Origin of the sequence: Bradyrhizobium sp. WSM3983 (assembly GCF_000473045.1) — a bacterium.
Classification (GTDB): domain Bacteria; phylum Pseudomonadota; class Alphaproteobacteria; order Rhizobiales; family Xanthobacteraceae; genus Bradyrhizobium.
This window is the reverse complement of record NZ_AXAY01000007.1, coordinates 228980-286650: the sequence shown is the minus strand read 5'-3', so window position 1 is coordinate 286650 and position 57671 is coordinate 228980. Positions and strand designations below refer to the sequence as shown.

At 62.9% G+C, this 57671-nt stretch carries 47 protein-coding genes (2 of these 47 running past the window's edge); 29 read left to right on the top strand and 18 right to left on the bottom strand.

Annotated features, from left to right (window positions below; translation table 11 throughout):
- On the top strand, positions 1–466 hold the final stretch of the coding sequence (locus tag YUA_RS0114245) for a polysaccharide biosynthesis/export family protein (protein ID WP_027531310.1). Its footprint begins 794 nt before the window's first position; only the last 466 of its 1260 coding nucleotides appear in the window; the start codon falls outside the window, past its left edge; its stop codon occupies positions 464–466.
- A gap of 232 nt (positions 467–698) precedes the next feature.
- Positions 699–1355 (top strand): helix-turn-helix transcriptional regulator, encoded by a 657-nt coding sequence (locus tag YUA_RS43950; RefSeq protein ID WP_051383170.1) that lies wholly within the window; start codon positions 699–701, stop codon positions 1353–1355.
- 125 nt (positions 1356–1480) lie between these two features.
- On the opposite strand, the gene YUA_RS0114235 is transcribed toward YUA_RS43950, so the two are convergent.
- A complete protein-coding gene (locus YUA_RS0114235; protein ID WP_027531309.1) occupies positions 1481–2905 on the bottom strand; it encodes an HlyD family type I secretion periplasmic adaptor subunit in 1425 nt (474 codons plus the stop codon).
- Positions 2892–5033, bottom strand: a complete 2142-nt coding sequence (locus YUA_RS0114230) for a type I secretion system permease/ATPase (protein WP_027531308.1) — start codon at positions 5031–5033, stop codon at positions 2892–2894. Before YUA_RS0114230 ends, YUA_RS0114235 begins: the two co-directional genes overlap by 14 nt.
- 631 nt (positions 5034–5664) lie before the next feature.
- Between YUA_RS0114230 and YUA_RS43945 the strand changes: the two genes are divergently transcribed.
- The 7 genes from YUA_RS43945 (at position 5665) to YUA_RS43920 (ending at position 15316) form a co-directional block, all read left to right on the top strand.
- Complete coding sequence (locus tag YUA_RS43945) at positions 5665–7044, top strand: glycosyltransferase family 4 protein (RefSeq protein ID WP_245285164.1); 1380 nt, start codon at positions 5665–5667, stop codon at positions 7042–7044.
- A 38-nt stretch (positions 7045–7082) separates the two neighbouring features.
- Positions 7083–7940: a hypothetical protein gene (locus tag YUA_RS0114220; RefSeq protein WP_245285163.1), complete on the top strand. Its 858-nt coding sequence runs from the start codon at positions 7083–7085 to the stop codon at positions 7938–7940.
- A 101-nt stretch (positions 7941–8041) separates the two neighbouring features.
- Positions 8042–9448 carry an O-antigen ligase family protein gene (locus YUA_RS43940; RefSeq protein ID WP_051383168.1) on the top strand — a complete coding sequence of 469 codons (1407 nt, stop codon included), beginning with the start codon at positions 8042–8044 and terminating at the stop codon, positions 9446–9448.
- A 33-nt stretch (positions 9449–9481) separates the two neighbouring features.
- Positions 9482–11467, top strand: coding sequence for a Wzz/FepE/Etk N-terminal domain-containing protein (locus tag YUA_RS43935; protein ID WP_051383167.1), 1986 nt, complete (start codon positions 9482–9484; stop codon positions 11465–11467).
- The gene (locus YUA_RS0114205) at positions 11464–12993 is read left to right on the top strand and encodes a hypothetical protein (protein ID WP_027531306.1); all 1530 of its coding nucleotides are present in this window, start codon (positions 11464–11466) and stop codon (positions 12991–12993) included. Before YUA_RS43935 ends, YUA_RS0114205 begins: the two co-directional genes overlap by 4 nt.
- A gap of 52 nt (positions 12994–13045) precedes the next feature.
- On the top strand, positions 13046–13873 hold the full coding sequence (locus YUA_RS49965; protein WP_156947118.1) for a hypothetical protein: 828 nt from the start codon (positions 13046–13048) through the stop codon (positions 13871–13873).
- Between the two features lie 45 nt (positions 13874–13918).
- Positions 13919–15316 (top strand): polysaccharide biosynthesis C-terminal domain-containing protein, encoded by a 1398-nt coding sequence (locus YUA_RS43920; RefSeq protein ID WP_245285162.1) that lies wholly within the window; start codon positions 13919–13921, stop codon positions 15314–15316.
- A 48-nt stretch (positions 15317–15364) separates the two neighbouring features.
- On the opposite strand, the gene YUA_RS0114190 is transcribed toward YUA_RS43920, so the two are convergent.
- Both YUA_RS0114190 and YUA_RS49960 read right to left on the bottom strand, forming a co-directional pair.
- Entirely contained in the window at positions 15365–15877 is a 513-nt protein-coding gene (locus tag YUA_RS0114190) for a DsrE family protein (RefSeq protein WP_027531304.1), read from the bottom strand.
- A 250-nt stretch (positions 15878–16127) separates the two neighbouring features.
- Positions 16128–16436 carry a hypothetical protein gene (locus YUA_RS49960; protein WP_156947117.1) on the bottom strand — a complete coding sequence of 103 codons (309 nt, stop codon included), beginning with the start codon at positions 16434–16436 and terminating at the stop codon, positions 16128–16130.
- A 63-nt stretch (positions 16437–16499) separates the two neighbouring features.
- On the opposite strand from YUA_RS49960, the gene YUA_RS46855 reads away from it, so the two are divergent.
- The 3 genes from YUA_RS46855 to YUA_RS43910 are packed head-to-tail and all read left to right on the top strand — an operon-like array spanning position 16500 to position 19782.
- Positions 16500–18098 carry a hypothetical protein gene (locus YUA_RS46855; protein WP_156947116.1) on the top strand — a complete coding sequence of 533 codons (1599 nt, stop codon included), beginning with the start codon at positions 16500–16502 and terminating at the stop codon, positions 18096–18098.
- A 44-nt stretch (positions 18099–18142) separates the two neighbouring features.
- Complete coding sequence (locus tag YUA_RS0114175) at positions 18143–19165, top strand: TAXI family TRAP transporter solute-binding subunit (protein ID WP_027531302.1); 1023 nt, start codon at positions 18143–18145, stop codon at positions 19163–19165.
- Between the two features lie 14 nt (positions 19166–19179).
- The gene (locus YUA_RS43910; RefSeq protein ID WP_198029413.1) at positions 19180–19782 is read left to right on the top strand and encodes a type VI secretion system-associated protein TagO; all 603 of its coding nucleotides are present in this window, start codon (positions 19180–19182) and stop codon (positions 19780–19782) included.
- A gap of 64 nt (positions 19783–19846) precedes the next feature.
- Here YUA_RS43910 and YUA_RS0114165 read toward each other — a convergent pair whose 3' ends face one another.
- The 11 genes from YUA_RS0114165 to deoC form a co-directional block, all read right to left on the bottom strand.
- Positions 19847–21349, bottom strand: a complete 1503-nt coding sequence (locus tag YUA_RS0114165) for an HlyD family type I secretion periplasmic adaptor subunit (protein ID WP_245285161.1) — start codon at positions 21347–21349, stop codon at positions 19847–19849.
- On the bottom strand, positions 21349–23175 hold the full coding sequence (locus YUA_RS0114160) for a type I secretion system permease/ATPase (RefSeq protein ID WP_027531300.1): 1827 nt from the start codon (positions 23173–23175) through the stop codon (positions 21349–21351). Before YUA_RS0114160 ends, YUA_RS0114165 begins: the two co-directional genes overlap by 1 nt.
- 206 nt (positions 23176–23381) lie before the next feature.
- Positions 23382–24569, bottom strand: a complete 1188-nt coding sequence (locus tag YUA_RS51030; protein ID WP_063627783.1) for a hypothetical protein — start codon at positions 24567–24569, stop codon at positions 23382–23384.
- A gap of 905 nt (positions 24570–25474) precedes the next feature.
- Positions 25475–26566, bottom strand: a complete 1092-nt coding sequence (locus tag YUA_RS0114140; protein WP_027531298.1) for an ABC transporter ATP-binding protein — start codon at positions 26564–26566, stop codon at positions 25475–25477.
- 85 nt (positions 26567–26651) lie between these two features.
- Positions 26652–28091, bottom strand: a complete 1440-nt coding sequence (locus YUA_RS0114135) for an extracellular solute-binding protein (RefSeq protein WP_371259882.1) — start codon at positions 28089–28091, stop codon at positions 26652–26654.
- A 45-nt stretch (positions 28092–28136) separates the two neighbouring features.
- Positions 28137–29174 carry a carbohydrate ABC transporter permease gene (locus YUA_RS0114130; RefSeq protein WP_027531296.1) on the bottom strand — a complete coding sequence of 346 codons (1038 nt, stop codon included), beginning with the start codon at positions 29172–29174 and terminating at the stop codon, positions 28137–28139.
- On the bottom strand, positions 29171–30046 hold the full coding sequence (locus YUA_RS0114125; RefSeq protein ID WP_027531295.1) for a carbohydrate ABC transporter permease: 876 nt from the start codon (positions 30044–30046) through the stop codon (positions 29171–29173). Before YUA_RS0114125 ends, YUA_RS0114130 begins: the two co-directional genes overlap by 4 nt.
- A gap of 7 nt (positions 30047–30053) precedes the next feature.
- The gene (rbsK, locus tag YUA_RS0114120) at positions 30054–30977 is read right to left on the bottom strand and encodes a ribokinase (protein ID WP_027531294.1); all 924 of its coding nucleotides are present in this window, start codon (positions 30975–30977) and stop codon (positions 30054–30056) included.
- 5 nt (positions 30978–30982) lie between these two features.
- Positions 30983–31438, bottom strand: coding sequence for an RbsD/FucU family protein (locus YUA_RS0114115; RefSeq protein ID WP_027531293.1), 456 nt, complete (start codon positions 31436–31438; stop codon positions 30983–30985).
- An 81-nt stretch (positions 31439–31519) separates the two neighbouring features.
- Positions 31520–33907: an aldehyde dehydrogenase family protein gene (locus YUA_RS0114110; protein ID WP_027531292.1), complete on the bottom strand. Its 2388-nt coding sequence runs from the start codon at positions 33905–33907 to the stop codon at positions 31520–31522.
- A 2-nt stretch (positions 33908–33909) separates the two neighbouring features.
- Positions 33910–34938 carry a deoxyribose-phosphate aldolase gene (gene deoC / locus YUA_RS0114105; protein WP_035970971.1) on the bottom strand — a complete coding sequence of 343 codons (1029 nt, stop codon included), beginning with the start codon at positions 34936–34938 and terminating at the stop codon, positions 33910–33912.
- A 229-nt stretch (positions 34939–35167) separates the two neighbouring features.
- Between deoC and YUA_RS0114100 the strand changes: the two genes are divergently transcribed.
- Positions 35168–35962, top strand: a complete 795-nt coding sequence (locus YUA_RS0114100; protein ID WP_027531290.1) for a DeoR/GlpR family DNA-binding transcription regulator — start codon at positions 35168–35170, stop codon at positions 35960–35962.
- A gap of 137 nt (positions 35963–36099) precedes the next feature.
- On the opposite strand, the gene YUA_RS0114095 is transcribed toward YUA_RS0114100, so the two are convergent.
- The 3 genes from YUA_RS0114095 to YUA_RS43895 all read right to left on the bottom strand — a co-directional run bounded on the left by YUA_RS0114095 (position 36100) and on the right by YUA_RS43895 (position 39875).
- Positions 36100–37254 (bottom strand): substrate-binding domain-containing protein, encoded by a 1155-nt coding sequence (locus YUA_RS0114095; protein WP_051383179.1) that lies wholly within the window; start codon positions 37252–37254, stop codon positions 36100–36102.
- Between the two features lie 105 nt (positions 37255–37359).
- A complete protein-coding gene (locus tag YUA_RS0114090) occupies positions 37360–38352 on the bottom strand; it encodes an ABC transporter permease (RefSeq protein ID WP_027531288.1) in 993 nt (330 codons plus the stop codon).
- Complete coding sequence (locus YUA_RS43895) at positions 38349–39875, bottom strand: sugar ABC transporter ATP-binding protein (RefSeq protein ID WP_035970966.1); 1527 nt, start codon at positions 39873–39875, stop codon at positions 38349–38351. Before YUA_RS43895 ends, YUA_RS0114090 begins: the two co-directional genes overlap by 4 nt.
- A gap of 401 nt (positions 39876–40276) precedes the next feature.
- On the opposite strand from YUA_RS43895, the gene YUA_RS0114080 reads away from it, so the two are divergent.
- The 16 genes from YUA_RS0114080 to YUA_RS0114005 all read left to right on the top strand — a co-directional run.
- Entirely contained in the window at positions 40277–41527 is a 1251-nt protein-coding gene (locus YUA_RS0114080) for an ABC transporter substrate-binding protein (RefSeq protein ID WP_027531287.1), read from the top strand.
- A 130-nt stretch (positions 41528–41657) separates the two neighbouring features.
- On the top strand, positions 41658–42485 hold the full coding sequence (locus YUA_RS0114075; RefSeq protein ID WP_027531286.1) for an AraC family transcriptional regulator: 828 nt from the start codon (positions 41658–41660) through the stop codon (positions 42483–42485).
- Positions 42486–42686: 201 nt separating this feature from the next.
- Entirely contained in the window at positions 42687–43697 is a 1011-nt protein-coding gene (locus YUA_RS0114070; RefSeq protein ID WP_027531285.1) for a branched-chain amino acid ABC transporter permease, read from the top strand.
- A gap of 1 nt (position 43698) precedes the next feature.
- Positions 43699–44784: a branched-chain amino acid ABC transporter permease gene (locus YUA_RS0114065; protein ID WP_027531284.1), complete on the top strand. Its 1086-nt coding sequence runs from the start codon at positions 43699–43701 to the stop codon at positions 44782–44784.
- Positions 44777–45559: an ABC transporter ATP-binding protein gene (locus tag YUA_RS0114060; RefSeq protein WP_027531283.1), complete on the top strand. Its 783-nt coding sequence runs from the start codon at positions 44777–44779 to the stop codon at positions 45557–45559. The genes YUA_RS0114065 and YUA_RS0114060 overlap by 8 nt, the downstream gene beginning before the upstream one ends.
- Entirely contained in the window at positions 45552–47768 is a 2217-nt protein-coding gene (locus YUA_RS0114055) for an ABC transporter permease (RefSeq protein WP_027531282.1), read from the top strand. Before YUA_RS0114060 ends, YUA_RS0114055 begins: the two co-directional genes overlap by 8 nt.
- A gap of 3 nt (positions 47769–47771) precedes the next feature.
- Positions 47772–48605, top strand: a complete 834-nt coding sequence (locus tag YUA_RS0114050) for a phosphoenolpyruvate hydrolase family protein (protein WP_027531281.1) — start codon at positions 47772–47774, stop codon at positions 48603–48605.
- A gap of 26 nt (positions 48606–48631) precedes the next feature.
- A complete protein-coding gene (locus YUA_RS0114045) occupies positions 48632–51532 on the top strand; it encodes a flotillin family protein (RefSeq protein WP_027531280.1) in 2901 nt (966 codons plus the stop codon).
- A gap of 10 nt (positions 51533–51542) precedes the next feature.
- The gene (locus YUA_RS0114040; protein ID WP_027531279.1) at positions 51543–51980 is read left to right on the top strand and encodes an SRPBCC family protein; all 438 of its coding nucleotides are present in this window, start codon (positions 51543–51545) and stop codon (positions 51978–51980) included.
- Positions 51981–51983: 3 nt separating this feature from the next.
- On the top strand, positions 51984–52427 hold the full coding sequence (locus YUA_RS0114035; protein ID WP_027531278.1) for an SRPBCC family protein: 444 nt from the start codon (positions 51984–51986) through the stop codon (positions 52425–52427).
- Positions 52428–53246: a xanthine dehydrogenase family protein subunit M gene (locus tag YUA_RS0114030; RefSeq protein ID WP_027531277.1), complete on the top strand. Its 819-nt coding sequence runs from the start codon at positions 52428–52430 to the stop codon at positions 53244–53246.
- 6 nt (positions 53247–53252) lie between these two features.
- Positions 53253–53729, top strand: a complete 477-nt coding sequence (locus tag YUA_RS0114025) for a (2Fe-2S)-binding protein (protein ID WP_027531276.1) — start codon at positions 53253–53255, stop codon at positions 53727–53729.
- Positions 53730–53741: 12 nt separating this feature from the next.
- Positions 53742–55337, top strand: a complete 1596-nt coding sequence (locus tag YUA_RS0114020) for a xanthine dehydrogenase family protein molybdopterin-binding subunit (protein ID WP_027531275.1) — start codon at positions 53742–53744, stop codon at positions 55335–55337.
- Positions 55338–56360 carry a xanthine dehydrogenase family protein molybdopterin-binding subunit gene (locus YUA_RS0114015; protein ID WP_027531274.1) on the top strand — a complete coding sequence of 341 codons (1023 nt, stop codon included), beginning with the start codon at positions 55338–55340 and terminating at the stop codon, positions 56358–56360. It begins immediately after the preceding gene.
- A gap of 12 nt (positions 56361–56372) precedes the next feature.
- A complete protein-coding gene (locus YUA_RS0114010) occupies positions 56373–57254 on the top strand; it encodes a MoxR family ATPase (RefSeq protein WP_027531273.1) in 882 nt (293 codons plus the stop codon).
- Positions 57251–57671, top strand: the start of a protein-coding gene (locus YUA_RS0114005; protein WP_027531272.1) for a VWA domain-containing protein. 698 nt of this gene lie beyond the right edge of the window; the window shows 421 of its 1119 coding nt (coding positions 1–421); its start codon is at positions 57251–57253; its stop codon lies beyond the right edge, outside the window. The genes YUA_RS0114010 and YUA_RS0114005 overlap by 4 nt, the downstream gene beginning before the upstream one ends.

Here is a 57671-nt window from a genome sequence, read left to right as displayed (position 1 = left end):
AGGCGTCCAGGCGGATGAGGAAGAGCTCGATCGCGTCGTGAAGCTGTTCGGTTCGGGCTCCCTACCGAGCCCGCGTGTCACTGAAAGTCGACGTGCCCTTCTGCTGTCTTCGACGCGACGCCTGCAAACCACGGTCGAGCTTATGCGTCTTCAACGCCAGCGCGAGGACTCCGCCCGGCAGATCGATCGCGCTGCAAGCCAGCGCACAGTCACGCTGCTTCATGAGCTAAGGGATTCCAACGTCCACATAACCGACCTGCGTATCAGAATGAGGTCGTTGGGGCAGAAGTTGCAGCCTGTAAACGGAAGCGCGGCGGTGCAGGCGGGAACGGGTGACCTAAAGCCCCACGTCACCGTTGTACGAAAGTCCGGCCAGGGCTGGGAGAAGATCGTCGCATCCGAAGATTTCGACCTGGAACCAGGTGACGTTATCGAAATCGCGTTGCGCCCGCAGGGTGGCTCCTAGCACCACCGGTTCGAACGCATCGCATTGACCCGCAAAGCCTCCATCGAGGCAATCAACAAGCGAAGTCCGGCTACCCCGCGTGAGCCTTCTCCGCTTCGCGAGAACGTCGGCTGGATTACTCCCAAGTTGACCGCCTAACTCCGATTCAACGTTTACAACGCGCCCGCCAGTCGGAGAATGGGGTCAGATATCGTTCATCTGAACGAGCCGGGAAACGAAAGGGGCGCATCGAATGCTGAACTTGACCCAGAGCAGCCCGGTTGCATCGCCTTACCAATCCAAGGAATCCATTTTCAACATCTCCAACCGCGCTCCCCCGATCCTCTCCGACGACCGTCGGTTCGACATGCGCGATGAATTGCACGCGGCCCTCGGCCGTGTGGGCTGCGCGCACATCTTGCTCAAACACGGCCAGGTGGTCGAGGTGACCCCGACAGGCCGCGCCATACTGGAGCGCCACTGCGGATCCGCGGCCGGTACAATATCGCTGTCTGTCGCTGTAAGGGAGGTCGTGAAGCGCGCGGGCGTTGAAGTTCCCGCAGGTTCGATCGCGTGGCTGGCAACGTCCTTCCGCGAAGGCATAACCAGCCTCGTCAATCAGATAACCAATGTCTGGTCGGACGACACCTGCGCGATCGTCCTGCTCGACCTCGATGCTCGTCCGGAGCCGTCGCCCCGAACGCTGCAACGCTTGTTTGGCCTCACGACCGCGGAGATTCACGTTGCCATCGAGTTGGCGCGCGGCGGAAATTTGCTCGACATTGCCCGCTCTCAGCGGCTGAGCCGAACGACAATCCGCTCCCATCTTGCGTCGCTGTTCGTCAAGACGCAGACGCGACGCCAAGTGGAGCTCGTCTCCCTCCTGGGACGTATCGCCTTGATCCCTTAGTTCGTTTCCGACCTGGTCTGATGCCGGGGGACGTATCCAGATGATGATCGCCACCGGCAGGCCCAGCGGGCGCCGTCCGATGGCCGAAGAAGTTTCGCTCCTCCATCCTCAGAGCAGCCTGGCGGCTATCGCTCTCGCAATATTTCCTGATTGTAGCGCATCAACGGTGAGAGCAGGTAGCTGATGATACGTCGCGAGGCCGTCCTGATCTCGACGGTCACCGCCATTCCTGGCGACAGTTGGACGGTCCGGCCCTCGACCTCCATCGAGGTACGGTCGAGGCTGACACGGGCCGCGTAAATCAGTTCCTGCCCTTTCGGTTCGCTGGACGACATCTCCGCACCGCCGGACTGATCCCTCGCCCCGTCCTCGCGCCGATCACGTATGATCGCATCCCGTGAAATGCTCAGGACCCGGCCGTTCAGCAGGCCATAGCGGGTGAAATTGAAGGTATCAACCTTGATTGCGACGGTCTGCCCCGGAACGACAAAACCAATATCACGGTTAGATACCAGAGCCTCGATCTCGAAATCCGGATTCAGCGAAACTACGGCCGCCAGTGTTTGCGCCGGCGTAACCACGCCACCGATCGTATGCACCGCGAGCTGCTGCACCACCCCATCAACCGGCGCGGTGAGAATTTGCAGCTTCGCCTTTTGCTCCGCCTTGATCATGTCTTGAGTGAGACCGGCGGCCCGCTGCTCGGCCTTGGACAGATCGTCATAGAGCGTTCGCCGGAACTCCGCTTCCACTTTCGATCTGGCCTGCGCGAGGGTCGCCGTTCCGGCCTCCGCTTCGCGAAGCCGGCTCTGCTGAACCAGAACATCATGCTGTTGACCGACCAAATCTTGAGCCTCGGTGAGATAGGTGATCTTGGACCCGATCGCCTTGTCATAGAGATATTTGCGAACGTTCACGCGCTCCTCGAGGAGCGGGATTGTTGCATCGAGCTTGGATATCGTCGCCGCGATTGTCTCGCTCTCCGCCTTTTTCTGCGCCAACTGCCTATCGAGCTCCGACAGCTTCATAGCGTGCTCTGCCATCTGGCTGGCCAGGAACTGACGATGCAGGTCGATCTCCTGCTGGCTCGCTCCTATCGGAGGGGCGAACTTGGCGACCGGATCGCTGGGTCCCAGCGCCGCGCGCAACCTGGCGCTGTCGAGCTGGGCAGCAACCAGATCGCTCCGCACGTGATCAAGTTCAGCGGCAGTGATTGTCGGATCCAGTTCGATCAGCACGTCACCCGCCTTGACCATCGCGCCGTCCCTGACGTGAATCGCGCGCACCACCCCGGTTTCCGCGGGCTGGATCACCTTGGTCCGGCCATTCACCACGATCTTGCCCGGCGCGGTCGCGACAACGTCGACCCTGGAAAGCGTGGCCCAGACCAGTGCGGTGCAAAACAGCAGGATGATGGTCATGCCGGTGGCGCGGCCGACCGGCGACGGCGGCCTCTCGAGGACCTCCAGCGCAGCCGGGAGAAAGGCGGTCTCCTCTGCGCGGCGCCGATAACGATCCGGGAACGGAACGATACTTCTAGCGATGGTCATTGATCCCTGCCTGGAGCAAGTGCAAGTTCGCGTAGCGTCCATTCGAGCGGATCAACTCATCGTGGGTGCCATCCTCGACAATCCGTCCGCGATCGATGGTGATGATCCGATTTGCTCGTCGTACCGTGGAAAGCCTGTGGGCTATGATAAAGACAGTCCGTCTCTCACAAATGCGCTGCATGTTGTCCTGGATGATGCGCTCGCTCTCGTAGTCGAGGGCGCTGGTGGCCTCATCGAAAATCAGAATACGGGGATCATTGACGAGAGCACGGGCAATCGCGATACGCTGCCGCTGGCCGCCCGAAAGGCTGCAGCCGCGCTCGCCGACGATGGTATCGTAGCCCTCAGGCAGCTCGAGTATGAACTCATGTGCTCCGGCAAGGGTGGCCGCATCAATGATCCGCTGCATCGGCATGGCAGAATCGGCAAGCGCGATGTTCTCGGCTACGGTTCGGTTGAAAAGCACGTCTTCCTGAAGAACGACACCCACCTGCCGTCGCAGCCAGGCGGCATCGGTCAAGGCAAGATCGACACCATCGATGAGGACGCGTCCGCTTTCCGGCACGTACAGCCGCTCGAGCAGCTTGGTCAGCGTGCTCTTGCCCGAGCCGGACGGACCGACGATCCCCACGACCTGGCCCGCCGGAACATGGAAGCCAATGTCGTGCAGCGTTTCAGGTCCGTCGGTGCGATAGCGAAATGTAACGTGATCGAATGTAACGGCGCCCTTGATCGGCGGGAGCACCGCGCGCCCTACGCCGACAGTCGGCTCCGGCCGCGTATTGAGGATATCACCCAATCGCTCGATCGAGAGGCGAACCTGGTGGAATTCCTGCCAGATCTGGGCAATGCGGAGAACCGGCATGTTCACGCGGTTCGCCAGCATATTGAACGCGACCAATTCACCGACCGTCAGACCGCCCTCAATCACCAGCTTCGCGCCGAAGAAAAGAATCGCTACTGAAACAAGATGGCTCACCAACTGCACAGCCTGACTTGCCACATTGCCGAGGCTCACAACCCGAAAGCTCGCGGAAACATAGCCGGCGAGCTGCTCCTCCCAGCGCCTGTTCATTTGGGGTTCGACCGCCAAGGCCTTTAAGGTCTGCATGCCGGTTATGCTTTCAACCAGGAACGCCTGGTTTTCTGCACCCCGATAAAATTTTTCGTCCAACCGCTTGCGGAACAACGGCGTCGCAATGGCCGAAATGCCGATGTAGAACGGGAATGCCCCCAGGACGATCAGCGTTAACATCGGAGAGTAAACGAACATCACCGCGATGAACACTGCAGTGAACAGGAGATCGATCATGAATGTCAGCGCAGAGCTCGTCAAAAAATTGCGGATATTTTCCAACTCCTGGACACGGGCGACAGAGTCACCGACACGTCGGTTCTGAAAATAAATGAGCGGCAATGATGCCAGGTGGCGGTAGAGCCGGGCGCCGAGCTCGACGTCGATACGGTTGGTGGTGTGAGAAAACAGGTAAGTACGCAACGCGCCCAGTACTGCTTCAAACACGGCGATCACGGCCAGGCCGATCACCAGGACTTCCAGCGTACTGATCCCACGATGGACGAGCACCTTGTCGATGACCACCTGAAAGAATAGCGGACTGACGAGGGCGAATACCTGGAGGAAGAAAGAGGCGAGCAGAACTTCCCCGAGCAGGTGGCGATATTTCCCGATAGCACCAAGAAACCAGGTGAAGTCGAACCGGCGAGACAGATCAGAAAGTGACGCCCTGCGCGCCATCAAGACCAGACGGCCGTCCCAAAGCGTCTCGAATTCGGAACGACTGAGTTTGCGCGGACGGGGATCCGAGGGACACTGAACCAGAACCTCGTCCCCGTCCACCTTGCCAACCAGGAGAAAGGCGCCTTCATTCAGCACGGCGATCCCCGGCAAGGGTATTCGCCCAAGACGCGCCCAACTGGTCTTGATCGTGCGCGCCTTGAGGCCGAAGGCCTTCGCGCATCGCACCATCTCCGTCACCCCGATGTGACGTGTACCTAGTCGATGGCAAAGTTGCTCCCCGTCGGCTGCAATGCCATGCAACCTGAGCAACAAGACGAGGGCGAAGCGCCCCGACTCTTCTGGAAACGCAATTTCTTGGACATTCCGCATGTGGTCCGCCAACATCTCACGATCAGCAATCGTGCGGGCGCGACTCTAACCCTGCTCACGGGATACCCGCGCGGCAAAAACGCAGTACATGTGCGGTTTCATTAGGTCCAAATAGGTAGCTCAGAAGCTCAAAACCCCACATCAAGGCGGCGTCATCGCCAGCCGGCCGCTTGTTATCGCAGCACGAACAATCTGTGGCGGACGATGCCCCGGCACCGAGGCAAACCGCGAGGTAATCCAAAGGGGGTAGTGAGAACGCAGGGCCGCATCATACAGCCTCACGCGCCGGCCAAGCATCGATCGAACACCGCCTCATCAGATCCATCTTCGCCGCACACCGCGGGAAGAACGGGTCGCTGCACGTGATCCTCATGTCGCAGCATCGCAACGAGCCGCCGCCGATTGCGCGAGCGATCGAGTAGTTACCTCTTTATTCAGATACGATCTCGAACACGCCGTGATAATAGTGGATTCCCGACAACCCTCTCGGTTGCATGGTGAAAATTCACGCCTCCCTGAGCGTGTCGGCGCTTTTGAGCGGACGCCATTTTACGGCTTCCGGTCGATAGCATCGTTTAAGCGGGCTGCGATCCAACGTGCGACCCAACGAATGAGTTGATGAGATCCTGTCTTGGCCGGCGGGCTGCCGGCATTTGCCAAGACGTGGTCAATCAAGACGTGGGCGATATCGAATGCGGGAGCTTTGCGAATGTTGAAACCCGGGCTGAACGGCGATCATAGACACGGTTCTCTCCTGCTCGATGACGATCCAAATGAAACGTCGAGGGAGCGGCGCCATCCGCTGCAGCCCCACCTGCTTTATATCGGAGGCGAAGATCATCATCTCCGCATTCCGGCGATGTGCGCCCTGCGCGACCAGGGCTTTCGCATAACAGCCGTTGCGAGCGGCGACCCGGCTCCATTTGCACAGGCAGGCATCCGATATCGAGACTTCCAGTTCAACCGGTTCGTAAATCCGTGGGCGGACTTGGCAGCCATCAAGAGCCTTGCGAAAATCCTGATCGAGGAGCGGCCCGATCTTGCGCAAAGCTTCGACACCAAGCCCTCGATATTCCTGCCATTGGCCGCGCGGAGCGCCCCGGATGTGTTGGCCATTCGTACGATCAATGGGCGCGCTTTTCTCTATTCATCGCGATCCCCTCTTGCCTTGACGCTACGTCCGGTCTATCGCGCGCTCCACAAGCTCGCGGCTCGCACGGCTGCCGCAACGGTGTTCGAGATCAGTGACGACCGCGCGTTCTTCGAGCGTCACGGGATCGCCGGAAAGATGCCCGTTCTGATCCGAGGGGCCGGCGTCGATGTCGAGGGGTTCGATCGAGCACTGAGCTCGGGACCGTCGCCGGCTCAGCTTCGCCACGAACTTGGACTTGGCGACGCCGAGGTCGTGATGACCGTGACGCGGATGACCAGGCAGAAGGGTATTCCGGCCCTGCTCGACGCGGCTGCCCGGGTGCACGAGGTGCGTCCCAATGTTCGCTTCGTGCTTGTCGGGCCGCGAGAATCAGAAGGCCCCCTTGCTGTCACGCAAGCCGAGATCGATCGGCATGCACCCTATGTGAAGGCGATCGGATCTAGATCGGACATTCCGGCGCTGCTCAGACTCGCAAATGTGTTCGCGTTTCCGACTGAGTACCGTGAAGGCGTGCCGCGGGTTCTTCTCGAGGCGGCACTCGCCGGCCTGCCGATCGTAACCACGACCATGCCGGGTTGCGCTGAAGTCATTCGCGACGGATGGAATGGTTTGCTGGTGCCCCCGGGAGCCCCGCCCGTATTGGCCGCAAAGATTCTCCACTTGCTTGGCAATCGAGAGAAGGGCTTAACCATGGCCAATCGCGCCGCCGAATATGTCAGGAGGGAGTTCTCGCTAGCGACCGTTGTCGATCGGCATGCCTCACTCTACAGGGAATTGATTGGCCGTGCGCGCCACAGCCGATTCCAAAACGGGCGTTTTGGGTCGACGACCGAGGATGCGACATGCGGCGTCCTGTAAGGACATATGCACGCGCTCGATACGTTGCGTGGTCTGCGGTGGCCTCCCTGCTGGGGGCCGGTGCATTGCTCCTGCAGGGCCTGCCGTTCCACGCGCAGACGCGCGCGGACTCCAGGGCCACACTGCACTTCGCCTCCAACAGCAATTTCGACGCGGCTGGGAGTTACCTTCCTGCCGCCGCCGGTTTCAATCTCGCGGACGTCAACAGTCCGGCGCAGGTGGATTCACTGCCCGAGGGAGTCAAGGGCCTCGTGTGGGTCGGCCAATGCAATGGCGCGGACGCAAAATTCCAGGACACCGTCCGCCCCTTCATTGGCAATGAAAAGCTATTCGGCTTCTATTTGATGGACGATCCGGATCCAACCGGGCAGCATTTCTCGCTTTGCACGGCCGACAATCTGAAGGCTGAGTCGGACTGGATTCATGCCAACGTGCCTGGCGCGAAGACATTTATCCTGCTCATGACGATGACGTCGTCGCGGACGCCGTCCTTCAAGGACACCTACAACCCCGCCAACTCACATGTCGACTTGTACGGTATCGATCCCTATCCGTGCCGGACGGAGTTGAATGGCTGCGACTACCACCAGATCGATCGCTATGTCGCTGCGGCCGAATCCGCCGGAGTACCTCGCGACAACATGGTCCCGGTCTACCAGACCTTTGGCGGCGGGCGCTGGATCGACGACGGCGGCGGCCGATACGTCCTGCCTACCGCAAGTCAGATGCAACAGATAATGGCTCGCTGGGACGCGCTCATACCAGCGCCCGCCTTCGACTTCGCCTACAGCTGGGGATCGCAGAATGGAGACTGGGCGCTAGCCGGCTCACCGGAGTTGCAGGCGGTGTTCTTGCGCCGTCATCGAAACCCGATCGCTTTGAACAAGACGAATTGAAGGTTTGCCATGGCGACCGACCGACCGCGAGGCAAACAGGAAACATGCGAATGGCGCAACGCTTGCGCGCGCCTCAGGGCGCCGAAGACGGATAAGGGCAGATGATCCTGGACGCCTTGTTTGCATTCGGGCTGCTGCTGACCCCCGCTTCACAATTGCGGGTCGCGGGCTTGCCGGTCGGGCCGGGCGAACTCTGTCTCATCATCTGGGTGATCCTTGTGCTCGGGCGGGAAGCGGCGCGCGGCCGCCTTTTGCTGACGCCAGCTCTGTCGCGACTCCTGATGTTCTGGTTGCTGTTCGCCTTGGCGCAGACCCTCGGAACGCTGACGGCAAAGCTCATCGGCGACGAGCACGATCCCGTATGGTTCATGCACGATGTCATGGCCTATCCCTTGTTGGCCGCGATCAGTTGCCTGAGCGTGGTCGGGCCGAACCCCGGCCCCCGGTTGCGTCGCATCACCTGGCTTCTGTGCGGATTCGGGACACCGGTTATTGTCGCACAGCTCGCCGACGCCTGGGGCCTCTACGACATTCCTTCGGTCGATCCATTATGGTGGGATCAATTCCGAGGCTGGTCGTCTAATCCGCATCAACTCGCAGTGCTCTGCATGGTGCTGGGAATACTATCGCTCCATCTAGCCGAAACGTCCACGACACTCGGGGCGACGATTGGCGCGCTCGCCTGCGCCATCATCCCCGTCTACACGGGCCGGATCACGGGGAGCGATTCGTTTACGCTGATTCTTGTCCTGGCCGGCCCGATCCTCTTGGCGCTCAAGTGCCGAACCTGGCTGTTCTCGCGAGCGCGGCGGATCAGCTTCGGCTCAGCTCTGGCCTGGGTGATTGTGCTGGCCTTGCCGGGAGTCGTGATTTCAATCGCGCCGCTGGCTTATTCGATTGCGGTCGAAGCCGGCGACCTCGCCAAGTCGATGGCACGGGAAAACCCTGAGCAGACCAGAGAGAAGACGGAATTGCGATTTGAGCTTTGGAGCCAGGCCCTCAGGCGAGGTGTCGAATCCGGCATGCTCGGCCTGGGCCCTGGTCCGCATCTCGAAATTCCGCACTCCATCGTCTCCGCAAGGAACATGGATACGGTCCATCCCGATTTTGTTGAGCACCCTAAGCCCTCGTTCGTGCCGAACTTCGAGGCGCACAACACGATGCTCGACCTTTTTACCCAGGGCGGGCTCCTGATCGTCTTGAGCTTCGTCTGGCTCGTGGTAACGGCTTTCAAGTCCGCCTACGCGACTGGCCAGGCAGGATTGCCGACATTACTGTGCGGTCTCTTCATTTACGCCATCGCCACCTTCATACTTCGGCATCCTATCTTCTGGTTTGTGATCGCAGTTTGCCTGGTGGCAGAGCCGATGCCGGCGAACCAGTTGCTATCGATTGCCAGGGGTAACGCACGCCGCGGCCTCGCTCGTCCCGCGAACGCATGGGATCGGTCTCTTGCGCGACCGCAAGCCTTATATGGCGCGAGCCAACTAGGCTCGAGGTCGAGCTAGCTGCGAGGATGGACCGATGCCAGGGAGGTACGGATGCAGTTGATGGATAAGACGGGTCTCATCGCGGACAGCATACCATTGAGGCCTGACTTCGAAGGCGAGCGGCGTGACGACCAGACCACGGTCGCGCCCGAACCGGGCTTCCAGCAGGTGATTGGTATCCTGCGTCGGAGGAGCAAGCTCATCCTCACCATCGCAGGCGTCGGAACGATGCTAGCAGGCATCGCCGGTCTGCTCATCACACCCAAATATACGGCGACCGCGCAGGTCGTTCAGGTTCAGGGCGCCACTCCCCTAAATCCCGAGGCGCTCCAGCAGGCCGTCGACACTCAGGTGACCATGTTGACGTCTCCGTATCATTTGCGCCACGTTCTCGACAGCTTTCGGAACGACCCGCACTTTCGCGGACTGACGTCTGACGTCGGAGCAGATCCGGCCATCACGCCGAAACCTGGTCAGGCCGAGAGGAGCGAGGCGGGCCCGCTCGGCCTGATGGAGCTCAAGCGACGGCTGGGTGTCTGGATTGGTCCGTTGTTCCAGCACAGGCGGAACGACGCAGGCCTGAAATTCGACGATCTTCAGCGTCGTCTGCAGGTTCTCCAGGAACGCCGCTCACGCATCATCAATGTCACCTTCCAGTGGACGACCCCCGAGAGGGCCGCCGACATCGTCAATCGTATCGTCGAGCTCTACGTCCAGAGCAATGCCGAGCAGCAACGGGCCTACACCGCCAACGAACTGGCCCGGCTTGAGGAACGAATGGCGACGGTCAAGGCCGACATCGAGCGAACCAGCGCAGCTCTGCACAACGCAATCCAGCGGCGCGCCGATGCGGTCCGCAACGCCAGCGGCGAACAACGTGAAGCGGACCTCGACCCACGCGAACTCGAACGTCGGACCGCCGCCAGCGCACAACTGTATGCAAGTCTTCTCCAGCGGCAGAAGGAGATCCGCGAACAAGAAGAGCTCGTCAACCCGGACGTCAGCATTCTCTCACTTGCCTCTCCGCCATCGCGACCGAGCTCTCCGAACCCGATCCTGTTCATGCTCCCCGCCCTGATCATCTCGCTGATCTGCGGGAGCTTCGTCGCCCTCGTCCAGGACCGCCTCGACAAAACCTTACGCAGCGAGAAGGAAATCACCGATGCGCTCGGGCTATCCTGCATTGGTCTGGTCCCGCAAATACACTCGGATAACCTGATTGATTCCGGAGACTATCTTCGGGTCGAGCCGTTCTCTCCGTATGTGGAGGCGCTTCGGTCAGCGGCGGCGACGTTACGTCTAGCCGAGCCAGGTCATGCGAAAACCGTCCTGATCAGCTCCAGCATCACGGGCGAAGGGAAAACCACGCTCGCCCGTGGTCTCGCGGCTTATGCCGGCCTCCTCGGGCGGCGCGTGCTCCTGATCGGCATCGACCTCCACAGAGGCATGCGTGTTAGCGAGTTCGACAACGCTGGCGAGCGACGAATCGTCGGTCTACAAAACCGATCGCTGGCGGACTCGATGCGGCACATTCCGCAGGTCGGCTTCGACTACCTCCGGATACCCGGCTATCGGCTCGACCCAATAAGTGCCGTCGAACAGATGGCCGACCTCGTCCGCCAACTGCGCGAACGCTATGATTGCGTGATCATTGATGGTCCACCTGTCCTTGCAGCCATTGAGGCACGATTGCTCCCATCGATCGCCGACAAGATGCTCTTCGTCGTCAAGTGGGGGAGTACGACGCGGGAGGTCGCTCAGAACGCCTTGGGTCTCCTTCGCAGCAGCTGGTGCATCGAGAACGAGCGCAGCGATTTTGCGGCGGCCATCGTGACACAGGTCGATCTCAAGAGACATGCGCAATACCGCTATGGCGATGCGAGCGAATTCATCGCCGGGGCCGCAGACGCGGCTCGCGTCGGCATAGGTCAAAGCTTCCTCGCAATGGCCTCTTCTCCGTTTCGGTGGATGTGGGAGACCGGACTTCAAGCGCTGGACACTGCAAGATCATTCGGGCGGAAAGGGCACGAAAGATGAGACAGGATGCCCTGCACAGGACAGACCTGACCGATGGCCCGACCGCCGAGGGCACGATCCTGCCGCTGATTCTTGCGGTCTTGAACGACTTTGATCGGCACGACATCACCTACTTCTATTGGAAGAGCAGCAATCGGATCTACCGCGGCCTGATCGGCGACGGAGATCTCGATCTGCTTGTCGTAAAACGGGATCAGCACCGCGCTCAGGCGATCCTCCTCGAGCACGGTCTCAAGTCCTTTCCCGCCGTCGCCTATCGTGACCATCCGTCGATCTCGAGTTATCTCGGCTATGACGAACCGAGTGGCCGGATCGTGCATCTCCATCTGCATGTCCGACTGGTCGCGGGCGCCAGCCTGCTCAAGAACTACCACCTGCCGTGGGAAGAAGCCCTGGCGAGGCGAGCGATCGTTCATCCGGAGCTGCCGATCCGCCTGCTGGAGCCAGTGGACGAGGCATTGCTGTTGATTGTACGCGGGTGCCTCGAACTGAGGCGATCGGATCCTGTTGTCCTCCGCAACTGGCGGGCAATGACGCGGAAATTTGCACTTGATCGCGCGGCACTCGCCGACCGAGTTCCTCGCGCGGCACTCAGACGGCGAGCGGCTGAACTTCTGGGAGGCGATCTGGCCGACATGATTGCCGATGCCCTTTTTCGTCAACCCGCGCTGGAGCATCAGCGACATTTGCGGCGGCGCATCCGAAGGCACTTCGCACCGCATCGAATCTACAACGATCTTGAGGCAGCCCTTCGGGGTCTGACACGCGCCGCGCACCTCGGCGCCGGCTACCTGAACAAACGCTTTCTCTGGGCACCCCGGCCGTGGAGCCGACGGGCTCCGGGTGGCGGGCACGTTGTGGCCGTCGTCGGCGTCGACGGCAGCGGCAAATCGACCATCGTCACGACAATTCGGCAGTGGCTCGGCCAGGAGATGGATGTCATTCCGATCTATTTCGGCACCGGGGCAGGACGCCCCTCCCTCGTATTATGGCCGCTCAAGTTGATGGTGCCTCTGATCACGCCGTTCTTCAGGACCAAGCCCAAAGGTTCATCGCATGGTAAAATCTCGGATCGCCCCCCGAGCAGACTGTACAGTGCTCTCCTGGCGATCTGGGCGACGGCCACGGCCATCGAAAAGCGGAACAAGCTGTCGGCAGCGCATCGTGGAGCTCGTCGGGGCCTTGTCGTGGTCACGGATCGATACCCGCAGAACGAGATCGTCGGCTTCAACGAAGGTCCACTGATGCCGCGCCTGACCGGGGTTCCGCTCTGGCTACGGCGATTTGAGGCCAAAGCCTATTCACTTGCCGAGCGCCTTCCACCAGACATCGTCATCAAGCTGGTCGTACCGCCGGAAGTTTGCGCCAGACGCGAGCCCGACATGGATCCTGCCGTGATCACGCAGCGTATCGCGGCGATCCCGCGACTGGCGTTTTCCGGGGCGCGCATAGTCTCGATCGACGCCCAACAGCCTCTACCCGATGTCATTCGCGCGGTGAAGAAGGAGGTATGGCGGATACTTTAGCGCAAGCGGCAAAACGGTCCACCTCAATCATTTCATTTATCTGGATTCGAATATGATTATCGAGTTTTTCGGTCCTCCAGGCGCCGGCAAGACCACTCTTGCACGTAGCCTCGCAGCACGCCTGCGTGAGCGTGACTATACCGTAGACCTCGTACTCAGCCATCGGCCGGCGGAGCGTTCGCCGAGCGAGAACTCCACACCGTCGACATCGGCTCTTCGGAAGATATCGTTCACGGCGCGGCGCTTGACGCGTCCGCTGGCGGAAGTGGTGTCCATGATACTCCGACCGCGGGGTATTTCACGCGATCTCGGAACAGCGTTAAATCTGATCAATATCCTTCCACCGTCCAACCCGCTCTCTTCGCTCCGGCTGCTGCAATATATTTCGAGGTTGTCGCACGCATGGTTTGGCAGGTCAGCGATTGCGCACGTCGTCTTGTTCGACCAGGCGTTCGTCCAGGCGATTTGCTCTCTGACGCTCCTTTGCGGCATCGCAGACGAGGCAATGATCTCGTATGCGCTGGATCTTGTCCCCGAACCAGACCTCCTGGTACGCCTCGACGCACCGACCGGGCTCCTCGAGGAGCGGCTCCGCGACCGACATGATCTCGGAGGCAGGATCGAACGGCTGCTCGAGCTGGACGTTGAAACCAGCCTCAGATCGCGCAGTATCGTTGATCTCCTGCACGAATCGTTGCGCAGGAAGGGCCGGAACGTCTTGAGCATCTCGTCGCTCGATCAAGAGTCTCTTGCCGCAGCTGTCGAACAGATGGAACGACAGATCGTGAGCATCGTCGAACAACGCAAGCGCGGCACGATCACGCCGGCACATGTTGAAACGGACATCTCAGGCCATTCCTTGTTGAATCATTCCCTCTGACTCATTTTTCGACGCGGCTTCTGGAGCGTTCGATAGAGCTAGTACTTGCAAGGACAGAAAATGGAACTGCATGAGCGAGGCGCTGTTAGTGCGCGGATCAGACGAGTGGTAGTTGGGGGAGCCGCAGCATTTTCGATCTATGTAGCCAGCGCTGGTGTAACTGCCTGCGCGCAGCTCTTGATAGCCAGAATTGTCGGCGCTCACACCTACGGCGTCTACGCCTATGTCATCGCCTGGATCACCATTCTCGCATATTTCTGCGCGCTCGGTTTCGACATCGCACTGCTGCGCTTTGTGTCCGCGTATCAGACCGTGGGAGCGAGCAGCCTCGCACGAGGCATCATCCAATACGCGGAGCGACGTTCAGTTGCGGCAGGCCTTCTGGTCGCATTCATCGGGGCAGGTATTATCCATATCTGGCCCTGGCCGTTCTCGGCGGAATTGAGGAACACTTTTCTGGTCGGCTTCGTTCTCGTTCCCATTCTGGCGCTGTTATGGATACGCTGCTCGATCGTCCGCGCTTTTGGCGGCGTTGTGCCGGCACTGATACCCGATCGCGTGGTGCGGGATGGATTACTTGTGATCCTCATCGTCGTGGCCGGTCTCTTCTTCGGATCGCGTATTGAGCCACAGGGAATCATGATGGCGACCGTCGCCGGCGCCGTCGTCGGACTCTTGCTCGCCAGCCAGGGTGTTCGTAGATTGTGCCCAAACGCAATCAGGACGGCAGAGCCTCAATACGCGCCCGCAAGTTGGCGGCAGACCGCCGTGCCGTTCATGATCATCGCCGGGGCAGAAGCTCTCCTCAACCGCGCCGGCGTGGTGCTACTCGGTTGGTTCGGAGAGACCAGGGATGCTGGAATATATAGTCTGGTCTTCAACATCGCATTCCTTGTTGCGTTGCCCCGCACTGCGATCAACACCCTGTTCGCACCGACCATCTCGAGCCTCTTCACAAGGAACGATCGGGCGACCTTGCAGGTACTCGTGACCAAGGCCGCTTTATGGACCCTCTCGACCTCCGTGGCGATCGCACTCGGGTTGGCCATCATGGCGGAGCCACTTCTCTCCTGGTTCGGCAAGGATTTTGTGGCCGGCGCCCCCGCCCTGCGTATTCTGCTCTTGGGGCAGGTGACCGCAGCAGCGTTCGGGTCTCTGCTGCTCATCATGACAATGACCGAGCACGAACGAGGAGCTGCAATGCTGTTGATCCTGAGCGCTGCGATCAACATCCTGGCCAGCGTCGCATTCATCTACTGGCTTGGATTGACCGGCGCCGCGATTGCCAGCTCAACCGCGCTGATCATCTGGCACATCGCCATGGCCTTCTTCATTTTCCGCTATCTGCGGCTGCTGCCGGGGGTCCTTGGTCTGTTAGTGTCGAACCGCAGGGAAGAGGCCACGGCGCGCCGGGACATTCGTGTCAAAGCGTCGTCCGTTTGAGATTTTCGGACCTCGCCGACGCACCGCGACGACGCGCGCGGCCCCCTTTCAGGGCCGCAGGTAGCTCCAGCCCTGCTCCTGCAATTCCATGAGCCGGACCACGCCGGATTTCGTGACCTTCGCCTGCGAAATGAGAGGAATCTCCTTTGCTTCGGTCCTCGCCATATTTTCCTTGGTATTTCCGCATGCCGAGAACGAAACTTCGGGCATGGCCTCGCTCATGGACTTGATGCGTGCCTTCACCGGCGAGGTATCGTCTCGCAGCATGTGCAAGCCTGGCCCGAATGCCACCAGCTCGACCTCGACCTTCTGGCCGGTCTCGGCATAGTGCTGAACGGTGTTGCTCACGTTGTTCAACGCGAGGTTCATGATCGCCGGATCATTGACGTCGACCTGGACGACAAGCCGGTGCGACTGCGCACGCTTGTGATTGACCATCATCCTGGCGTTGGCGTTGAGCTTGGTGCTTCCAGCCTGAGAGGCATGAGTTGTCTGGATCGCACTGATCAGAAACGCGCCAGTGAAGGTCAGACTGGCGAAAACGACGGCTGTTCTGTTCATGCTGTCTTCCCCTGGTTTGTGCGGAACACACGCAGCCTAGGCTGGCCCATCCAATCTGTTGCGGGCCGTTGCGCTGGTCAAGGAAGGCGGAGCAACAGCGCAGCCGATCTACTTTATTCCCGGAACAGCGCCCTTCTACCTCCTTGTAGCTACCTACCCTGCCACATCGACAGAACGCCGCCCAAGGCGGTGTCATTGATGACGCCGAACGACAAGGCGCCTAGAGCCAGTCTGAGCTGATGCAATGGGGTTAGAGGCAATTGCGAGTGAATCGATTGTCTCGCTGAGCAGTGTTCTCCGCCCTGTCCGACAGGACGGATCGCTCGGCGGGGACCTTGCGCGGACCGCCGTTGCCGCGGCTCTCCTCCTGGCATGCTTTGTCGGATTTGCGCAGGGCGGCTCGCAAGACGCCATCGAGTTCGGCGTCCCGGCAATTGAGGCCGAGCGGATCGGGCACCAACAGGCGCTTGAGCAAGAGCGTGATCGGGCCGACAGGCTCGCACATGAGCTGGCAAGTGTCCGGGCAGAGCTTGGTGCCGTCCAGCTCGAGCGCGAGCACGCGATCGGAGCCATTGAGCTGGGGATCAGGCAGACCCACGCCCTCGAGCTGGAACGGGACAAGGTGAACAACCTCGCGCGAGACCTCTCATTCCTCAAGGCAGAGCTCGACGCAGCCCGGATCGCAGCCTCAAAGGCGATGGAGACCTCCGCAGCGGACCCCAGGGAACGGTCCGTCGTCCCACCTGGACGCGGCACAGAGAATGCCGCGGCCGAGATCGCGTCGCTCCGATCGGACCTCGACATCGCACGGAACGCCGCGACAGAAGCCACAAAGGCCCTCGCCGCAGAGGTTGCGCAGAAGGAAGCGCTTGAGCCGGAGTTGAAGCAGCAACGCGAAAAATCCGCCGCGCTCGTCGCAGAGCTGACGTCACTTAAGTCTGAGCTCAAGGCCGCACGGACGGCAGCTACCGAAGCCTCCAACGCTGCCGCTGCCGAAGCCACGCAAAGAGAAGCGATGGAGCGGGAATTTAAGCAACGCAACAAGGCGGATGCCGCTGCCACCGAAGCACTGGGTGCCCTCCGGACGGCGGTTAACGCGGCTCGAACCGAGACCTCAGACGGTGCGAAAGCAGCGGCTGAAGAGAAGCTCACCCTGGAAAACGAACTCTCTCAACAGCGAGATCGAGCAGATGCCGCCGTAAAGCGGCTCGCCTCCGTCCAGGCTGAGTTCGAAGCCGCGCAAGCCGCGGCCGTGAATGCCGGCAAAGCCGAGAGCGAGCAGAAGCGGGCGCTGGAACGCGAGCTCGGCCAGCAACGAGACAGAGCAGACGCGCTTGTACGCCAAACAATGTTGCTAACGAGCGAACGTGATGACGCGCGCTCCGCGGCCCGAGAATCCGCGCGGACCACCGATGCCGCGCGGGCCGAGAACAAGATGGAGTTGGCCAAAGAGCGGGACAAGAAGGAAGCCCTGTTACGCGAACTGACCTCGGCGCGGAAAGAGGTCGAGGAACGTTCCGCGGGGCTCGCCGCTGCCTATGCCGAGATCCTCAGGGTCACGGAACTCAACGCGACAGCTGCGAAGCAGAGCGACGGCCTCGCCGGTGAGCGCAAGCGTGCCGACGGTCTCGCACGCGAGCTTGCCTCGGCCAGAGCCCAGCTCGAGGACGCGAATGCAAAATTGGCTACAACAAATTCTTCCGCAAACCGGCCGCCGGAACGGACTGCACGGGATCGTGCGCCCGATCTCGCTCCTAACGGCGACGGAGCGGGCCGTTCGCGCGAGCAGGATACCGCTCGGACGGTCGCCTCCAATCCACAGCCTCCCGCGAAGCCTGGCTCAACGACATTGCCGGCGCAAACGACGAATCGCGCCCCGCCCGCGGATCCTGGTCCGAATGTCGCCGCAGCAGCAGAGCGCTCCGCTCCGGCGAGCCCGACGCCCCGCGCCCCCGCGGACGAGCAGAGGCTGCTTGCACGTGCGAATGCATTGCTCCGGCAGGCCGACATCAGCGGCGCCCGCCAGTTGCTCGAGTTGGCTCTTGCACGCGGCAGCACGCAGGCCGCCTTCATGCTTGCGGAGACCTATGATCCGCACGTGCTGGAATCGTGGCGTGCGCGCGGAGTCGCGGGCGACCGGGCCAAGGCGCGCGACTTGTATCAAAGAGCAAAGGCGGCCGGCATTGACGATGCAGAGGAGCGCATCAAGGCGCTGAAATAGCGTCGCACCATATCTCGAAGCAGCCAGACGACGGAGAACGACCTATGCCCATGATCAAGTTGGCATCCGCAATTGTATCGGCGCTGCTCGGGCTGCAAATCGCGGCGAATGCCCAGTCCGCCCGGACACACGCAACGCCAGCCGCAGCACCGGCAAAGAACGCCGACATAATCGCAAAGGAGCGCATCAATGCCTGGACCGTCGGGCTCGCAGGCGGCCTCATCGAGGGCGCTCCGCTTCGACTTGCCGCGGAGATCGCCCGCGTCGTCAACGAGGAAGACAAGCTCCACGTCATCCCGATCGTGACGACCGGTGCAACGGAGAACGTCAATTCGCTGCTCTATTTGCGAGGGGTGGATGCGGCGATCATCAATACGGACGCCCTCGAAGAGTACAAGGCGCAGGTCCCGTCGATCGACCGGCGCATCGTCTACATTCTCAATCTCTTTCCAGCCGAACTGCACGTCTTTGTGCGTCCCGAGATCAAGTCGCTCGATGACCTCAAGGGGAAGAAGGTCAATTTCAACACGCAAGGCACTGCAGCCGCCTATTCAGGTCCGCTGATCTTCAGCCGATTGGGGCTGAATGTCGAGAAGATGTTCATTCCCCATCAGGTCGCATTGCAGCAGATGAAGAGCGGGGACATCGCAGCGGTTGTGTTCATCACGTCGAAGCCGGTCGATGCTTTTTTGAAGGGACGTTGGGAGCCTGGGTACAAGTTCCTGCCAGTGGAGTACGATTCTCGTTTCGAGGACTACTATCTGCCGTCCGCAATCAGCTCGGCGGACTACCCGAGCCTCGTGCCGCAGGGGGAGCGCATCTCGACCCTCGCGGTCCCCACCATCCTTGCGGGCTATAACTGGCCGAAACAATCCGACCGCTATACGCGCATGGCCCGCTTCGTGGAACAATTGTTCGGCCGGCTCGATCGATTGCAGTCGCCCGGCTTCGATTCGAAATGGAAGGACGTGAGCCTCCGTGCCAACGTGCCCGGCCTCGCCCGCTTCGGACCCGCACAGGAATGGCTCGATCGCTCACCTGGGGCGACGGTGGGACTGTCACGATGAAGGGTCCAGCTGCCGTGGCTTTGATCACGCTGGCAATCCTGAGTCCGCTGGCCTACGCACAGGCAGGCGATGCCACCGACAGATTGAAGAAATGTGCCAAGCTCGAAGGAATGGAACGTCTGAAATGCGTCGATGAGTTGCTCGGAGAGGCAGCAGAACCGACTACCCCGGCGCCACCTCGAGCGCAGAACTGGATCATCAGCGAGACGACATCGCCGGTGGACTACAAGCCGCAGATCGCCGCGCAGACCATGGGGCGCCCGGCGACAAAGGACGCACCGTCCTCGATCTCCATCCGCTGTCGCGCCAGTCGGACCGAGCTGATGATAGCCACCTCGCCATCCTGGAAACAGCCTCCAGAGGGCGAGGTGAAGGTCGTGTACCAGGTCAACGACGATCCATCTATCGAAGATCGCTGGCGCGCTGCAGAAGGAGGCCGAAGCCTTGCCTTTCAGGGTGACGTCGTTCGCCTGTTGCGCTCACTGCCGGAGGACGGCCGGCTCCTGATCAGGGTTTACGCAGGAAAAACTCCGCCATACGAAAGCACGTTCCAATTGACCGGCCTCGATTCTGTTCGACGCAAGCTCGCGACCGCCTGCGGCTGGCCCAGAGCCTGAGCCCCGCCTCCATCTAACCGGAGACGCACAACTCGCTTGCTCCCTCGCTATTCCCTTAGGCCGACTAGTTCTCCCGCATACCGCGCCGGACCGCGTCCGTCATCGGCTGCGTCAGATAGGCCAGCACGGTGCGTTCGCCGGTGGCGATCAGAACGTCGGCCATCATCCCGGGCTTGAGCTTTTCGCGCAACTTCTCGGGAAATTGCGCCACCTGCACCGAGACTTTGACCTCGTAATAAGGTTGATGCGTCGCCTCATCCCGAACAGCGTCGGCTGCGATTGAGAGGACTTCGCCTACTGCGATCGGGGTAGAGCGCGCCTTGAACGAAGGAAGCCGGATTTCCGTGGGCAGTCCGACCTGCACGTGATTGATGTCGAGAGAGGATACCCTCGCCGCAACCACAAGCACGTCGTTATCGGGCACGACCTCCATCAGCACCTCGCCGGGCTTGACCACCGCACCGACGGTATGGACTTTCAAATTCACGATACGTCCAGAGCGCGGCGCACGCAGCTCCATCCGGGACAGCACGTCAGTGGCAGCCCGCAGCTTCTCGCGCGCATCGGCAAGTTGTGCCCTTGTCTCAGCGAGCTTGGCGGTCGCTTCCTCCAGGACCTTCTGTCCGACTTGCTCGATTTGCAGCCGCGACTCGTCGATGACACGTCCATAGCGGGCGATATCGGCCTCGTAAGCGCCGATCTTGCCGTCGAGCTCAGCTTTGGTACGCTCCAGGGTGGCGACGCGCGCGAACGCAACGATCCCCTGATCGGCGAGCGGCTTGAGCTTGCTGTATTCCTGGCTCACGCTGTCATATTGCGCCCGCGAAGCCTTGCTCTGCGCATCGTTTCCTTGGATCTGGCGCTGCGCCTGCGCGATGCGCTCTTCAAGGATCGATATCTCGATTTTTCGCGCAGCCCGGCGTTCGTCGAAACGCCTCTTCTGGTCCCCCATCGCACGTTGCGCCGATGGATCTGAGGCCTTCTGAACAAGTTCGTCGGGAAACGTAATCTTGTCGCTTCCCCCGGCTTCGGCTTGAAGGCGCGCCTCCTCGGCGATGGCCGAATAGACGGCCGAGCGCGCGATCTCCTCTTTTGCCCGTTCCTGGGTTGGATCGAGCCGCAACAGGACTTGCCCTTCTGCGACGTGGGCATCGCCAGTCACCATCAGGTTCTGGACGATGCCGCCCTCGAGGTGCTGCACCGCCTTCCTGTCGCTCTCGACCACCACCGAGCCGGTGGCCACCACTGCGCCATCGATCGACGCCATGGCGGCCCACCCGCCGAACACGACGAAGGTGAAGAACACTATGGTAAAGCCACGTCTCGCCGGACTGTGCCAATCGCCGGACGGACCGCCATGGTCGCGCCCCGCGCTCGAATTCGAGCGGATCGATCGCATTGCCTTCGCTCGCCGGATAAGGCGTCTTGCCAGCAATTGGATGCTGGAGATGCCGTCGGACGACAGGGCATGGGGCCGGCGGGGCTTGCCACTATCGCTCAAACGTCTCAGAAGCTCCGCAAATTCGCTTGGAAGAGTTTTCTCTTCAACTGACATCATATTGTCCATCATTGCCTCGTCGCGTGAGCGGGACGAGCTGAATTCGAAAGGTGCACGTTGCGGGGAACGCCGTCGGCACCATGATGAGCTTCGACCTGGTGGCGGCGCTCAGCCGGCGCTCGCCCGTCGCGATGCATCGGCGTGACGGCTTGCCCCAGCAGCGCAGGAAGGAGTTCGTCGCGTGTCCCGACCCGGCCGAGACGCCCTTCATGCATGAAGACGATCTTATCGACCAGGGCAAGCAGATTGGGGCGGTGGTTGATGATCACGACCGTCACACGCCGCTGCCGCAGCATTTGAATCGCATCGGCCAATGCGCGGTCACCGTCGCCGTCCAGATTGGCGTTCGGCTCATCGAGCACGACCAGCACCGGCCAGCCGAACAGCGCGCGCGCCAACCCGATGCGCTGCCGCTGACCGCCCGAAAGGCCAGCGCCATTATCCCCGATGACGGTGTCGTAGCCCTTCGGGAGCCGCTGTATCATGGCATGCGCCGACGCCAGTTGCGCGGCCTCGACAACCGCCTCATCCGTCGCATCCTCGCGAAAGCGAGCGATATTGTCGCGCACCGTGCCGGCGAACAGTTCCACGTCCTGCGGAAGATATCCGAGGCGTTGCCCGAGGAAATTGGAATCGAAATGCCTCGTATCGTTGCCATCGATGCGCACGCAACCACGAACAGCGGGCCACGCCCCCACAAGCGCGCGTGCCAGCGACGATTTCCCGGAGCCGGACTGGCCGACCACCGCAACAACTTCGCCTGGAGCCAGGCGGAAAGAAACATCTGCAACTGCCGGCAATTGCGATCCGGGTACGAGGACAGTCACGGCTTCCACCGAGACCTCACCAGCCAGTGCCGGCAGCCTGGTCGGCGGGCGTTCTGCGGCCCGGGTCCGAAGCGCGGCTTCGAGCCGCGCATATGATGTACGCGCGACAACGAGGGCCTTCCACTGCGATACGGCTGCTTCCACCGGCGCAAGTGCCCGCCCCATGATGAGCGAGGCCGCAAACAGAACGCCTCCCGAGATCTCCTGCTGGATCGCGAGGTAGGCTCCCACCCCCATGATCGACACCTGAAGGGCCATCCGCAGGAATTTGGAGATCGCAAGGACCGTGCCACCACGCTCACCCGCACGAGCACTGTCGAGGAGTGCCTGGCCGTGTGTTGAGCTCCAGGCAGTGCGCACCGCAGGTCCCATTCCAAGCGCACGGATGGCCTCGGCGTTGCGTAACGAGGAGGTCAACCGGTCCAGGGCATTAAGATTTTTCGATGCGGCAGCGATGAGTGGCGCCTTGGTGGCGCGCTCGTTGAGGAAGGCCAGCGAAAGGATGGCAATCGCACCGATCAAGGCAACCAAGCCGATCAAGGGATGGAGGAGGAAGCATATCGCGAGGAATATCGGCGTCCACGGCACGTCCATCAATGACGTGATCACACCACCCGACAACACCTCGCGCAGAGTGTCCACGTCGCGAAGCAGCTGGACATGATGCGAGCTGCTCGTGTTCAGGGCTTGGTCAAGTGCGGTCTCGAAGACTTCTCCCGAGAGGAGCCGGTCGAACCGAATTCCGATTTGCACAAGGATCCGGCTGCGAAAATGCTCAAGTGCCGCGTAGCTGACGAACAGCGCAAGTGCGATCAGCGAAAGCAGCACGAGAGTCATCGCGTTCCGGCTGGTCAGCACGCGATCGTAAATCTGCATGGTGTAGAGCGGCGAGACGAACACCAGCAAGTTTATGAAGATCGATAGTCCGCCTGCCGCAAGCAGGCCGGGACGTATCTGACGAAATCCATCCGCGAGCGCGGAGGCCTTGGCCGAAGTGTACATGTGCATATCCGGGCGGCCCTTTGGTCGGGCAGCGGCTAGCGGTTGAAATTTGCATGCGATCGAGCGCCAGCGCTCGCATTCCAACATTCCGCAGTGCGCAGAATGGCACCCCGACTCGCGGTCAGTGCGGCCGCGAATGATTCCCATAAAATATGATCATACGCGGGGCGTGCCCCGCGTATGACCGTGTTGACGAAGACCGTCCTTCGAACTCAGAAGTGCCAACCGTGATGGTCGGTGTGGTGACCGGTCAGATCGGCCAGATGAGCCCCGACATCGGTGACGGCGGTGGAGCTGGTGTCCGTTGTGCCGCTCCCACTTGCAGTCGTGGCCGGCGCTGTGGTCACCGGGACGATTGCAGACGAGGTCCCCGTTGTGCTGGTCGCAAGCTGCGAGAAATCGAGCGTATGATGGTGATGATGGCCATCGGTCGTCGTCGATGTCGAGCCGTCGGACGAACTGCCGCTGGTCGATCCGCTCGTTGAGCCGCTGGTTGAGCCCGAGGTTGAGCCACTGGTCGAGCCGTTGCCGGTAGTAGTCCCGGTCCCAGTGCCACCGCTCGACGTGGTCGTTGTTCCGCCAGTCGAGCCCGTCACGGTCGTCGTACCTCCACTGATGCCTCCGGTCGGAAGCGTCGTGCTCGTGCCGGTATTGTGCTGCAGAAAAACGCTCTGCAGCGCAGACGAGCTCTCCAGTGCGGTATCGCCATTCTGCGAACCCCACGCATAGGCGTAGTCGAAGGCCGGATTTGGAATGGCCGCCGCCCAATGAGCGAGCATCGTCTGTTCCTGCGCGGCTGTCGGCATCACGTAGTGGCCTCCGCTGTCGTCGGTCCAGTTACCGCCGCCGAAGGTCTGGAACACCGGGACGATGTGGTCCGCCGAAATTCCCGCGGACTCGGCGGCGGCCACGGCCTTGTCGATCATGCTGTAATCGACCGTGCTCATGTCCGACCGAACCGGGTACGGATCGATGCCGAAGAAATCGATGTGGGTGTTGGTCGGGTTGTAGGTGTTCGCGAAAGTCGGATTTTCCGAGGACCCCATGTTCATCATGGTGATGAAGGTCTTTGCGCCAGGAAAGTTGGCGTGGATGTAATCGGACTCCGCCTTGAGGTTGGCCGCCGTCACCAGCGTGTTGTACTGCCCCGTGGGATCCGGCTCATCCTTGAGATAGAAGCCGTACACATTCGGATTTCCGATGTAGGGCTTCAGCGCATCGATGAAGCTCTGCGTAACGCCGTCGCCCTGATCAAGGTAAACCATACCTTTCACACCGGCCGGCAATGCATTCACCTCGTCGACCGACGAGACGTCGGCCAGATTGAAGCCAGCTGCGGCCGGAGCGTAGGCTCCCTGCGCGTTGAAGTTGTTACCTGCAGTGTAGTGTAGCGTGGTCAAATCATTCCCCTTTTGTGATCATACCCCCAGCACCTGTAAGTCTGAGTGCAACCGGGCTCTCATTGCGGATGAACGTATGTTTACGTTTGGGGCAGGAATCTCGGCTCGATTGGGCGGAACCAAGGGATTATTGTGCCGAAAAGTTGGGCGCCAAATTGCGCCGCAATCTGCCCGAAGCGTCTTTTCGAGGCATTTCCCCAACAGCGTCAGTAGTCTGATGTGAGACGCGCATGTGAGACGCGCCGCGTCTCCGTGCATGGCTGACGTTCACAACCTGATTGAGCCGCTCCGATCGCACCGAGAGACAGCAGCAGAACGGCCAGGCGAGGTACCCTTACTGGAGTATATATTCGCACCTACGATCGTACCGTTCGATCGAGCGCCCCGGGAGCACGCGATGACCGCACGCGGGTTGAGTTTCGCGAAGACGACAGCCGATAGAAGCAAGCCAGGTTGATCTGTGGCTGCGGATTACTCCCGACGAAGGATGTTTTCACCGAAGCGTTTCCGTGATTCAGTCCGGGGCGATCGAACTTCTCGCTTGTTCGCGCACCTATTGGTTCACTGCCCACACGTTAGCGAACTCTTCGAATAGAACTAGCTCATTCGCTGCCGAGGGCGTCATGGCAGGATCGGCCGAACACGAGCTCAAGTTTCCGTCGGGCTCACGCATTCAGATAGAGCCGACAGCTGGCCCTCGCTTGGCTGGAAGGACAGGGACCGTGATCGGGGCCGGATACTATCCGAAGAGCCTCCGCGTCATTCTGGACGGATCAAAGGGGCCAATCACTCTTTACATGGACTACTTGGCCAGGATCGACACGTGAAGTGGAGGGGGGCGCCGTACTTGCGCACCAAGTGCATCGAAAGTTGGGATGAGCTGAAACGTCCGCGAAAACCGTGGGCTAAGAAATAGCTTTCCCTGAAACCTTGTCGAAAAGGTGCGTTCGCTCCAGATCAAGAGCGACGTCTATAACGCGATCCGGCGCCGCAGCGACGCCGACCTGCATCTGCGCTGTGAACGGAAATGCGCCCACGGTTCCAATCACGAGCGTATGCGGCCCGAGCGGCTCCACGTCTTTCACCATCAAGCGGACAGAAGAGCCCATCGGCGCATCTTGCCGGAGCACATGGTCGGGCCGCACGCCGAGCACAACCGGCTTGCCGACGCTCCCCGCATAGGCCGCCTCGCGAGACTTCGGCAATTTCAACACCGTACCCGACGGCTCGCTGAAGACCAGTGCGCCGTCGCGAGCGACAATCTCGCCATGGATAAAATTCATGCTGGGTGCGCCCATGAAGCCCGCGACGAAGAGATTGCCGGGCTTCTCGTAGATCGTGATCGGATCGGCCGCCTGCTCGATCCGGCCGCGATTCATCACCACGACGCGATCGGCCATTGTCATGGCTTCGACCTGGTCGTGCGTGACATACACGATCGTCTTGGCGAGACGGCGATGCAGTGCCTTGATCTCGGTCCGCATCTCGATGCGGAGCTTGGCGTCGAGATTTGACAATGGCTCGTCGAACAAAAACACGTCTGGGCTACGGACGATGGCACGGCCGATCGCCACGCGCTGGCGCTGTCCGCCGGAAAGTTGCTTGGGCCGGCGGTCCAGATATTGCTCGAGGTCGAGAATCCGTGCCACGTCCTGGACAGCTTTCGCGACGCTGGCGCGTGACTCGCCCCGCATCTTCATGCCGTAGCCGATGTTCTCCCCGACCGTCATATGCGGATAGAGCGCGTAGTTCTGGAACACCATCGCGCAATTGCGCAAGCCCGGACGCAGCTGCGTCACGTCGCGGTTGCCGATGCGGATGTTTCCGCTGGTGACCGCCTCCAGCCCTGCGATCATGCGTAACGTCGTGGTCTTGCCGCAGCCGGACGGGCCGACAAGCACGACGAATTCCTCGTCGGCGACGTTCAGATCGAGCCCCTCGATGATCTTGTAGGGCCCATATGCCTTGCTGACGTTCTCGATCTCGACGTGCGCCATGGATTCCTTTTTCCGTCCCTCATATCGACGGCCAACAAAGCCCGGATGATGCTTACGCATCATCCGGGGCAGTCTCCGCAGGAAGCTAGTTCTTGGGCGGAAGACCCATCGCTGCGCGATAGGCCGCCAGTTGCTTCGCGCGGCCGAACTCGTCGGTCAGGCGATTCCATTCCTTTGCCACCGCGTCCAGCGCGGCCTGCGGCGTGGTTTGGCCGGCCAGCGCCTTGCCAAGCTCGATCTCGACGACCTCGGTGTATGAGAAATAGCCGGGCAGACGCATGTCGAGCGCGACATTCTTGGCATTGATCGAATCCGCCTGAGCGCCGAGATATTCCTTGGCTTCCTCTGGCGAGAAGTTCTTGCTCCACAGTTGCAGATTGGCGGTGTGCGATTTGCGATAAGGATTGACCCCGCTGCCGCCGGTGATCGCCGCCTGCCCCGACACTTCGGGGCTGGTCAGCGTCTTGACGAAGTCCCATGCCGCCTGCTGGTTCTTGCCGACCTTCGGCACTGCGATCTGCCATCCGCCAAATGCCATGAACGGTGTTGGCAACACGCTTCCGAACTTGTCCCACGTCTTGGTCTTGGCGTTCCAGATCTCGTCCGATCCCGGCAGTATCGCCGAACCGACCTTGCCCGAAATCTTCGACTGCTTGGGGTCGGCGGCAATCACGCCGGTGTCGCCCCAACCGATCGACTCGGCCACCTGGCCACCGGCGACGGCGGCATTGACCTCGCCGAATGAGAAATTCAGCGCATTGGGCGGGCCAAGCTTCGAAGCACGGATGTATTCTTCGAGTCCCTTCACCCAGCCTGGATTGTTGATCTGGGCATCCATCGTTTCGGGGTCGAAGAACATAGCACCCGGATAGTTCGGGTTGTTGGTGTAGGCAGCCGCGTGGCTGAAGAAGAACCAGAACTGCTGGCCGCCGCGACGGAAAGCTTCCGCTGTGCCCCAGAGGCCCTTGTCGGGGCGCTGGAAGAACTCCGCGATGTCGAGATACTGCTTCCAGGTCTTTGGCGGTGCCAGGTCGTAGCCGTACCTGGCCTTGAAAGCATCCTTCTCCTTGGGATCGCTGAACAGGTCGGTGCGATAGGTGTAGGTGTGAACGTCGCCGTCCATCGATTGCGAATAGATCTTGCCTTCCCACACCATCAGGCGCTCGCGATAGGCCGGCTCGACATCGTCCCAATCCTTGCCGGACTGCATCTCTTTCGGCATCTCGCTGAGATAGGAGACGAAGTCGGGCAGCCAGGCCGGCGCAAAGCTGACCAGATCGAACGTCGCGTCCGATCCCGTAAGCGATGTAACAATCTTCGGGTAGAGCTCCGACCACGGAAACTCGACGACATTAACTTTGCCGCAGGTCTTCTTGGTCCATTCGTCCGCGCCGAGCTTGAGCGCGGAGGCGATATACGGTCCGGTCTGCGACGCCACCGTCAAGGTGACGCCGGAGTAATCCGGGCTACAGGCAGCATTCGCCTGGCTCACGGTGCAGGCCATCGCGAGCGAGGTGGTCAGCATCAGAAACGTCCGTCGCAACATCGTCGAGTCCTCCCTTAGTTTTTGCTATTTGATCGCTCCGAGCAGCAGGCCCGACCGCATCATGCGACTGAGCAGGGCTGCCATGATCATCATAGGAATGATGGCGACGAGCGCCGCGGCCGATATCGCCCACCATTCGTCGCCGCGCTGGCTGTTCTGTCCCGCCACCAGAATAGGCAGCGTCTGCCATCTGGAATTGGTCAGGAACAGCGCGAACAGAAACTCATTCCAGACGAAAGCGAGCGTGATCATGAAAGTCGCCAGCAGTCCGTTCATCGACATCGGCACCACGATGCTGAGGAAGATGCGCCAGCTCGGCACGTTGTCGACCATCGCGGCTTCTTCGACCTCGATTGGAATGGCCTCGAAGAAGTCGCGCATCAGCCAGACCACGATTGGCAGCGAGAACGCGACGTAACAGAGCGTCAGGCCGACATAGCTGTCGATCAGCTGGAAGCCGAGCCGGCCGATCTCGCTATAGAGCAGATACAGCGCGAAGGCCGTGACGATCGGCGGGAACATGCGCTGGCTGACGAACCAGAACAGGATATCTTCGTTGCCGAGAATCGGCCCCGGCAGCGGCAGACGGTTGGCGAGGATCGCAGCGGCAAGTGCGATCGGGAACGCCAGCAGCAGCGCCTGCGCGCGGGTGAATCCAAGCGAATTGTTGAACAGCAGATAGCCGCCGAGCGCGAGCAGGAAGAAGATCAGACCCGCGCCAAAGCGCACCCTGAATTCGAACCGCACCAGCGCATAGGCCGCCATGGCGCCGATCGCGGTTGCGATCGCCGCCGCCGACATTCCGACGATGGTCGAATTCAGGAAGGTTCGGAAGAACTCGCCACGGATGCCCTGATAGAGATCGATGAAGGGCTGCAGGGTCGGCGTGAAATCGACGAACGGAATATAGGTCGGGCCGCCGACCACGCCCGGCGGGGTCTTGAAGGCCGTCACCACCACCCAGTAGAGCGGAAACACCGAGATCAGGCACCATGCGAGAACGCCGATCGCGACCAGGCGGCGACTCCAGCTCGACAGTCCGGTAAGGCCCTGCCCGCTCATCGGCGCTTCTCCAGATGCGGCCGCAGCAACGCCAGATAGGTCACGCCGATGATCGTGATTGCGATCAGGAACAGGAAGCTGAGCGCCGACGTGTAGCCGAGATTGAACTTCTTGAAGCCCTCCTGATAGGCGAACAAGGTCAGGGTCTCGGTGTCCACGCCCGGTCCGCCGCCCGTCATCACGAACACGGTATCCATGATCTTGTAGCTCTCGATCAGGCGGATGAAGACGACGGCGGCCGAGATCGGCAGCATCATCGGAAACGTGATGCCCCAGAACTGTTGCCAGGCGCTGGCGTTCTCCAGCTCGGCCGCCTCGTAGACATCTTCGGGCAGCGTCTGCAGACCAGCCAACATCATCAGGATGATGAATGGCGTCCACTGCCAGATCTCAACCGCGATGATGCAGGCCAGCGCCCAACGCCCGTTGGTGAGGAACGGCAGGTTCGCCAGTCCGAACATGGACAGGAACTGGTTGAGCGGCCCCATGGTCGGATTGAAGATCATGCGGGCCACGAGCGCGACGGCAACCGGCGCCAGCAGCATGGGCAGCAGCAAGGCCACGCGAAACAGCCGCTCGCCGGGCACGCGCGCATTCAGCGCGAGCGCAACGCCAAATCCGATCGCGTATTGCACCCCGACGGCGATGAACGCGATCAGCGTCGTCGTGAAGATCGCATTCCAGAAGCGCGGCTCCTGCAAGAGCGAGACATAATTTCCGAGCCACACGACGCGCGGCGGGATCGGCGGAATCAGGCGATAGCTGAGGAAGCTCGTGGTGAACGAATAGATCAGCGGAAAGATCGAGATCGCCAGCACGACGAGCACCGCCGGCCAGATGAAGACATGCTTGATCGGATCGTTCCGCATCATGAGCAGATCATTCCTTCAACAGCGCTTCGATCTCCGCGCGCCGCGGCATGGCGGGCGCAGTCCCGGCGCGCGTCACGGAAATCCCGGCCGTCGCCGAGCCAAAACGCGCCGCCTCCAGTGGATCGGCGCCGCCCGCAAGCGCTGCTGCGAAGCCACCGACGAATGCATCGCCCGCGCCCGCGGTTTCGACCACCTTGCCGGCGGCGAACGGCGGCACGTGCAGCGAGCGATCCCGCCCGTGAAACAGCGCCCCGCGTTCGCCGAGCGTGATCAGCGCGGTACCCACTCCCTTGGCCAACAATGCATCTCCAGCACGGCGGGCGCCGGCAAGATCGCTCACCGCCATCCCCGTCAGCACTTCCGCCTCGGTCTCGTTGGGAACGACGTAGTCGCACAAGGCAAACAGGCTGTCGTCGAACGCGACCGCGGGTGCCGGGTTGAACAAGGTGATGCTGCCCGCGGCGCGCGCGATCTCGAGCCCGCGCTGCGCTGCCGCGACCGGTTGCTCGAGTTGGGTCACGAAGACGCGGCTGCTGCTGATCGCATCCGTCGCCGCATCGACATCGGCCGGGCTGAGACCGCCGGCCGCGCCGCTCACCACGATGATGGCGTTGTCGCCCCGCGTCTCGTGGACATAGATGAAGGCGGCGCCAGTCGGCGCCTCCGCAGTCCTGGCGACGCGCGGCCGAATTCCCTCGGCTTCCCACGTCTTGATGGCAAGATCGCCGAAGGCGTCGCTGCCAATCCGGGAGATGAATGTCACGTCCGCGCCCGCGCGCGCAGCGGCCACGGCCTGGTTCGATCCCTTGCCGCCTGGTCCCATGGCAAATCCCGAGCCAGCGATCGTTTCACCGGTCGCAGGCATGTTGCCGGCCCGGAAGGCCAGATCGACGACGAAGATGCCGAGCACTGCGACGCCAGTCTTGCTCATGGTCGTCACTCCCCGTCCGGCGCGATGACGCCCTTGGAGAACAGGAAGCAGCCGTAGAAGCGCCGCTCACCGGTGGCGATCACGCAGTAGGCCGTCTTGGCCTTTTCATAGAAGGCGTGGCGCTCGACCCCGACCAGCGGCCAGGAGCGTCCCTCGGCGCGGTCGATCGCGGCCTGCACCTCGCGCTGCACCGGCGGCACCTCCTGGGGCTGGCCGACGATCTCCATGCGGATCGCGGCGTCATCGACGAACGTATCGAGCGGCAGCACCGAGAGGATGGCTTCGATCGCCTTTGCCGTACTGACGTTGTCGATGCGAAGCAGCTCGCCGAACGCGGTCTGGCGCGCGATGGAGTCGGCAGGGAAATTGGTGTCGCACACCACGAGGCGGTCTCCGTGCCCCATTGCGCGCAAGGCATAGAGCACGTCGGCGTTGAGCAATGGATTGATGCCCTTGAGCATGTTGCGTTCCTCCCTCGTCTTCAAAATCGCCCGAACTCTGATGGTTCGGATGCCAACCAGTATCACCGCAAGGTGACGTCTTTAGTCCCCGTAGGGAATCCAGATGTTCTTCACCTGCACCGCATGACGGAGCAGAATCGGACCTTCACTCGCCGCCCGGTCGTACCAATCCAGCGCCAGGCCGTGGTCGACCAGCGTGCGCTTGAGGTTGCCGACCGACAGCCGCTCCGCGGCCGTCGAGGCCTCCGGCGAGCCGAACACCCAGAGCGCGTCGACGTCGTCATGCTCGGCTAGGACCCTTGCAAGGGCATCGCGCTCGCCGGTGACGATATTGACGACGCCGGCCGGCACGTCCGATGTCTCGAGCACCTGGTAGAAATCGGTCGCGGCAAGCGGATGCCGCTCGCTCGGCACGGCGACGACACGGTTGCCCATCGCGATCAACGGTGCCACCAGGCTGATGAAGCCCAGCAGCGGCGCCTCGTCCGGACAGGCCACCCCGACCACGCCGATCGGCTCGTGCATGGCAAGCGCCACGCCGCGCAACGGCGGCGCATGGATCGTCCCTTCGTATTTGTCGGCCCAGGCCCCATAGCTGAACAGCCGCTCGATACTCGCCTCGACCTCCGCGCGCGCCTTTGCGGGCGAAGCGCCGGTCATGTCACCGATGCGCTTGGCGAACTCGTCCCCGCGCGCCGACAGATTCTCGGCAAGGTAGTAGAGGATTTGGGCGCGATTATGCGTCGTCGCCCGCGCCCACCCCTCCGCCGAGCGCGCGGCGGCCACCGCATTGCGGATATCCTTGCGATTACCCTCGCCGGCCTCGCCGAGATGCCGCCCTTTCGGCGACAGCACCGCGCGCGAATAATTTCCGTCAGGACGGACCTGCTTGCCGCCAACAAACAGCTTGGCGGTTCGGTCGATCGACGGCGTGCCGAATCCGGCACCGTCGGTAGAGGCTGCCGCGGGCGGCGGTACCTTCGCTCGCGCTCTCCGCCCGGTCCAGGCCTTGGGCTTGAGATATTCGTAGAGGCCTTCCCGGCCGCCCTCGCGGCCGAAGCCGGACTCGCGGTAGCCGCCGAAGCCGACGCTGGCATCGAACAAATTGGTCGCATTGACCCAGACCACGCCGGCCTGAAGCTTCGGCGCGATATCGAGCGCCAGCCCGATGGTCTCGCTCCACACGCTGGCAGCAAGGCCATAGCGGGTGTTGTTGGCGAGCATCACCGCTTCATCCGGCGTACGGAATGTCATCGCGACCAGCACCGGTCCAAAGATCTCCTCGATCGCCACGGTCGATGACGGATGAACGTTCCAGAGCAAGGTCGGGGGATAGAAGCACCCCTCTGCGGGGATTTCGCCGGGTGCCTGATACCTCTCGGCGCCCTCCTTCACTCCCGTTTCGACCAGCGCCTTGATCCGCTCGAGTTGCACCGGTGCGACCACCGCACCCATGTCGATCGCCTTGTCGAGCGGCGGACCCACGCGCAGCGTTTCCATGCGGCGGATCAGGCGCTTGCGGAATGTCTCTGCAATGCCCTCCTGCAACAGAAGCCGCGATCCGGCGCAACAGACCTGGCCCTGGTTGAACCAGATCGCATCGACCACGCCTTCCACGGCGCCATCGATGTCGGCATCGTCGAACACGATGAACGGCGATTTGCCGCCGAGCTCGAGCGTCAGCGACTTGCCGGTCCCTGCGGTCGACTGACGGATCAACCGCCCAACCTCGGTCGACCCCGTGAAGGCGATCTTGTCGACACCGGGATTTTCGGCGAGCAACGCGCCGGTGGCGCCATCACCGGTCACCACATTCAATACCCCGGGTGGCAGGCCGGCTTCCGCCGCGAGCTCAGCGAACAGCAGCGCGGTGAGCGACGTGAATTCCGCCGGCTTGAGCACCACCATATTGCCGGTCGCCAGCGCGGGCGCGATCTTCCAGGCCAGCATCAGCAGCGGAAAGTTCCAGGGGATGATCTGGCCGATCACACCGACTGGAACGTGGTCCGCGAATTCGCGCTCCTGCAATTGCGCCCAGCCGGCGTGATACAGGAAGTGGCGTGCAGCGAGCGGCACGTCGAGATCGCGGGTTTCCCTGATCGGCTTGCCATTGTCGATCGCTTCCAACACCGCGAACAGACGAGCATGGCGTTGCAGCATACGCGCCAGCGCATAGAGATGACGGGCACGACCGTGACCACCGAGCTTTGCCCATGACGACTGCGCCGATCGCGCGGCGCCGACCGCAGCCTCGACATCCGCAGCGATGCCTTGCGCGATCTTGGCCAGCGTCTTGCCGGTGGCCGGCTCGATCGTCGTCAGATGCTTGCCTGAAGCCGGCGCGACGAATTTACCGGCAATGAAATGCCCGAACGTCGTGTCGTGCCGCTTCAGCCAGGCGCGCGCCTCGCCGTCCGCCTCGGGGGCGGGACCATAATCCATGGTCTCGTAGTAATGTGCGATACTCATGCTCAGCCCACGGGATGACGGTTGAAGGCCGAGTATCGGCCGGTGACGTGATGCTCAAGCTGACGCTCGATGTCGGCAAGCAGGCTCGAGGCGCCGACGCGGAACAGATCCGGCTCGAGCCAGTCGCGTCCCAACTCCTCCTTCATCAGGAACTGGTAGTTGAGCACATCCTTCGCCGTCGAGATTCCGCCGGCCGGCTTGAAGCCGATCTTGAAGCCGGTACGCTCCTCATAGACCCTGATCATGCGGAGCATCGCCAGCGTCACCGGCAGCGTGGCATTGACGCCCTCCTTGCCGGTGGAGGTCTTGATGAAGTCAGCGCCGGCCATCATGCAGACCATCGAAGCCTTGGCGACGTTCCGCAGCGTTTTGAGGTCGCCGGTTGCCAGGATCGTCTTCAGATGCGCATCACCGCAGGCCGTGCGGAAATCCCGGACCTCGGCGTAAAGAGCGCGCCAGTCTCCGGTCAGCACATGCTCGCGCGTGATGACGATGTCGATCTCCTGCGCTCCATCCCTGACGGACGCCTCGATCTCCTTGAGTTTCAGATCGTGGGGCACGAGACCCGCAGGAAATCCGGTCGAGACCGCAGCGACCGGAATGTCATACCCATCGAGCGCTTCGACCGCGGTTGCGACGAAGCGGTGATAGACGCAGATCGCACCCGTGCGCAACCCGCGTCCGGCAAAGCCGAGCGCTTCGAGGAGGTCGCTTCGCAACGGTGCCTTCGCCTTGGCGCAGAGGCGCTTCACCCGTTCGGCTGTATCGTCGCCGTTGAGTGTCGTCAGGTCGATGCAGGTGATCGCCTTGAGCAACCATGCCGCCTGCGCATCCTTCTTGACGGTGCGTCGGCCCGGCAGACTCGCAACGCGGCGCTCGGCGGCGGACAGATTGATCCTGATCTCATCGACCCAGTCCATCTCGAGCGCACGGCCGCTGTTGCGCGCGATCGGATGCGGATGATTGTGATCCCGCGCATGTGGCTGCGCCGGCACCACGGATGGATTTGATATCAAGACGCCCTGCGCCATTGCTACGCCGCGCGATGCTAGCGAATCGGCTGAAACGGCAGATAGACTGATTGTGCCGATTGCAACATGCGATCCTCCCATCCCTTGCCCGCTGGAGCTTCTGCTGCCTGCTGTCGCGGACAGTGAAACGCCCTTCGTGCCAGATGTTATTATTGTAACAAATTGGCGTTGCTAAACTCACATCATTGTAAGATCATTGTCAACCGGATAAGCAAGCTCGGTGACAAAAATGGCTGAAACACCGACCGCACGCCCCAGCGAGACCCGCGTCCAGCGGCTGCAAAGGCTGCGCCGCGCCGTCGAGACGAGCGGCGCACTGCATCTGAAGGACGCCGCAGAGCTGCTGAAGGTGTCGGAGATGACGGTCCGGCGCGACCTTGCCGGGCCCGAGGCGGCGCTCGCCCTGCTCGGCGGCTACGTCGTCAACGCGGCGTCGCCAACCGGGATCAAGTACACATTCGAACAGGAAATCGACCAGCATACGCAGGACAAGCGCCTCGCCTGCCGGTCCGCAGCCGCCTCGATCAAGGAAGGCGACACCATCTTCATCGACTGCGGCACCACGATGCAGTCGCTGGCGGATTGCCTGCCTGAGGACATGCCTCTCTCGGTGATCTGCTATTCGCTGAACGTCGCCTCGATCGTCACCCACCGCCCGGCGACACAGGTGATGCTGATGGGCGGGCTCTACCATCCGTCGTCGCAGTCGTTCTCGTCGGATGACGGGCTGTCCTATCTGCGGCGGCTCGGGATCAACAAGGCTTTCGTCTCGGCCGGTGGTCTGCACTGGACCCGCGGCGCGAGCTGCTCGAATTTTCACGAGGTCGCCATCAAGCAGGCTGTGATCGCGACTGCGATGGAGAGCATCCTCGTGGTCGACGCCAGCAAGCTCGGCAGCCTCAAGCCGGCGTTCTTCTCCGACGTCGGCTCGTTCTCGCGGATCATCGTCGGTGGCTCCGTATCGGCAGACACGCGCAAGCACTTCCGTAGCCTTCCCGTCGAATACGTCACCAGCGCAGCCTGATCCGGACGGGGGCTGGTTCGCCCGGATCAGGTCCGCCGAAGCATGATCCGGAACAGTGTGAAGCGGTTTTCCGGAAAGATCATGCTCAAATAACAACGATGCGCGGTGCCGAGGAATCGCGCATCGGTACTACAGGCTCAGTTGCAGGCGGGCTTCGCCTTGTTGCAGGCATCCGCCAGCTCGGCCGGCGGGTCTTTCTTGAACACGGTCTTGTAGGATTCCAGCACATTCGACTGCGTCACCGGCAGCGACTGCACGCCGATCCAGCCCGGCGTTTCCTTGCCCAGCAGCGCATTCATCATCGCCATCGCCTCCGCGGCGCCCTGGTCGTAGGGACGCTGCGAGCCCGTCGCCTTCAGCGGACCGCCCTTGGCAATTTCGATCGCCGATTGCAGGCCGAGGTCGACCGTCGTCATGGGAATATCGATGCCCTGGGCCCGCATCGAGCTCAGCGTGTCGAGCGCCGGTTGATCCCACACCGCGTACAGTCCCTTGACGTCGGGATTGCCGGTCAGGAAGTCGCCCGCGATCTGCGAGACCTTCGGCGGATCGGTGAAATCGACCTGCTTCATCTTGATGTCGGGCCGGTTTGCTTTCATCCACTCCCGCACGCCCTTGGTGCGTTCGTTGGTGCTGAAATAGTCGACGCCGAAATTGACGAGACCGATAGTGGCGCCCTGTGCCATGCAGGATGCCAGGATCTGTGCCGCAATCTGGCCATTGCCCTGGCTATCGGCCGAGACCATCGACGCATATTCCTCGGGATGCTTCAGACCGGTCGGAATGCTGTCCATCAGGACGAGCTTGATGCCCGCCTTGGCGATCTTCTTGTAGGTCGGTGCAGTCGCGGTGAAATCGACCGGAATCGAAATGATGCCGTCCGGATGCTGCTGGATGGTGTTCTCGATATCGGCGATCTGCTTGTCCACCTGATATTCGGCGGATGCCACGCCCGTCACCGTCACGCCGTACTTCTTCAGCGTATCGGTGATGCCCTGGATCTGGAGCTGCGACCAGTCGAGATTGACCGTCTGCATCGAGATGCCAACCTTGAAATGCTTCTCCTTGATTTTCGCGGCGTCGGCCTCCGACAGGGCGAGCACCTCGGGGGAAGCCGCCTTCTCGCCGTGGGGTCCCTGGCCGACGATCGATTTCGGCCCGAGCGTTGCGAGATCGACGCCCTTGACGCAGGTCGCGGGCACTTCGGCGCGGGCCGAGGGGACAATCGAGACGGCCGCGGCAGCAGCCATCAACACCGTCAAAGGCAAGGTTTGTCGCAAGATTGGTTTCATCGTTTCCTCCATTTTTTGGTCGCCGATTCACCGGAGGGCCAGCGACCTTGCCCCTACCCACGCGGCGCGATGGACTTGTGGCTCATGCGCCGCGCCTGACCTCGACTAGCGTTTCGTGAAAGCAACCGCGGCAACGATGATCGCGCCCTTGATCACGAGCTGCATCGGCGAGCTCACACCGAGCAGAACAAGGCCGTTGTTGAGCGTGCCGATGATCAGACTGCCGAACAGCGTTCCCAGGATATAGCCGCGCCCGCCGAACAGGCTGCAGCCACCCAGGATCACCGCAGCGATGACGTCGAGCTCCATTCCCTGCACGACGTCGGGTCGCGCTGCGTGTGAGCGCGCGGACAGCACCAGCGCCGCGAGGCCAGCCAGGGTGCCGGTCAGGACGAAGGCTGCGGTCGTGACCCGCTTGGTGTTGATCCCGGAATAGAGGGCCGCGGTCGGATTGCCGCCAACCGCATAGATGCGCCGGCCGAACACGTTGTAGTGCAGAAGCAGGATGCCGACGATCATTGCCGCCAACGTCCAGGCAATCGGAACCGGTATGCCGAGGAACGTGCCTTCCCCAAAGATCGCGAAATAGGTCTCGTTGGTGATGATCACCGGCTTGGTGTTGGTCACCATCATCGCCAGTCCCCGCGCCATGCTCAGCGAGCCCAGCGTCACCAGGAAGGACGGGATCGATAGCTGCGTGGTCAGGATGCCATTGAGCAGCCCGACCAGCGCGCCTGTGCCGAGCCCGGCCACGGCGCCCACGATCCAGCTGTTGTTGATCTGGCTCATCGCGAGAGCGGCCGCCATGCCTGACAGCGCCAATGTCGAGGCAACCGACAGATCGATCTGACGCGCGATGATAATGAACGTCATGCCGACGGCGATGATCGACACCAGCGTGGTTTGGCGCCCGATGTTCAGGAAATTGTCCACCGAGAGGAACCAGGGCGAGGACAGGCTGAACACGACCAGCAGGATCACGAAGGCGATGTACAGCATGTACGGTCGCTCGCCCCGCAGCAGATTCTGGAGAATCTTGCGGCGGCGATCGGATCGGGTCGACGAGGCGACCACGTTGGGAGCAGTCAGTTCGGTCATGCGGGAAGCTCTTGCAGTGGGCCTGGCCCGGTGGCCTGGTACATCTGGAGGAGATGATGCAGCTCTTCGGCATCATCGATCTCGCCGCGCGAAAGCGTACGAGCCACACGCCCGTTGACGATCACGGAGATGCGGTCGCAGAGCTCGATCAATTCGACGAGATCGGACGAGACGACCAGGACCCCGCTGCCGTCGCGGACGGCATTCCGGATCACGGCATAGATTTCCTCGCGTGCGCCCACGTCGACGCCAACCGTCGGTTCATCCAGGAGCAGCACGCGCGGCCTCGGATCATTCCATTTTCCGAACACGACCTTTTGCTGGTTGCCGCCGGAGAGTGTCCTGACCAGGCTGAACGCGCCCGGCGCTTTCACCGCAAGCCTGGCGACCGCGGTTTCCGCACGCCTGGCGGCGGCGCGTTGCTGCATCCAGCCCCAGCGCGAGAAATGGGGAATCCGCGGCAAGGTGACGTTTCGTTCGATCGAGTGGTCCAGGACCAGGCCTTGCACATGTCGGTCTTCCGGCACCAACGCGATGCCCTGCTCGATCGCATCGGCAGGCCCTCTCGGCAGCCATCGCCGGCCCTCGATCTCGATTGTGCCGCTCTCGAGCGGCCGGAGGCCGAACACTGTCTCCAAAATCTCCGTGCGTCCGCTGCCGATCAACCCGGCGAGGCCGTGAATCTCGCCCTTCAGCAAGGAAAGATCGACAGCGCGAAGCCGGTCGTTGGACGCGCCCGACAGCGACAGAACCAGCGACAGATCCAATTCGCGTTTCGCGGCAGGTTCGGTGCGCCGGCCCGTGGATGCCGATCGATCAGTTCCGACGATCGCGTTCACCAGCCGCTTCATGTCGGTCTCGGCAGTGACAAACGTGCCGGCGTTGGCGCCATCACGCAGCACCGTCACGCGCTGCGAGATCTCGAAGACCTCATTGAGCCGGTGGGTCACATAGATCACGCCAACTCCGCGCCGCGTCGCCTTCCCGATCGCATCGAACAGGATCCCCACCTCATCCGATGTCAGCGAGGAGGTCGGTTCATCGAGAATCAGAAGCCGGACCTCGCCCATCAGGGCCTTGGCGATCTCTGTCATCTGCCGATAGGCAAACGGCAGCGAGCCGACGGTCGCTCTCGTATCCAGGGGAATGCCGAGCTCGTTCAGGAACGCCTCGGCCCTGGCCATCAGCGCGCGCTGCCGGACGAAACCGAAGCGCGCACGCGGCTCACGGCCGAGCAACAGATTGTCCGCGACGCTCAGGGATTCAACGAGGCTGAGGTCCTGATAGACGACGGCGATCCCCGCCTCGCGCGACTTCGCCGGGCTGTCGAATTCCACCGGCTTGCCGGCGATCTCGATCGTGCCGCTGTCGTGGGCATGAACACCACTGAGGATCTTGATCAGCGTGGATTTTCCCGCGCCGTTCTCGCCCAGCAGCGCGTGCACCTCGCCGGCGCGGACCTCGAGGTTGACATCGCGTAGCGCCCGCACGCCGCCAAAGCGCTTGTTGATGCCACTGACCATCACAAGCGAGGTCGACGGCCGAGGCTCTGCTGTACCCGAACCGGACAATTCCAAACTTTCCTCCCGTCGGCCCTGCGAGACGCTGGTACGATGGTGACATCTTGTTAGTTTTGCAACTTATCTTGTTATAATTCTATCACCTCGGGCGGCGTGTCAATGGCGGATCGCGTGTTGGAGCCCGTTCGGATGACCCACGGCAGCCGCCGCGCAACGATTTGCGACGCACCATTCAAAATGAGACTGCCCGTTAAGCCGCGCATGGCTCCGACGCGTGCGACGCGTCGGAGTTCGGTTAGCCTCCACCTCAAGAACCGTTGGCCTTGTAAGAACGTCGCACCGCACGGCGGACGCGCGAGGATGCGGTGAAAAACAACGACAAGAACGCCCCAGGGAGGAGAGCAATGTTGAAAGGCAGTCTAGGACTGATCGCGTTGAGCAGCCTGTTGTTGTCGGGCACCGCCTTCGCGCAAGAGAAGATCAAGGTCGGCGTCACCGCGACGCTCGAAGGGACCTATACCGTGCTCGGCGAGGACGGCATCCGCGGCTTCCAGACCGCGCTCAACGTGCTCGGCAAGAAGGTCGGCGACAAAGAGCTCGAATTCGTCATCGCCTCGACCGACGCGACGCCCGACTCCGCGGTCCGCGCCGTGCGAAAGCTGATCGAGCAGGACAAGGTGCAAATCCTGCTGTCGCCGCTATCAGGTGACGAGGGCATTGCGGTCAAGAACTTTGCAAAGACCCATCCCGAGTTGACGTTCGTCAATGCGGCCTCCGGCGCCCAGGAAACGACCTATGTCGATCCAGCCCCGAACTTCTTCCGCTACAATATGGACGGCGCGCAGTGGCAGGTCGGCCTCGGCAAATACGCCTATGAGGAGAAGAAGTATCGCAAGATCGCGACCGTCGGCGAGGACTACTCCTTCATCTACACCCAGGTATTCGGCCTCGTGCTCGAATTCTGCGGTGCCGGCGGACAAGTCACCAACAGGCAATGGGTGCCACTCGGCACCAAGGACTTTGCCTCGGTCATCGCCGCCCTGCCCGACGATGTCGATGCGATCTATCTGGGCCTCGGCGGCGCCGACGCCGTCAACTTCCTAAACCAGTACCAGCAGGCCGGCGGCAAGGCGCATCTGATGGGCGGATCGATCATGATCGACCAGACCATCCTGTCGTCCAAGGGCAACGCCAAGAATGCACTGGTCGGCACGCTGGCCGCGAGTGGCCAGGCCGACACCTGGGAGGATCCGGGTTGGCAGAAGTTCGTGAAGGACTATCAGGACGCCTTCCCGCCGAACAAGCGCTTCCCGAGCCCGTCGCTGCTCGCCACCAACTATTACGGCTCGACCATGGCGTTGATCCTGGCGCTGCGTCAGGTCAATGGCGATCTCTCCAACAATCAGGCCAAGTACAAGGAAGCCCTCGCCAAGATCGAGCTCGACGCGCCCAACGGCAAGATCAAACTTGACGCCAACCGCCAGGCGATCGGCACCAACTTCGTCACCGAGGTCGTCGATGACGGCAAGGGCGCGCTGTTCTCGAAAGTCGTGAAGGTGATCCCGAACGTGAATCAGACGCTGGGCTACGACCCCGCAGTGTTCGCCAAGATCGGTTTGCCAAGCCGTACAGTACCGGAATGTAAGAAGTACTGACGTAGTCGCGTTTGCGACGCCATGAATGATCGGGGAGAGATTTGCAAAGAGCGCGACACGTGCGCCCTTGCATTCTCTCCCCGGTTGTTGAACGCTATCAAAAAAGACAAGAGCTTCTGGGAGGGAAGGCATGAGCCGGGCGCTCGCCGTCTTCCACGGCCGCTTCGGCCGGGCGACGGTCTATCAGTTGAACCGCCCCTTCAACATTCACGCGCATCGCGAAGGTCATTTGATCTTCCATGTCGGGGGACGTCCCGCATGCATCGATGTCAACGATGGACGTTACGAACTCACCGAGGGGTCCGTCGTCGCGGTCAATCCATGGGAACCGCATAACTTCCTCCCGTCCGATCTCGACGGCGGCGCGGTCTTCTTTGTGCTTTATGTCAATGCGGAGTGGTTCGCGCCCGATGCGCCCGGCGCCGACCGCCTGCGCTTCGGCCGCACCCAGTTCATTCGGTCGGTTGCGCTGGACAAGCACATCAGGCACGCGGCCGCCCTTGTGTGCGGCGCACCCTCGCTGAATAGCCTCGATGGCGAGTTGAGAAGTCTGATCGACGTCTGCTACGACGAAAGCTGGCAGCAAGCGGAGACAGCGCCCGATCCGCGCGCGAACGGCTCCGTCACCGATTTTCGCGTGCGCAAGTGCATCAAGATGATGTCGGAGAGCCCCGGCGCGGAGATCGAACTCGACACCATCGCGCGTGAATCCGGGCTGTCGCGGCCACATTTCTACCGGCTGTTCCGCACCCAGACCGGCGTTACCCCTCACCTCTATCTCAACACGCTGATGATGGAGCAAGCGCTGGAGGCGCTGGTCGCGAGCGAAGCGCCGATCGCCGATATCGGCTTCGATCTCGGCTTCTCCTCGCAGAGCGGTTTCACCCGTTTCTTCGCCGCCAATGTCGGGATGGCGCCGACCGATTATCGCCGCGCGGCCAAGGTTTTGCGCGGCTGACGAGCGCGCGAAAAGATACTCACGATCAAACGCCTGCCCCGCAGTCCCATTAGGATGTGCGGAATGCGATCCCGTTAGAGGATCGCAAGTCCAGGGAGGACGCACGTCCATGGCAGGGCTAGCAGCCGGCAACGGCTTGCATGCCCCCTCTCCCCGCTTGCGGGAAGAGGGTTGGATTGACGCAAAGACGGAGCGGCAATCATGACCCGCTTTGTCGAACGCCATCCTGCATGGGCGCTGATCATTATCATCGCTGTCGCAGTGGCGCTGTGGTTGATCTTCGCGGTATGGCCACCGGGGCTTGAAGAGGCGGTCGGTCGCAAGCGGGTGTTCCTCAACGCGCTCTTCAACGGCATCACGCTCGGCGGTCTCTATTTCCTCGTCGCCAGCGGCTTCACGCTGATCTTCGGCCTGATGCGCAACGTCAACCTCGCGCACGGCTCGCTCTATCTGTTCGGCGGCTATGTCGGTTACGCCATCAGCGCCTCGACCGGCTCCTGGATCCTTTCGTTCATCGTCGCCTTCATTCTGACGGCGCTGGTCGGCGTCCTGCTTCAGGTCCTTGTGTTCCGCCGCATGGAGGGTCAGGATCTGCGCCAGACCATGGTCACGATCGGGCTCTCGATCGTGTTCGCCGATCTCATGCTGTGGGCCTGCGGCGGCGACTTCTATCAGATCCAGACCCCGAACTGGCTGATTGGACCGATCGAGCTGCCGCTGATCACCGCGGTGAAATCCTCGGGCGAACCGGTCTATTTGCGCTATCCGCTGGTGCGGCTCGTGATCTTCCTGGCTTCAGTGATCATCGGCATCGCGATGTGGCTCGCGCTCAACCGCACCCGGATCGGCATGATCATCCGTGCCGGCGTTGACGATCGTGACATTCTCGCTGCGACCGGCGTACGCATCCAGATCGTCTTCGTACTCGTCTTCGCGCTCGGTGCCGGCCTCGCCGGCATCGCCGGCGTCGTAGGCGGCACCTTCCAGTCACTCTCCCCCGGTGAGGACATCCGCTTCCTGCTCGCATCCCTCGTGGTCGTGATCGTCGGCGGCATGGGCTCGATACCCGGTGCCGCGCTCGGCGCGCTGATCATCGGCCTCGCCGAGCAACTCGGCTCGGTCTACATCCCGACCTATGCCATCGTCGTGACCTTCCTGATCATGGTCCTGGTGTTGGCCCTTCGGCCGCAGGGCTTGCTGGCGAGACGCTGACATGTCCGTCACCCACGATGCGCGCATTCAGGTCCGCAGCGCCGCCTCTACCGCTCAACGGCAGGCCGCGCGCGGCTGGCCCGACATCAACAATCCCGCAGCCTGGATCGTGGGGGCCATCCTCCTGATCATGCCGCTGATCGCCAACGGCTTCTTCCTGATCGAGATTTTTGCGACCACGCTGATCCTCGGCACCATCGCGCTCAGCCTGATGTTTCTCGCCGGTTATGGCGGCATGGTCAGCCTGATGCAGCTCACCATCGCGGGCTTTGCCGCCTACATGGTCGCGGTGTTCGGCGTCAGCGCCAACACCAATATCAGCCTGGGCTGGCCGTGGTGGCTGGCGGTGCCGATGGCGCTGATGCTCGCAACGATCTTCGGCACGCTCGGCGGCGCGCTCGCGGTGAGGACCGAGGGCATCTACACCATCATGATCACGCTCGCGATCGGCGCGGCCTTCTACTACTTCACCAACCAGAACTGGGCGATCTTCAACGGCCATACCGGCATCAACACCGTCTCGACGCCGCACTTCTGGGGCGTCGACTGGCGCTGGGACATTCCCTTCTACTATGTTGTGCTCGCGGTCGCAGCCCTCTGCTACTTCGCGGTCGACTACATTTCGCGCGCGCCGTTTGGCCTGGCGTTGCAGGGCGTGCGCGACAATCCGCGCCGCATGGCCGCGCTCGGCTTCAACGTCAACGCGCACCGCATCGCGGCCTATGCGGTGGCGTCCTTCATCGCGGGCCTCGCCGGTGTGCTCCAGGTCTGGAACTATCGCCAGATTTCGCCGGGCTCGGTCAGCGTCGGCGCCTGCATCGACGTGCTCATCATCGCCGTCGTCGGCGGCATTACCCGGCCGATCGGTCCGTATATCGGCGCGCTCGTCTTCGTCCTCCTGCGCACGTTCGCGCTCGACTTCCTGGTCAGGATCGGGCTCGACGGCAACCGCTTTCGGCTACTGATCGGGCTCGGCTTCCTCGCCATCGTGTTCTGGTCGTCGGATGGCGTGATCGGCCTGTGGCAACGCTGGCGCCAGAGCCAAGGCCGGCAGGCGGACCGCCCGGGCGGAGGGCACCATGGATAGTGTCGCACATCGGCTTTCCGCCGTCGGCGCCGGTGCCGCGCTGGAGCTGCGCGGCGTCACCCGGCTGTTCGGCGCGCTCGCGGCGCTCACCGACGTCACCATCACCGTGCGCCCCGGCGAGCGGCGCGCCGTGCTCGGCTCCAACGGCGCCGGCAAGACCACGCTGTTCAACTGCATCACAGGCGACTTCCCGCCATCCTCCGGCACGATCCGCTTCTTCGGCGAGGACGTTACGCACTTCCCGCCCTACGAGCGCATCCGCCGCGGGCTCAGGCGGACCTATCAGATCTCCGCGCTGTTCCCTGGCCTGACCGTGCAGGACAATGTCTATCTCGCCTGCTGTGGCGTCTCGCGCGGGCGCTTCTCGTTCCTGCGTCCCGGCCAGAACGATGCGCTGATGCACGCCGCCGACGCTCTCGTGCAAGCCGTGCACCTCACTGCAGTCAAGGACCAGCGCGTCGCCGAGCTCGCCCATGGCCAGCAGCGCCAGCTCGAAATCGCGCTGGCGCTAGCGGGCGCGCCTCGATTCGTGCTGTTCGACGAGCCCGCCGCCGGCCTGTCGCCGACCGAGCGAGCCGAGCTGGTCGAGATCCTGACCTCGCTGCCGGCGCATATCGGCTACATCATCATCGAACACGACATGGACGTGGCGCTGCGCGTCGTCGAGAGCGTGACGATGATGCACAACGGCCGCATCTTCAAAGAAGGCCTGCCGGAGGAGATCCAGTCCGACCCCGAGGTGCAGGAGCTTTATCTCGGAGGCGGCCATGAATGAGGCCCGCCGCTCGCCCGCAGCACTCGAAGTCCGAGGGCTTGACGTCAACTACGGCCATTCGCACGCGTTGCAGGGCGTCGACCTCTCGCTCGATGCCGGCGTGTTCTCGGTTGTCGGTCGCAACGGCATGGGCAAGACCACGCTGTGCAAGGCGATCATGGGCCTGGTGCCGGTAAGCGGCGGTTCAATCCGCGTCCGAGGTGAGGACATCACGCGGCGGCCGCCGGCCCATATCGCGCGGCTCGGCGTCGGCTATGTGCCGCAGGGCCGCCGGCTCTGGCGCTCGCTCAGCGTCGACGAGCATCTTCGGCTTGCCGGCGGGATACGATCCGGCGTGTGGACCGTAGAGCGCATCTACGACACCTTTCCGCGGCTCGCAGAACGCAAGGACCATGGCGGCGGCCAGCTTTCCGGTGGCGAGCAGCAGATGCTGGCGATCTCACGCGCGCTGCTGACCAACCCGCAGCTCCTGATCATGGACGAGCCGACCGAGGGGCTTGCGCCCGTGATCGTCGCCCAGGTCGAGGAAATGCTCCTGCAGCTCGGCGAGGACGGCGACATGTCCGTGCTCGTGATCGAGCAGAACATCGGCGTCGCCACCGCGATCTCGCGCAACGTCGCGATCATGGTCAACGGCCGCATCAACCGCATCATCGACTCGGTGCGGCTATCGGCCGACCGCGAGCTCCAGCAGCGCCTGCTCGGCGTCGGACTTCATGCCGAGCTCACACCCGACATCGATGCGCCCGCAGCGGGCGGCGAGGCGAAACCGGCTCCACAGCCCGCGCGCGCGGGCGGCCCGATCCGCGTCTACATCTCCAACCCCAGTCCGCCGACACGCTGGTCGCAGCCGGTCCCGATCGGACGCATCGAGGCCGCCGCACGCACGCTCTCGACGCAGGTCGCGCACCTCGACGAGACCGCGCGGCGCAAGCGCGAGCCGACCACTGCACAAACCTCGGGGCCACCGGTGGTTCTGGTCGTCGGCACGCTCGATACCAAGGGGACTGAGCTGCGCTTCATCCGCGACATCATCGCCGCGAGCCGCCTGCGCACGCGGCTGGTCGATGTCTCCACCAGCGGCAAGCACGCGACCTGCGACGTCTCCGCGCAGGAAATCGCGCTGAACCACGGCCGTGGTGGCTCGGCGGTGTTCGGCCCCGATCGCGGCGCCGCGGTCACCGCGATGGCGGATGCGTTTGCCAACTGGATCAAGCGCCAAGGCAATATCGCCGGCGTCATCTCCGCCGGCGGCTCGGGCGCGGCATCGCTGGTCGCGCCGGGAATGCGCACCCTCCCCGTCGGCGTGCCAAAGCTCATCATCTCCTCGGTCGCCTCGGGCGACGTCGCGCCCTATGTCGGTCCCGCCGATATCACCATGATGTACTCGGTCACCGACGTGCAGGGCCTCAACTCGATCTCACGCGCGGTGCTGTCGAACGGCGCCAACGCGGTCGCCGGCATGGTCAAGGCCCGCCTCGACCAGCGCGAGGCCAAAGGGCAAGCGGCGAGCGATGGGCTGCCATCGGTCGGCATCACCATGTTCGGCGTCACCACCCCCGCGGTGCAGAGGATCGCGGCCGATCTGCGCGATGATTTCGAGTGTCTCGTCTTCCATGCCACCGGCGTCGGCGGCCGCTCGATGGAAAAGCTGGTCGACTCCGGCCAGATCGCCGGCGTCATCGATCTCACCACCACCGAGATCTGCGACCTCCTGATGGGCGGCGTATTTCCGGCGACCGAGGATCGCTTCGGCGCGATCATCCGCACCCGCCTGCCCTATATCGGCTCGGTCGGCGCGCTCGACATGGTCAATTTCGGCGCGCCCGACACCATTCCCGAGCGCTATCGCACCCGAAAGTTGCACGTCCACAATCCGCAGGTGACCTTGATGCGGACGACAGTGGAGGAGAACGAGCGCATGGGCCGCTGGATCGGCGAGCGGCTCAACCAGATGGACGGGCCGGTGCGCTTCTTCCTGCCCGAGGGCGGCGTTTCCGCGCTCGATGCTCGCGGCCAGCCGTTCTGGGATCCCGAGGCCGATGTCGTCCTGTTCCGCACGCTGGAGCACACGGTGCGAGCGACCGGAAACCGGCAGCTGATCCGCGTCAAGCAAAACATCAACGATCCCGAGTTCGCCTCGACCATCACAGCTGCATTCCGAACACTGTTCGGCCGCGGCGGGGCGCGCCGGAGAGTAGCGAGGTGACCGATGGCCCGGTTTGAACGCGCAACACTTCTGAAGCGGTTTCGCGAGATGGCGAAGCACGGCGAGCCGATCGTCGGCGGCGGCGCCGGCACCGGCCTGTCGGCCAAGTGCGAGGAAGCCGGCGGCGTCGATCTCATCGTGATCTACAATTCCGGCCGCTACCGCATGGCCGGCCGCGGCTCGCTCGCGGGGCTGATGCCCTATGGCGACGCCAACGCCATCGTGCTCGAGATGGCCGGCGAAGTCTTGCCCGTGGTCAGCAAGACGCCAGTGCTGGCCGGCGTCAACGGCACCGATCCGTTTCGCGACATGGATGTGTTCCTTGATCAGCTCAAGGCACTCGGCTTCGCCGGCGTGCAGAACTTTCCGACTGTCGGCCTGATCGACGGCGTGTTCCGCGCCAACCTTGAAGAAACAGGCATGTCCTACGCGCTGGAGATCGACATGATCGCTAAGGCGCGCGAGAAAGACCTGCTGACGACGCCCTACGTCTTCAGCGAGAAGGAGGCCGCCGCGATGGCGATCGCCGGCGCCGACATCATCGTCTGCCATCTCGGGCTCACCACCGGCGGCACGATCGGCGCGCAGACCGCACCAAAATTGAAGGACTGCCCGGCGCGCATCGACACCTGGGCTTCGGCTGCGCTCAGCGTCAATCCCGACATCCTCGTGCTCGCCCATGGCGGCCCGATCGCCGATCCTGCGGATGCGGATTTCATCATGAAGAACACCCGCTACTGCCACGGCTTCTACGGCGCCTCATCGATGGAGCGGCTGCCGGTGGAGCGGGCTTTGACGGAACAGGTACGCAAATTCAAGGCGATCGGCGCGCGCTAACGCCTGTCAAATTGAGGGAGGGAAACATGTCAGGGATCCTGGTCGGCGAGCTCATCCTCTGGCTGATCGTCGCGATCATCGTGATCGTGGTCGGCGTCTACATCGTCAACTGGCTCTATCACCGCTCCTCCAAGGAGGTGTCGTTCGTCCGGACCGGCTTCCTCGGCGAGCGCGTGGTGATCAATGGCGGCGCCTTCGTGCTGCCCTTCATCCATGACTACACCCCGGTCAACATGAACGTGCTGCCGATGGGCATCGTGCGTTCGCGGCAGGACGCGGTGATCACCCGTGACCGCATGCGCGTCGATATCGAAGCCGACTTCTATGTCCGGGTTCAGGCCACCCGCGAAGCTGTGTCGATCGCGGCAGCGACTCTGGGCCGCCGCACTATGGAACCGGAGCAGCTCCATGCGCTCCTGGCAGGCAAGTTCATTTCCGCGATCCGCTCGGTCGCATCTGAAATGACCCTCGAGGAGATGCACGAACGGCGCGGCGACTATGTCGTGCGCGTCAAGACAAACGCGGCCGAAGCGCTCGCCCAGAACGGCCTTGAGCTGGAGTCCGTCGCAATCACCGATCTCGACCAGACCGACCTCGAGTTCTTCAACCCGTCGAACCGATTCGATGCCGAAGGCCTGACGCGGCTGATGGAGGACATCGAGGCCAAACGCAAGGCGCGCAACGACATCGAGCAGGACTCGATGATCAAGATCCGCACCCGTAATCTGGAAGCCGAGCGACAGGCGCTCGACATCGAGCGCGAGAGCGAGACCGCGCGGCTGGAGCAGGAACGCGACATCGAGATGCGTCGCGCGCTTCAGCGCACCGAAGTCGCCCGCGAACGCGCGCTGCGTGAGACCGAGGCCGAGCAGGCCCAGATCTCCGCGCGCGAAGCCATCGAACGCTCCCGGATCGCCAACGAGCAGGCGATTGCCGAGGCCCGTATCGCCTCCGAGCGCGAGACCCGTCAGAAGGAGATCGAACGCACCCGCACCATCGAGGAAAAGGAGCTGCTGGCGCGCGAGGAGATCGAGAAAACCCGGATCGCCAACCAGCGCTCGATCGACACCACGCGGATTGCCTCCGAACGCGAGGTCCGCCAACGCGAGATCGAGCGGATGCGCACCGTCGAGGAAGCCGAGATTGCGGCCCGCGAGGCGATCGAGAAGGCCCGCATCCAGCAGGATCGTGTCGTCACCGATGCCCGTATCGCCAACGAGGAGGAGACGCGGCGCCGCGAGATCGAGCGCACCCGCGCCGTCGACGAGGCCGAGATCGCCGCCCGGGAAGCGACCGAGAAGGCGCGCATCGCCCAGACGCTGATTGTCAATGTCGAGCGCATCTCTTCGGACGAGCGCACCCGCGCGCTGGAGATCCACCAGGTTCGCACCATCCAGGAGGCCGAGATCGAAGCGCAGCGCGCCGTCGAAGCCGCCCGCATCGCGCGCGAGCGGACGCTCGCCGCCGAGCGCATCGCCGCCGAGCAGAATACGCGGCAGCTCGAAATCGAGCGCAACCAGACCCTCGAAGTCGCCGGCATCGCCGCACGCGAGACAACCGAGGCCTCGCGCATTGCCCAGGAAGAGCGCGTCCGCTCGCTGGAGATCGCCCGCAACCGCGCCGTCGAGGAAGCCGACATTGCCTCGCGCGAGGCGATCGAGGCGGCCCGCATCGCCCAGGAGAAGGCCGTCGCGGCCGAACGCATCCAGGCCGAGCGCGACACGCGTTCGCTGGAAATTGAGCGCACCGGCGTACTAGAGGCCGCCGAGCTGAAGCGGCGCGACGTCATCGAGCGCCAGCGCATTACCGTCGATCTCGCGCTCGAGGCCGAGCGGATCAACTCGTCCAAGAAGCGCGAGGTGCTCAATATCGAGCAAAAGAAGGCGATCGAGATCGCGGACGAGGACCGCGTTATCGCTCTCTCTGCCAAGAAGTCTGAGCGGATTGATGCTGATCGCCAGGTGCGCCAGGCCGAGATCGTCGCCCGCAAGGAGGTCGAGACCACCGACGTCTCGCGCGAGCAGGCGCTGGAAGCCGCCCGCCTCGAACGCCGCCGCACCATCGAGCAGTTGGAGGTCGCCCGCGTCCAGTCGCTGCAGGAGGCAGAGATCGCCTCCCGCGAGGAGGTCGAGCGCGCGCGCATCGCCTCCGACCGCGGCCTGGACGAAGCCCGGATCGGCCGTGAGCGCGAGCTGCGTAAGCTCGAAGTGAACCGCGAGAAGGAGGTCGAGACCGTCCTGATGGACAAGGCGATCGCCATTCACCAGAAGTCGCTGGAAGAGTCCGCCGCCAAGGCGATGGCCGAGGAAGCGCGGATGCGGGCCACCGAAGCGACCGAGCGCGTCATCACCGCGCGCGAGAGCGAGATCGCCAAACGCCGCAAGACGGTCGAAGTCATGATCGCCGAGAAGCAGGCCGAGGAGACGCGGATTGCCGCCGAAGCCGAGCGTGTGCGCGCCGCCGTCGAGGCCGAGGCGCAGCGGATGCTCAACGAGGCCGAAAACGTGCTCACCGACCAGGCGCGCTACTCGCTGTTCCGCAGAAAACTGCTCGACCGTATCGAGGGCATCGTGCGCGAGAGCGTCAAGCCGATGGAGAAGATCGAGGGCATCCGCATCCTCCAGGTCGACGGCCTCAACGGCAATGGCCATGGCGGCAATGGCGGCCGCAGCGCCACCGACGAGGTGATCGACTCGGCGCTGCGCTACCGCGTGCAGGCGCCGCTGATCGACTCGCTCCTGGCTGACATTGGCGTCGAAGGCGGCAGCCTGGCCAAGATGCCGGGCTTGATCCGCGAGGCTCGCGACATGCAAGGCATCAAGGATTCCGCGCGAAAAGGCGGCGGCGACAAGCCGGCGGCGTCTCCGCCTGCGGCTGAGGGCGGTGGCGAGCCACCGGCCGAGCGCGGTCCGCGGAAGAAGAGCTGAGGTCTAAACCATGCCCCGCGTCTACGTCTCCACCGTCGTCAATGCGCGCAACGATCGCGTCTGGGCGCGGGTGCGCGACTTCAACGGCCTACCGAACTGGCACCCGGCGATCGCCGAAAGCCGCATCGAAGGCGGCGAACCCTCCGACAAGATTGGCTGTGTCAGAGATTTTCGCCTGCGCAACGGCGACCGGATCCGCGAGAAACTGTTGGGCCTCTCTGACTACGACATGTTCTGCACCTACTCGATCCTGGAATCCCCGATGGGCGTCGAAAACTACGTCGCGACCTTGCGGCTGACGCCCGTCACCGACGGTGACCAGACCTTTGTGGAATGGACCGCCGAGTTCGACTGCGCGCCGGAGCGGGAGACCGAGCTCGTCGGAAACATCGGCGGCAGCGTGTTCCAGGGCGGGTTCGATGCCCTCAAGCGCGTGTTCGGAGGTTGATCCGTGCCGCATATCGTCAAAAGCACGATTTTGGACGCGCCGACCGATGCGGCGTGGGCCATGCTGCGCGATTTCAACGGGCACGACCGCTGGCATCCGGCGGTCACGACCTCCTCGATCGAGCGCGCGCACGCCTCCGACAAGATCGGCTGCATCAGGCGTTTCAAGCTGCGGGACGGCGCCGAGCTGCGCGAGCAATTGCTGGCGCTGTCGGACCTCGAACAAAGCTTCAGCTATTGCCTGCTCGATACGCCGATCCCGATGTTCAACTACGTCGCCCATGTCCGCCTGCTGCCTGTCACCGATGGCGACCGCACCTTCTGGCACTGGGAGTCGCGCTTCACGACCAGACCCGAGGATCGCGACCGCATCACCCACATGGTCGCGGAAGACATTTACCAGGCTGGGTTCGAAGCAATCCGCCGGCATCTGAAGGAGGCCGCCTAGATGGCCGTGACAGTGAAGACTTTCGCCAGTGCCAGCGAGGCAGCCGGCGCGCTGTCCTTGGACCGCACAGCGCGTTATCTCGGCGGCGGCACGCTGGTGATGCGGGCGCTCAACGAGGGCGATGTGTCGATCTCGACCGTCGTCCGCGCCCAGGACCAGGCGTTGACCCGCATCGATGCCTCCGGCCCGCGCATCACGCTGGGCGCCGGCGTCACCTTCGCGCGCGTCCTTGCCGAACGCGACCTCGCCTTCCTGCACGCCCCTGCCCGTTCGATCGGCGGCCCCGCGGTACGCAACATGGGCACTGTCGGCGGCAATCTCTTCGCCCCGAACCCGTATGGCGATTTCACCGTCGCGCTGCTGGCGCTCGACGCCACCGTCGCCGTGCAAGGCGGCTTCGGCTCGCGCGACATCCCGATCGAGGAGTTCTTGCAGGCACGCGAGCGACAGGCCGGGACATTGGTCTTGTCGGTCTCCTGCACCCGGCCGGCCAGCAGTGAGACATTCCGCTATCGCAAGATTGCGCGCATCAAGCCGAAGGGTGGCTCGGTCATCACGCTGGCCGCACATCTGCCGATCAGCGGCGGCCGGATCGCAGGCGCGCGGATCGCGCTGGGCTCAATGGCGCCGACACAGATCCGCGCCCGCGCCGCCGAGCGCGCGCTCGAGGGCCGCTCGCTGGATGCCGCGACCATAGCTGTCGCTGCCTCCGCCGCGACTGAAGGAACATCGCCCTCGGACAATGCGCTCGGCAGCGCCTGGTATCGCCGCGAAATCGTCGGCGTCCACCTGCGCCGTCTGCTGTCCGGTCAGGATTAAATCGCCATGTCCAAGATACCCCTGCAATTTCGTCACAATGGCCGCGATGTCGCGATCTTCGTCGATGGCGGCACCAATCTCCTGGTCGCGCTGCGCGAACTGATCGGCGACATGACACCGAAATTCGGCTGCGGCCAGGGCGGCTGCGGCACTTGCGGCGTGCTGATCGACGGCGAGCTTCACCTCTCCTGCCTGACGCTGGCGGAATCCGTGGCCGGCCGCTCCGTCGAAACGCTCGACGGCATGAAGCAGGGCCCGAACCTGCATCCGCTGCAACGCGCTTTCGCCGACAATTTCGCGGCCCAGTGCGGCTACTGCACCCCGGGCATGCTTATGGCCGCGAAAGCCCTGCTCGATCGCAACCCCTCGCCGAGCCGCGACGAGGTGATCGAAGCCATCTCCGGCAACATCTGCCGCTGCACCGGCTACGAGCCGATCATCAACGCCATCCTCGCCGCCGCCGGCGGCCGGGTCAGCGCCTAAGGGAACGCGGCCATGCTGGAACTGCGCAAGGACATCTTCGCCGACGAGCGCGACGATAATTTGAAGGAAATCGGCAAGGGCACCCAGCGCCAGGACATGCTCGGCCATGTCACGGGCACGTCCAGCTATTTCAACGACCACAAGCTGCAAGGCATGTTGCATCTGAAGGTCGTCCGCTCGACGCAGGCGCATGCCAGAATTCGCCGCATCGACACCACCGAGGCCGAGCGCTCGGCCGGCGTACGCCGGATCATCCGCGGCGCCGACGTGCCGGTGAATCTCAACACGCTTCTCAGCCTGATCAATTTCGGCAAGGACGACGAGCCGTCGCTGGCGGTCGACAAGGTCCGCTACAAGGGCGAACCGATCGTCGCTATCGTCGCCGACAGCGAGCGCGAGGCCTTTGAGGCGGTCGCAAAGGTCAAGGTCGACTACGAGCCGCTGCCGGCCGTGTTCGACGTCGAGGACGCGCTCAAGCCGGGCGCGCCCGTGGTCAACGAGACTTATCCCAAGAACACGTTCACCTATCACGAGACCTATGATCACCAGAAGCTCCGCTTCGGCGATGCCGACGCCGCGCTGGCGACCGCCGATCACGTGCTCGAGCAACGCTACCAGATGTCGCCGATCGAGCACGCGCCGACCGAAACCAACGGCGCGATTGCGGCACCCGACACCAACGGCCGTTATGTGGTCTACACCTCGACGCAGGCGCTGTTCTTCTCGGTCGATACCTGCGCCAAGATCCTGGACGTGCCGTCCAACACCTTCCACTTCATCGGCGGCACGGTCGGCGGTGGCTTTGGCGGCAAGGTGGATACGCTGACCGAGCCGCTCGCCATCCTCGGCGCGATGCTGACCGGGCGACCCGTGCGCTATGTGTTCGGGCGCGAGGAGGAGATGCAATACGGCCCACCACGCGGCGCCGAGCGTATCTACATCAAGGACGGTGTGATGCGCGACGGCCGCGTCGTCGCGCGCAAGATCCGCGCCTATTTCGACAGCGGCGCCTATACGCGGCTGTCCAGCTACGCCGCTGTGAAATGCGCCGCGCATCTGCCGGGTCCCTACACCATCCCCAACGTCTATGGCGACGTCTATTGCGTCTTCACTAACCGCACGCCGGCGACGGCCATGCGCGGTTTTGGCGTCACCGCGATGGACTTTGCGATCGAGTGTCAGATGGACAAGCTGGCGCATCTTGTGAACATGGACCCGATGGAATTCCGGATCCTGAACGCCTATCGCGACGGCGACATGAAGGCGCACCGGCGCGAGGCCAAGAACACGGCGCTGATCGAATGCGTCCAGGTCGCGGCTGAGAAAGCAAAGTGGCCGCTCCGCGAGGAGTTCAAGCGGGCATCCTCGCGCAAGGACGGCGGCGGGAGCCGCGCCGTCATCCCGCCGACCCCGACGGATTCTTCGCGCGCACGGCCCACTGCTCCGGCACAGCAGCGCACCAGCTACGACCGGCTGCCGCCGACCGTCACCCGCGAACCGCCGCACGAGCCGCCACCGCCAACTCCTCCGCCGCCCTCGCCACAACCGGCCGCGCCTTCGCACGGCGCGACCCGTTTCTCGTCCGTCTTCGGCACCAGGAGGCGCTAGATGACCCGGCATCGCGGACGCGGCATCGCGTCGATCAACTACCCCATCGGTATGAATCTCGGCGGCGACCCCAGCCAGGCGCTGGTGCATTCCAACCCGAGCGGCAAGTTCACGGTGGCGTTGTCGTCGATCGACCTCGGTCAGGGCATGAAGTCGGTGACGCGACAGATCTGCGCGGAGACGCTGGGCGTGCCGGTCGAGGACGTCTATGTCGATACCGCGGATTCCGACACCGGCCCGCATTGCATGGGCTCGTTCGCCTCGCGCGGAACGCATCGCGTCGGCAATGCCGTGATGGCGGCGGCCCGGGAAGCGCGCGGCGTCATGATGGAAGCCGCCGCCGAGGAACTGGAGGTCAACGCCGCCGATCTCGAGACCGACGGGCGCGGCAACATCCACGTCAAGGGCGCGCCGCACCGCTCGATCTCGACCAAGGACGTCGCGATTGCCGCCCAGTTCAAGCAGGGCAAGACCATCTCGGGCCGCGGCATCTTCCTGGTGCCGCTCTCGGAAGTTAATCCGGAGACCGGCGAGATGTCGCCGGCGACCTGCTACGCCCACGCCTGCCTCGTCGCCGAGGTCGATGTCGACGACGAGACCGGCGAGGTCGCGATGGTGCGGATGGATTCCGCATATGAACTCGGTCGCGCGCTCAATCCGCGACTGGTCGAGCAGCAGCTGGTCGGCGGTGCCTGGATGGGCGTCAGCCACGCGCTGTATGAGACGACGGAGCCGCACTATCCCGAGGCCGTTCACGGCCCGCGCGACTTCGTCGAATATCTGATGCCCGGTCCTGGCGATATCTGCCCACACGACATTGCGGTGCTGGAGCGCCCTGCCCCTGACGGCCCCTTCGGCGCCAAGGGTCCCGGCGAGATGTGCGCGAACCCGGTGCTGCCCGCCATTGCGAACGCGATCTACAACGCGGTTGGCGTGCGCATCGATGATCTGCCGATTACGCCTGAAAAGGTGCTGCGCGCGATCAAGGCCCAGGGCGGCGCACGGCCGCAGGCGCGGCGCTAGAGGTCTTTGTCGATGGCGGTCCGCAGCAACATCGTCGGCATCGACAGCCCGGAGGCGCTGGAGAAGGCGCTGCGGGCGGCCTATTACCTCGCCGACGAGGGCCTCGCAACTGCCGCCTATCTCGGGCTCGCGCTCGGCAAGCCGCTGCTGCTCGAGGGCGCGCCGGGCGTCGGCAAGACCGAAGCCGCCAAGGCCATCGCCGCCGTGCTCGGCCGCCGGTTGATCCGCCTGCAATGCTATGAGGGCATCGACGCCTCCGCGGCGCTTTACGAGTGGAATTATCCGCGCCAGATGCTCGCAATTCGCCAGGCCGCCGACGAGAGCATCGATATCTATGGCGAGACGTTCTTGATCGAGCGGCCGATGCTGGCGACCCTTCGTGCGCCGGACTCGACCGTGCTGTTGATCGACGAAATCGACCGCGCCGACCAGGAATTCGAAGCCTTCCTGCTCGAATTTTTGTCCGACTTCCAGATTTCGATCCCCGAGCGCGGCACCGTGCGTGCCGCCGAGCGGCCCGTCGTCGTGCTGACGTCGAACCGGACGCGCGACCTGCACGAGGCCTTGCGTCGCCGCTGCGTCTATCACTGGATCGGCTATCCCACAGAAGAGCGCGAGGCGCGCATCGTCATGCTGCGGGCTTCCAGTGTGGCCGAAGCGACCGCACGCGCCGTCGTCGCAGCCGTCGGCAAGCTCCGGCGCGAGCCGCTCAGCAAGGCGCCGGGCATCGCCGAAGCCGTCGACTGGGCCGAGGCCGCGACGCTCCTGCACAAGGGCGGCGCACGCTGGCCCGACGCGTTCAGGCGCTCGATCGGCGTGGCACTCAAGGATGAGGAGGATCTGCACTTCATCTCACCCCGGCTCGACGCCATGCTTGCGGAGGCGACCGCATGACCGAGCCGCAGCTTCCGCGCGCCGCCCGCGTCTTCGTCTCCTTCGTCGCACTGCTGCGCGCCAACAGCTTTGCCGTCGCCCCGGAGCAGACCACCGGTTTTCTCACCGCGATCGAGCTGCTCGGCCCGCGCGACCTCAGGGACATCAGGCAGGCCGCACTGGCCACCCTCGCTCCGCCGCCCGAACGCCGCGCGACCTTCAACCGGTTATTCGACCTCCATTTCCGCGGCAGCGAAGCGATCGAGCACGCGGACGACGGCGAGGACGACGAGACCGTCCGGCTGCAGGAGGAAGGCCGCGGCGATGAGGAGCCGCTGCTCTCGGACGATGCCAACGAATCCGGCCTCACTGCCACCCGCACCGAGGCATTGGTCGAGCGCCGCTTCGCCCAGCTCACCACGACAGATGCACTTCGCC

What these genes read in the sequence shown, in the direction of transcription:
- YUA_RS43950 (WP_051383170.1), top strand. Translation starts at nt 699, where the DNA reads ATGCTGAACTTGACCCAGAGCAGCCCGGTTGCATCGCCTTACCAATCC.
- YUA_RS0114235 (WP_027531309.1), bottom strand. Translation starts at nt 2,905, where the DNA reads ATGACCATCGCTAGAAGTATCGTTCCGTTCCCGGATCGTTATCGGCGC.
- YUA_RS0114230 (WP_027531308.1), bottom strand. Translation starts at nt 5,033, where the DNA reads ATGCGGAATGTCCAAGAAATTGCGTTTCCAGAAGAGTCGGGGCGCTTC.
- YUA_RS43940 (WP_051383168.1), top strand. Translation starts at nt 8,042, where the DNA reads ATGATCCTGGACGCCTTGTTTGCATTCGGGCTGCTGCTGACCCCCGCT.
- YUA_RS43935 (WP_051383167.1), top strand. Translation starts at nt 9,482, where the DNA reads ATGCAGTTGATGGATAAGACGGGTCTCATCGCGGACAGCATACCATTG.
- YUA_RS0114205 (WP_027531306.1), top strand. Translation starts at nt 11,464, where the DNA reads ATGAGACAGGATGCCCTGCACAGGACAGACCTGACCGATGGCCCGACC.
- YUA_RS49965 (WP_156947118.1), top strand. Translation starts at nt 13,046, where the DNA reads ATGATTATCGAGTTTTTCGGTCCTCCAGGCGCCGGCAAGACCACTCTT.
- YUA_RS0114190 (WP_027531304.1), bottom strand. Translation starts at nt 15,877, where the DNA reads ATGAACAGAACAGCCGTCGTTTTCGCCAGTCTGACCTTCACTGGCGCG.
- YUA_RS0114175 (WP_027531302.1), top strand. Translation starts at nt 18,143, where the DNA reads ATGCCCATGATCAAGTTGGCATCCGCAATTGTATCGGCGCTGCTCGGG.
- YUA_RS0114165 (WP_245285161.1), bottom strand. Translation starts at nt 21,349, where the DNA reads ATGGACAATATGATGTCAGTTGAAGAGAAAACTCTTCCAAGCGAATTT.
- YUA_RS0114160 (WP_027531300.1), bottom strand. Translation starts at nt 23,175, where the DNA reads ATGCACATGTACACTTCGGCCAAGGCCTCCGCGCTCGCGGATGGATTT.
- YUA_RS0114140 (WP_027531298.1), bottom strand. Translation starts at nt 26,566, where the DNA reads ATGGCGCACGTCGAGATCGAGAACGTCAGCAAGGCATATGGGCCCTAC.
- YUA_RS0114135 (WP_371259882.1), bottom strand. Translation starts at nt 28,091, where the DNA reads ATGCTGACCACCTCGCTCGCGATGGCCTGCACCGTGAGCCAGGCGAAT.
- YUA_RS0114130 (WP_027531296.1), bottom strand. Translation starts at nt 29,174, where the DNA reads ATGAGCGGGCAGGGCCTTACCGGACTGTCGAGCTGGAGTCGCCGCCTG.
- YUA_RS0114125 (WP_027531295.1), bottom strand. Translation starts at nt 30,046, where the DNA reads ATGATGCGGAACGATCCGATCAAGCATGTCTTCATCTGGCCGGCGGTG.
- rbsK (WP_027531294.1), bottom strand. Translation starts at nt 30,977, where the DNA reads ATGAGCAAGACTGGCGTCGCAGTGCTCGGCATCTTCGTCGTCGATCTG.
- YUA_RS0114115 (WP_027531293.1), bottom strand. Translation starts at nt 31,438, where the DNA reads ATGCTCAAGGGCATCAATCCATTGCTCAACGCCGACGTGCTCTATGCC.
- YUA_RS0114110 (WP_027531292.1), bottom strand. Translation starts at nt 33,907, where the DNA reads ATGAGTATCGCACATTACTACGAGACCATGGATTATGGTCCCGCCCCC.
- deoC (WP_035970971.1), bottom strand. Translation starts at nt 34,938, where the DNA reads ATGGCGCAGGGCGTCTTGATATCAAATCCATCCGTGGTGCCGGCGCAG.
- YUA_RS0114100 (WP_027531290.1), top strand. Translation starts at nt 35,168, where the DNA reads ATGGCTGAAACACCGACCGCACGCCCCAGCGAGACCCGCGTCCAGCGG.
- YUA_RS0114095 (WP_051383179.1), bottom strand. Translation starts at nt 37,254, where the DNA reads ATGAAACCAATCTTGCGACAAACCTTGCCTTTGACGGTGTTGATGGCT.
- YUA_RS0114090 (WP_027531288.1), bottom strand. Translation starts at nt 38,352, where the DNA reads ATGACCGAACTGACTGCTCCCAACGTGGTCGCCTCGTCGACCCGATCC.
- YUA_RS43895 (WP_035970966.1), bottom strand. Translation starts at nt 39,875, where the DNA reads ATGGTCAGTGGCATCAACAAGCGCTTTGGCGGCGTGCGGGCGCTACGC.
- YUA_RS0114080 (WP_027531287.1), top strand. Translation starts at nt 40,277, where the DNA reads ATGTTGAAAGGCAGTCTAGGACTGATCGCGTTGAGCAGCCTGTTGTTG.
- YUA_RS0114075 (WP_027531286.1), top strand. Translation starts at nt 41,658, where the DNA reads ATGAGCCGGGCGCTCGCCGTCTTCCACGGCCGCTTCGGCCGGGCGACG.
- YUA_RS0114070 (WP_027531285.1), top strand. Translation starts at nt 42,687, where the DNA reads ATGACCCGCTTTGTCGAACGCCATCCTGCATGGGCGCTGATCATTATC.
- YUA_RS0114065 (WP_027531284.1), top strand. Translation starts at nt 43,699, where the DNA reads ATGTCCGTCACCCACGATGCGCGCATTCAGGTCCGCAGCGCCGCCTCT.
- YUA_RS0114060 (WP_027531283.1), top strand. Translation starts at nt 44,777, where the DNA reads ATGGATAGTGTCGCACATCGGCTTTCCGCCGTCGGCGCCGGTGCCGCG.
- YUA_RS0114055 (WP_027531282.1), top strand. Translation starts at nt 45,552, where the DNA reads ATGAATGAGGCCCGCCGCTCGCCCGCAGCACTCGAAGTCCGAGGGCTT.
- YUA_RS0114050 (WP_027531281.1), top strand. Translation starts at nt 47,772, where the DNA reads ATGGCCCGGTTTGAACGCGCAACACTTCTGAAGCGGTTTCGCGAGATG.
- YUA_RS0114045 (WP_027531280.1), top strand. Translation starts at nt 48,632, where the DNA reads ATGTCAGGGATCCTGGTCGGCGAGCTCATCCTCTGGCTGATCGTCGCG.
- YUA_RS0114040 (WP_027531279.1), top strand. Translation starts at nt 51,543, where the DNA reads ATGCCCCGCGTCTACGTCTCCACCGTCGTCAATGCGCGCAACGATCGC.
- YUA_RS0114030 (WP_027531277.1), top strand. Translation starts at nt 52,428, where the DNA reads ATGGCCGTGACAGTGAAGACTTTCGCCAGTGCCAGCGAGGCAGCCGGC.
- YUA_RS0114025 (WP_027531276.1), top strand. Translation starts at nt 53,253, where the DNA reads ATGTCCAAGATACCCCTGCAATTTCGTCACAATGGCCGCGATGTCGCG.
- YUA_RS0114020 (WP_027531275.1), top strand. Translation starts at nt 53,742, where the DNA reads ATGCTGGAACTGCGCAAGGACATCTTCGCCGACGAGCGCGACGATAAT.
- YUA_RS0114015 (WP_027531274.1), top strand. Translation starts at nt 55,338, where the DNA reads ATGACCCGGCATCGCGGACGCGGCATCGCGTCGATCAACTACCCCATC.
- YUA_RS0114010 (WP_027531273.1), top strand. Translation starts at nt 56,373, where the DNA reads ATGGCGGTCCGCAGCAACATCGTCGGCATCGACAGCCCGGAGGCGCTG.